This window comes from Rhizobium sp. S163, assembly GCF_030380805.1.
Lineage (GTDB): Bacteria > Pseudomonadota > Alphaproteobacteria > Rhizobiales > Rhizobiaceae > Rhizobium.
Genome location: NZ_JAUDSA010000003.1, coordinates 947,254 through 1,000,760, shown reverse-complemented (window position 1 = coordinate 1,000,760; position 53,507 = coordinate 947,254). Strand labels below are relative to the sequence as shown.

The 53,507-nt window shown below is 59.7% G+C and carries 62 protein-coding genes and 3 pseudogenes (1 of these 65 running past the window's edge); 26 read left to right on the top strand and 39 right to left on the bottom strand.

The window, feature by feature from the left end:
* Both QTL96_RS05205 and QTL96_RS05200 read right to left on the bottom strand, forming a co-directional pair.
* Positions 1-559, bottom strand: partial view of an SOS response-associated peptidase gene (locus QTL96_RS05205; RefSeq protein ID WP_289726942.1) — the 5' portion only. The gene continues 116 nt to the left of window position 1, outside the view; the window shows 559 of its 675 coding nt (coding positions 1-559); it begins with the start codon at positions 557-559; its stop codon lies beyond the left edge, outside the window.
* A gap of 5 nt (positions 560-564) precedes the next feature.
* Complete coding sequence (locus tag QTL96_RS05200) at positions 565-732, bottom strand: hypothetical protein (protein ID WP_289726941.1); 168 nt, start codon at positions 730-732, stop codon at positions 565-567.
* Positions 733-897: 165 nt separating this feature from the next.
* On the opposite strand from QTL96_RS05200, the gene QTL96_RS05195 reads away from it, so the two are divergent.
* Positions 898-1,122 carry a hypothetical protein gene (locus QTL96_RS05195; protein ID WP_289726940.1) on the top strand — a complete coding sequence of 75 codons (225 nt, stop codon included), beginning with the start codon at positions 898-900 and terminating at the stop codon, positions 1,120-1,122.
* Between the two features lie 7 nt (positions 1,123-1,129).
* Here the strand turns inward: QTL96_RS05195 and QTL96_RS05190 are convergent, their stop codons facing one another.
* Positions 1,130-1,486, bottom strand: coding sequence for a response regulator (locus tag QTL96_RS05190; protein WP_289726939.1), 357 nt, complete (start codon positions 1,484-1,486; stop codon positions 1,130-1,132).
* 112 nt (positions 1,487-1,598) lie between these two features.
* On the opposite strand from QTL96_RS05190, the gene QTL96_RS05185 reads away from it, so the two are divergent.
* Together QTL96_RS05185 and QTL96_RS05180 are read left to right on the top strand one after the other, a co-directional pair.
* Positions 1,599-2,648, top strand: a complete 1,050-nt coding sequence (locus QTL96_RS05185) for a PAS domain-containing protein (protein WP_289726938.1) — start codon at positions 1,599-1,601, stop codon at positions 2,646-2,648.
* Positions 2,645-3,049, top strand: coding sequence for a gamma-glutamylcyclotransferase family protein (locus tag QTL96_RS05180; protein ID WP_289726937.1), 405 nt, complete (start codon positions 2,645-2,647; stop codon positions 3,047-3,049). The genes QTL96_RS05185 and QTL96_RS05180 overlap by 4 nt, the downstream gene beginning before the upstream one ends.
* On the opposite strand, the gene QTL96_RS31250 is transcribed toward QTL96_RS05180, so the two are convergent.
* Positions 3,050-3,217 carry a hypothetical protein gene (locus QTL96_RS31250; RefSeq protein ID WP_354669115.1) on the bottom strand — a complete coding sequence of 56 codons (168 nt, stop codon included), beginning with the start codon at positions 3,215-3,217 and terminating at the stop codon, positions 3,050-3,052. It abuts the gene before it with no gap.
* Here QTL96_RS31250 and QTL96_RS31245 point away from each other — a divergent pair.
* The 3 genes and pseudogenes from QTL96_RS31245 to QTL96_RS05165 all read left to right on the top strand — a co-directional run.
* Positions 3,210-3,439: pseudogene (locus QTL96_RS31245) on the top strand (rubrerythrin family protein); the annotation flags it as partial. The gene QTL96_RS31250 and the pseudogene QTL96_RS31245 overlap by 8 nt on opposite strands.
* Before the next feature lie 166 nt (positions 3,440-3,605).
* Positions 3,606-4,196, top strand: coding sequence for a prolyl oligopeptidase family serine peptidase (locus QTL96_RS05170; RefSeq protein WP_289726935.1), 591 nt, complete (start codon positions 3,606-3,608; stop codon positions 4,194-4,196).
* A 36-nt stretch (positions 4,197-4,232) separates the two neighbouring features.
* The gene (locus tag QTL96_RS05165) at positions 4,233-4,406 is read left to right on the top strand and encodes a hypothetical protein (protein WP_289726934.1); all 174 of its coding nucleotides are present in this window, start codon (positions 4,233-4,235) and stop codon (positions 4,404-4,406) included.
* Here the strand turns inward: QTL96_RS05165 and QTL96_RS05160 are convergent.
* On the bottom strand, positions 4,395-4,901 hold the full coding sequence (locus tag QTL96_RS05160) for a hypothetical protein (RefSeq protein ID WP_289726933.1): 507 nt from the start codon (positions 4,899-4,901) through the stop codon (positions 4,395-4,397). The genes QTL96_RS05165 and QTL96_RS05160 overlap by 12 nt on opposite strands.
* 390 nt (positions 4,902-5,291) lie before the next feature.
* Here QTL96_RS05160 and QTL96_RS05155 point away from each other — a divergent pair, with 390 nt between their 5' ends.
* Complete coding sequence (locus QTL96_RS05155) at positions 5,292-5,786, top strand: hypothetical protein (RefSeq protein WP_289726932.1); 495 nt, start codon at positions 5,292-5,294, stop codon at positions 5,784-5,786.
* Positions 5,779-6,507, top strand: coding sequence for a hypothetical protein (locus QTL96_RS05150; protein ID WP_289726931.1), 729 nt, complete (start codon positions 5,779-5,781; stop codon positions 6,505-6,507). Before QTL96_RS05155 ends, QTL96_RS05150 begins: the two co-directional genes overlap by 8 nt.
* Positions 6,508-6,531: 24 nt before the next feature.
* On the opposite strand, the gene QTL96_RS05145 is transcribed toward QTL96_RS05150, so the two are convergent.
* On the bottom strand, positions 6,532-7,014 hold the full coding sequence (locus QTL96_RS05145; RefSeq protein WP_289726930.1) for a hypothetical protein: 483 nt from the start codon (positions 7,012-7,014) through the stop codon (positions 6,532-6,534).
* Between the two features lie 151 nt (positions 7,015-7,165).
* Between QTL96_RS05145 and QTL96_RS05140 the strand changes: the two genes are divergently transcribed.
* Complete coding sequence (locus QTL96_RS05140; RefSeq protein ID WP_289726929.1) at positions 7,166-7,366, top strand: hypothetical protein; 201 nt, start codon at positions 7,166-7,168, stop codon at positions 7,364-7,366.
* 226 nt (positions 7,367-7,592) lie between these two features.
* Here the strand turns inward: QTL96_RS05140 and dcm are convergent, their stop codons facing one another.
* Positions 7,593-9,449, bottom strand: a complete 1,857-nt coding sequence (dcm, locus tag QTL96_RS05135) for a DNA (cytosine-5-)-methyltransferase (RefSeq protein WP_289726928.1) — start codon at positions 9,447-9,449, stop codon at positions 7,593-7,595.
* A 149-nt stretch (positions 9,450-9,598) separates the two neighbouring features.
* On the opposite strand from dcm, the gene QTL96_RS05130 reads away from it, so the two are divergent.
* On the top strand, positions 9,599-10,093 hold the full coding sequence (locus QTL96_RS05130) for a hypothetical protein (protein ID WP_289726927.1): 495 nt from the start codon (positions 9,599-9,601) through the stop codon (positions 10,091-10,093).
* A gap of 15 nt (positions 10,094-10,108) precedes the next feature.
* Here the strand turns inward: QTL96_RS05130 and QTL96_RS05125 are convergent, their stop codons facing one another.
* Together QTL96_RS05125 and QTL96_RS05120 are read right to left on the bottom strand one after the other, a co-directional pair.
* On the bottom strand, positions 10,109-10,294 hold the full coding sequence (locus tag QTL96_RS05125) for a hypothetical protein (RefSeq protein WP_289726926.1): 186 nt from the start codon (positions 10,292-10,294) through the stop codon (positions 10,109-10,111).
* 60 nt (positions 10,295-10,354) lie between these two features.
* The gene (locus QTL96_RS05120) at positions 10,355-10,489 is read right to left on the bottom strand and encodes a hypothetical protein (protein ID WP_289726925.1); all 135 of its coding nucleotides are present in this window, start codon (positions 10,487-10,489) and stop codon (positions 10,355-10,357) included.
* 146 nt (positions 10,490-10,635) lie between these two features.
* Here QTL96_RS05120 and QTL96_RS05115 point away from each other — a divergent pair, with 146 nt between their 5' ends.
* From QTL96_RS05115 to QTL96_RS05105, 3 genes are all read left to right on the top strand, one after another.
* On the top strand, positions 10,636-11,055 hold the full coding sequence (locus QTL96_RS05115) for a DoxX family protein (protein WP_289726924.1): 420 nt from the start codon (positions 10,636-10,638) through the stop codon (positions 11,053-11,055).
* A 420-nt stretch (positions 11,056-11,475) separates the two neighbouring features.
* Positions 11,476-11,646, top strand: coding sequence for a hypothetical protein (locus tag QTL96_RS05110; protein WP_289726923.1), 171 nt, complete (start codon positions 11,476-11,478; stop codon positions 11,644-11,646).
* A 64-nt stretch (positions 11,647-11,710) separates the two neighbouring features.
* The gene (locus tag QTL96_RS05105) at positions 11,711-11,887 is read left to right on the top strand and encodes a DUF3606 domain-containing protein (RefSeq protein ID WP_289726922.1); all 177 of its coding nucleotides are present in this window, start codon (positions 11,711-11,713) and stop codon (positions 11,885-11,887) included.
* 12 nt (positions 11,888-11,899) lie between these two features.
* On the opposite strand, the gene QTL96_RS05100 is transcribed toward QTL96_RS05105, so the two are convergent.
* Positions 11,900-12,196 carry a hypothetical protein gene (locus QTL96_RS05100; RefSeq protein ID WP_289726921.1) on the bottom strand — a complete coding sequence of 99 codons (297 nt, stop codon included), beginning with the start codon at positions 12,194-12,196 and terminating at the stop codon, positions 11,900-11,902.
* Positions 12,197-12,589: 393 nt separating this feature from the next.
* On the opposite strand from QTL96_RS05100, the gene QTL96_RS05095 reads away from it, so the two are divergent.
* Together QTL96_RS05095 and QTL96_RS05090 are read left to right on the top strand one after the other, a co-directional pair.
* Positions 12,590-12,799, top strand: a complete 210-nt coding sequence (locus QTL96_RS05095; protein WP_289726920.1) for a hypothetical protein — start codon at positions 12,590-12,592, stop codon at positions 12,797-12,799.
* A 26-nt stretch (positions 12,800-12,825) separates the two neighbouring features.
* Positions 12,826-12,918: pseudogene (locus tag QTL96_RS05090) on the top strand (exodeoxyribonuclease III); the annotation flags it as partial.
* Between the two features lie 163 nt (positions 12,919-13,081).
* Here QTL96_RS05090 and QTL96_RS05085 read toward each other — a convergent pair.
* The 6 genes from QTL96_RS05085 to QTL96_RS05060 all read right to left on the bottom strand — a co-directional run bounded on the left by QTL96_RS05085 (position 13,082) and on the right by QTL96_RS05060 (position 19,090).
* The gene (locus QTL96_RS05085; RefSeq protein ID WP_289726919.1) at positions 13,082-13,324 is read right to left on the bottom strand and encodes a hypothetical protein; all 243 of its coding nucleotides are present in this window, start codon (positions 13,322-13,324) and stop codon (positions 13,082-13,084) included.
* A 4-nt stretch (positions 13,325-13,328) separates the two neighbouring features.
* The gene (locus QTL96_RS05080; RefSeq protein WP_289726918.1) at positions 13,329-13,541 is read right to left on the bottom strand and encodes a hypothetical protein; all 213 of its coding nucleotides are present in this window, start codon (positions 13,539-13,541) and stop codon (positions 13,329-13,331) included.
* Positions 13,542-13,902: 361 nt separating this feature from the next.
* Positions 13,903-14,316: a nucleoside diphosphate kinase regulator gene (gene rnk / locus QTL96_RS05075; protein ID WP_289726917.1), complete on the bottom strand. Its 414-nt coding sequence runs from the start codon at positions 14,314-14,316 to the stop codon at positions 13,903-13,905.
* A 263-nt stretch (positions 14,317-14,579) separates the two neighbouring features.
* Positions 14,580-16,958 carry a phosphoketolase family protein gene (locus tag QTL96_RS05070; protein WP_289726916.1) on the bottom strand — a complete coding sequence of 793 codons (2,379 nt, stop codon included), beginning with the start codon at positions 16,956-16,958 and terminating at the stop codon, positions 14,580-14,582.
* Positions 16,959-16,969: 11 nt separating this feature from the next.
* Positions 16,970-18,154 carry an acetate/propionate family kinase gene (locus QTL96_RS05065; RefSeq protein WP_289726915.1) on the bottom strand — a complete coding sequence of 395 codons (1,185 nt, stop codon included), beginning with the start codon at positions 18,152-18,154 and terminating at the stop codon, positions 16,970-16,972.
* A gap of 432 nt (positions 18,155-18,586) precedes the next feature.
* Positions 18,587-19,090, bottom strand: coding sequence for a response regulator (locus QTL96_RS05060; protein ID WP_289726914.1), 504 nt, complete (start codon positions 19,088-19,090; stop codon positions 18,587-18,589).
* Between the two features lie 148 nt (positions 19,091-19,238).
* Here QTL96_RS05060 and QTL96_RS05055 point away from each other — a divergent pair, with 148 nt between their 5' ends.
* A complete protein-coding gene (locus QTL96_RS05055) occupies positions 19,239-21,104 on the top strand; it encodes a diguanylate cyclase (protein ID WP_289726913.1) in 1,866 nt (621 codons plus the stop codon).
* A gap of 8 nt (positions 21,105-21,112) precedes the next feature.
* Here the strand turns inward: QTL96_RS05055 and QTL96_RS05050 are convergent, their stop codons facing one another.
* The 3 genes from QTL96_RS05050 to QTL96_RS05040 form a co-directional block, all read right to left on the bottom strand.
* The gene (locus QTL96_RS05050; RefSeq protein WP_289726912.1) at positions 21,113-21,520 is read right to left on the bottom strand and encodes a CBS domain-containing protein; all 408 of its coding nucleotides are present in this window, start codon (positions 21,518-21,520) and stop codon (positions 21,113-21,115) included.
* Positions 21,521-21,893: 373 nt separating this feature from the next.
* Entirely contained in the window at positions 21,894-22,238 is a 345-nt protein-coding gene (locus QTL96_RS05045; RefSeq protein WP_111562228.1) for a hypothetical protein, read from the bottom strand.
* A gap of 1,796 nt (positions 22,239-24,034) precedes the next feature.
* On the bottom strand, positions 24,035-24,262 hold the full coding sequence (locus QTL96_RS05040) for a hypothetical protein (protein WP_289726911.1): 228 nt from the start codon (positions 24,260-24,262) through the stop codon (positions 24,035-24,037).
* A 385-nt stretch (positions 24,263-24,647) separates the two neighbouring features.
* On the opposite strand from QTL96_RS05040, the gene QTL96_RS05035 reads away from it, so the two are divergent.
* The 3 genes from QTL96_RS05035 to QTL96_RS05025 all read left to right on the top strand — a co-directional run bounded on the left by QTL96_RS05035 (position 24,648) and on the right by QTL96_RS05025 (position 27,418).
* On the top strand, positions 24,648-25,697 hold the full coding sequence (locus QTL96_RS05035) for an L-dopachrome tautomerase-related protein (protein WP_289727177.1): 1,050 nt from the start codon (positions 24,648-24,650) through the stop codon (positions 25,695-25,697).
* Positions 25,698-25,926: 229 nt separating this feature from the next.
* Positions 25,927-26,874 carry an alpha/beta hydrolase gene (locus QTL96_RS05030; RefSeq protein ID WP_289726910.1) on the top strand — a complete coding sequence of 316 codons (948 nt, stop codon included), beginning with the start codon at positions 25,927-25,929 and terminating at the stop codon, positions 26,872-26,874.
* Positions 26,875-26,884: 10 nt separating this feature from the next.
* Positions 26,885-27,418 (top strand): DUF4142 domain-containing protein, encoded by a 534-nt coding sequence (locus QTL96_RS05025; RefSeq protein ID WP_289726909.1) that lies wholly within the window; start codon positions 26,885-26,887, stop codon positions 27,416-27,418.
* A 363-nt stretch (positions 27,419-27,781) separates the two neighbouring features.
* On the opposite strand, the gene QTL96_RS05020 is transcribed toward QTL96_RS05025, so the two are convergent.
* From QTL96_RS05020 to QTL96_RS04950, 15 genes are all read right to left on the bottom strand, one after another.
* On the bottom strand, positions 27,782-28,228 hold the full coding sequence (locus tag QTL96_RS05020; RefSeq protein ID WP_289726908.1) for a YetF domain-containing protein: 447 nt from the start codon (positions 28,226-28,228) through the stop codon (positions 27,782-27,784).
* A gap of 8 nt (positions 28,229-28,236) precedes the next feature.
* Positions 28,237-28,752: a hypothetical protein gene (locus QTL96_RS05015; protein WP_289726907.1), complete on the bottom strand. Its 516-nt coding sequence runs from the start codon at positions 28,750-28,752 to the stop codon at positions 28,237-28,239.
* A complete protein-coding gene (locus tag QTL96_RS05010) occupies positions 28,752-29,675 on the bottom strand; it encodes a neutral zinc metallopeptidase (protein WP_289726906.1) in 924 nt (307 codons plus the stop codon). Before QTL96_RS05010 ends, QTL96_RS05015 begins: the two co-directional genes overlap by 1 nt.
* Before the next feature lie 183 nt (positions 29,676-29,858).
* On the bottom strand, positions 29,859-32,009 hold the full coding sequence (gene catE / locus QTL96_RS05005; RefSeq protein WP_289726905.1) for a catalase C: 2,151 nt from the start codon (positions 32,007-32,009) through the stop codon (positions 29,859-29,861).
* Between the two features lie 68 nt (positions 32,010-32,077).
* A complete protein-coding gene (locus QTL96_RS05000) occupies positions 32,078-32,587 on the bottom strand; it encodes a ferritin-like domain-containing protein (RefSeq protein ID WP_289726904.1) in 510 nt (169 codons plus the stop codon).
* 470 nt (positions 32,588-33,057) lie between these two features.
* Positions 33,058-33,411, bottom strand: coding sequence for a low affinity iron permease family protein (locus QTL96_RS04995; protein ID WP_289726903.1), 354 nt, complete (start codon positions 33,409-33,411; stop codon positions 33,058-33,060).
* Between the two features lie 32 nt (positions 33,412-33,443).
* Entirely contained in the window at positions 33,444-33,941 is a 498-nt protein-coding gene (locus QTL96_RS04990) for a DUF3597 domain-containing protein (RefSeq protein ID WP_289726902.1), read from the bottom strand.
* 62 nt (positions 33,942-34,003) lie between these two features.
* On the bottom strand, positions 34,004-34,909 hold the full coding sequence (locus tag QTL96_RS04985; RefSeq protein WP_111562214.1) for a PhnA-like protein: 906 nt from the start codon (positions 34,907-34,909) through the stop codon (positions 34,004-34,006).
* Positions 34,910-35,106: 197 nt separating this feature from the next.
* The gene (locus tag QTL96_RS04980) at positions 35,107-36,300 is read right to left on the bottom strand and encodes an MFS transporter (protein ID WP_111562213.1); all 1,194 of its coding nucleotides are present in this window, start codon (positions 36,298-36,300) and stop codon (positions 35,107-35,109) included.
* A 65-nt stretch (positions 36,301-36,365) separates the two neighbouring features.
* Positions 36,366-37,325, bottom strand: coding sequence for a YsnF/AvaK domain-containing protein (locus QTL96_RS04975; protein WP_111562212.1), 960 nt, complete (start codon positions 37,323-37,325; stop codon positions 36,366-36,368).
* On the bottom strand, positions 37,318-37,716 hold the full coding sequence (locus QTL96_RS04970) for a YsnF/AvaK domain-containing protein (protein WP_289726901.1): 399 nt from the start codon (positions 37,714-37,716) through the stop codon (positions 37,318-37,320). Before QTL96_RS04970 ends, QTL96_RS04975 begins: the two co-directional genes overlap by 8 nt.
* 208 nt (positions 37,717-37,924) lie before the next feature.
* A complete protein-coding gene (locus QTL96_RS04965; protein ID WP_289726900.1) occupies positions 37,925-39,481 on the bottom strand; it encodes a response regulator in 1,557 nt (518 codons plus the stop codon).
* A gap of 1 nt (position 39,482) precedes the next feature.
* The gene (locus tag QTL96_RS04960; protein ID WP_289726899.1) at positions 39,483-40,049 is read right to left on the bottom strand and encodes a chemotaxis protein CheB; all 567 of its coding nucleotides are present in this window, start codon (positions 40,047-40,049) and stop codon (positions 39,483-39,485) included.
* Positions 40,046-40,885, bottom strand: coding sequence for a CheR family methyltransferase (locus tag QTL96_RS04955; protein ID WP_289726898.1), 840 nt, complete (start codon positions 40,883-40,885; stop codon positions 40,046-40,048). The genes QTL96_RS04960 and QTL96_RS04955 overlap by 4 nt, the downstream gene beginning before the upstream one ends.
* Positions 40,882-44,313, bottom strand: a complete 3,432-nt coding sequence (locus QTL96_RS04950; protein ID WP_289726897.1) for a response regulator — start codon at positions 44,311-44,313, stop codon at positions 40,882-40,884. Before QTL96_RS04950 ends, QTL96_RS04955 begins: the two co-directional genes overlap by 4 nt.
* A gap of 604 nt (positions 44,314-44,917) precedes the next feature.
* Here QTL96_RS04950 and QTL96_RS04945 point away from each other — a divergent pair.
* The 5 genes from QTL96_RS04945 (at position 44,918) to QTL96_RS04925 (ending at position 48,056) form a co-directional block, all read left to right on the top strand.
* Positions 44,918-45,229, top strand: a complete 312-nt coding sequence (locus QTL96_RS04945; RefSeq protein ID WP_289726896.1) for a PepSY domain-containing protein — start codon at positions 44,918-44,920, stop codon at positions 45,227-45,229.
* A gap of 21 nt (positions 45,230-45,250) precedes the next feature.
* Positions 45,251-45,865 carry a general stress protein gene (locus QTL96_RS04940; protein ID WP_289726895.1) on the top strand — a complete coding sequence of 205 codons (615 nt, stop codon included), beginning with the start codon at positions 45,251-45,253 and terminating at the stop codon, positions 45,863-45,865.
* A 309-nt stretch (positions 45,866-46,174) separates the two neighbouring features.
* Positions 46,175-46,459 (top strand): hypothetical protein, encoded by a 285-nt coding sequence (locus QTL96_RS04935; protein ID WP_289726894.1) that lies wholly within the window; start codon positions 46,175-46,177, stop codon positions 46,457-46,459.
* A complete protein-coding gene (locus QTL96_RS04930; RefSeq protein WP_289726893.1) occupies positions 46,449-46,811 on the top strand; it encodes a hypothetical protein in 363 nt (120 codons plus the stop codon). Before QTL96_RS04935 ends, QTL96_RS04930 begins: the two co-directional genes overlap by 11 nt.
* A gap of 306 nt (positions 46,812-47,117) precedes the next feature.
* A complete protein-coding gene (locus tag QTL96_RS04925) occupies positions 47,118-48,056 on the top strand; it encodes a LysR family transcriptional regulator (protein ID WP_289726892.1) in 939 nt (312 codons plus the stop codon).
* Here the strand turns inward: QTL96_RS04925 and QTL96_RS04920 are convergent.
* Positions 48,007-48,738, bottom strand: coding sequence for an SDR family oxidoreductase (locus QTL96_RS04920; protein ID WP_289727176.1), 732 nt, complete (start codon positions 48,736-48,738; stop codon positions 48,007-48,009). The genes QTL96_RS04925 and QTL96_RS04920 overlap by 50 nt on opposite strands.
* A 153-nt stretch (positions 48,739-48,891) precedes the next feature.
* On the opposite strand from QTL96_RS04920, the pseudogene QTL96_RS04915 reads away from it, so the two are divergent.
* A pseudogene (locus QTL96_RS04915) lies at positions 48,892-49,156 on the top strand (D-amino-acid oxidase); the annotation flags it as partial.
* 78 nt (positions 49,157-49,234) lie between these two features.
* Here the strand turns inward: QTL96_RS04915 and hxsA are convergent.
* Genes hxsA through QTL96_RS04895 form a run of 4 tightly spaced genes read right to left on the bottom strand, consistent with a single transcriptional unit; the run spans position 49,235 to position 52,528 of the window.
* Complete coding sequence (hxsA, locus tag QTL96_RS04910) at positions 49,235-49,819, bottom strand: His-Xaa-Ser repeat protein HxsA (protein WP_289726891.1); 585 nt, start codon at positions 49,817-49,819, stop codon at positions 49,235-49,237.
* Positions 49,816-50,901, bottom strand: a complete 1,086-nt coding sequence (hxsC, locus tag QTL96_RS04905; protein ID WP_289726890.1) for a His-Xaa-Ser system radical SAM maturase HxsC — start codon at positions 50,899-50,901, stop codon at positions 49,816-49,818. Before hxsC ends, hxsA begins: the two co-directional genes overlap by 4 nt.
* Positions 50,898-52,304, bottom strand: a complete 1,407-nt coding sequence (gene hxsB, locus QTL96_RS04900) for a His-Xaa-Ser system radical SAM maturase HxsB (RefSeq protein WP_289726889.1) — start codon at positions 52,302-52,304, stop codon at positions 50,898-50,900. Before hxsB ends, hxsC begins: the two co-directional genes overlap by 4 nt.
* Complete coding sequence (locus tag QTL96_RS04895) at positions 52,304-52,528, bottom strand: hypothetical protein (RefSeq protein ID WP_289726888.1); 225 nt, start codon at positions 52,526-52,528, stop codon at positions 52,304-52,306. The genes hxsB and QTL96_RS04895 overlap by 1 nt, the downstream gene beginning before the upstream one ends.
* 228 nt (positions 52,529-52,756) lie before the next feature.
* Between QTL96_RS04895 and QTL96_RS04890 the strand changes: the two genes are divergently transcribed.
* Positions 52,757-53,275 carry a peptidoglycan-binding domain-containing protein gene (locus tag QTL96_RS04890; RefSeq protein WP_289726887.1) on the top strand — a complete coding sequence of 173 codons (519 nt, stop codon included), beginning with the start codon at positions 52,757-52,759 and terminating at the stop codon, positions 53,273-53,275.
* Positions 53,276-53,507 lie beyond the last annotated feature (232 nt).

Below are 53,507 nucleotides of genomic sequence, written 5' to 3'. Positions count from 1 at the left end.
CTCTTGGGCCAGGCGTCGAAGGATCGAGCCATTCCTGGTAGACCGTGGGATCCAGGATGACCGGCTGCCTGTTGTGAAGCGTTTTCATGGGATCACCAGCCGGCATGGTGACGATCGTGCAGCTCGTGACGCCCAGCTTGTCGTTGCGCGCCCACAATCCGGCGAACGAAAACGGCTGGTCGCCCGGTAGGTGGATGTGCCAGGGGTTCTTTTTGCCGTCGATGTCGTCGACGGTCCATTCATAGAAAGCCGACGCAGGGACCAGACAACGCTTGCTCTTGAACGCGTCGCGGAAGGCCGGCGCAGTGTTGACGGTTTCGATGCGTGCGTTGAACATTGCGGCCTTTGGCGTCTCCTTGGCCCACCATGGTACGAGCCACCATCGCGCTTCCTCTGCAACCTGCCTCCCGTCGGCATCGTTGTGAACCATCAGCACCTGCGTGGTCGGCGCGATGTTGTAGCGGGCGGCCGTGTTGCGGCCGCGCTCCTGGTCCGTTGGAAGATCATAGAGATCAACGAAAGCCCGCCACTCATGTTCGAACGTGAACCTACCGCACATGTTTTCTATGGTCTCTCTTTCCGCAGGGCCACAGGATCGCGCTCCACACCACGACTGGCAAGTACCGAGAGCATGCGATTGTCCGCGAGCTCCACAAGGGCGGCAGCCACCTCTTCAGGCTTCCAACCGGCCTTGACGGCGGTCGCCGCGACCTTCGCGAAGGCATCGTCCATGGCTTCTTGGCATCGCAGGAAACGGTCGGGATGTCCGTCGAAGCGAGGTGAGGGAACTCGGGTCATCCCATTGAGATGTCGCCCGTTCTTCAACCGTCAAGGCGCCCATCTTGACTGAGATGGCGCCGTCACCATCTCAAGGCGGATAACCCGCGGAGCCGGCGCATGAACGACCTGATCCTCACAGAGGTTTTCGACGATGACCTGATGGAGATCCTTTCCCCCGAGCAGAATGCGCTAAGCGCGGGGAGGTGTCCTTATGCGACTGTTGCGGACGTCGCGCGTTCATGGACGAGGATTGTTGTGGCATCTGCGAAGAATGCCTGTCGCCTTGATGGCGGTTCGCGCAGCCTGACTGCTTCACCTGACGCCGCCGGGAACAGCGATTAACAGCGCGTCAGGCCAGGAGGTCTTGAAGAGTCTCCTTTAGCGTTTCCGGCATGGTGGGCTTCGTCAGCCAGCCGCCTTTGAAGAAAACGTCCTCGTCGACGTCCGCTCCGGAGTACACTGCGAACGGAACGCTTGCTGCCGCGAGCGCCTCGACGACGTCCGTGCACAAGCCGTCGTTCAGACGCGGGTCGACGATGGCGACATCAGGCCGATTGGTAGCAAGCCAAGCCAGGGCGTCCAATCGCATGTCGAACACGGTCACGTCGGTCGCTCCAAGTTCACGCAGCATCTCCTCCATGTCCAGGGAGATGAATGGCTCGTCCTCGAGGACGAGCACGTGACCGATGTTCGCAACCTTTTCCATGTCGCGACCGTAGGTTCAGTCATCCCCACATGCAAGTGACGGTTTCGAGAGCGAAATGCCGTGAAACCATTATTTTCGTTCGACGTTATCCGGCGATCACGAGAGGTAGACCGTGCCTGAAGCCGACAAGTCCGACATCCATGGCGACGAGCCCGCCGCGGCCTCCAATCAGGGAATGGCCGATCACAAAGAACTGGCGACCTTTGCATTCCAGAGGACGCGCATGCCAATGGTCGTCTCCGACGCCCGCCAGCCCGACAACCCGATCGTACTTGCCAACGACGCCTTCCTCAACCTCACCGGCTATTACGCCGAGGAGCTGCTCGGCAGAAACTGCCGCATGCTCCAGGGCGAGGAGACCTCCAGGACAGCCGTCGCGGAAATCCGCGCCATAATCGCTCAGGAGCGCGAGGGCACGGTCGAAGTCCTGAACTACAAGAAGAACGGCGCCCCGTTCTGGAACCAGCTCCACCTCAGTCCAATCCGCGACGACGATGGCCAACTCGCGTACTACTTCGCCTCCCAGATCGACGTCACCGAGTATCGGAAAGTCCAGACGTTGGAGGAGGCGGAACACCGTCTGCTTCTTGAAGTCGATCATCGAACCAAGAACGTTCTGGCGATCGTCGACAGCATCGTGCGCCTGAGCCGCTCCGACAGCGCAGCCGCCTACGCCGCTTCCGTGCAGCAGCGCGTTCAAGCCTTGTCACGAACCCATATCCTGCTGGCCGACAACGGATGGCAGCAGGTGTCTCTTAGCGACATCGTCCGTCTGCAGGTCGCCGTGTTCAGCGAGGCCGGAGTCGCGATCGAAGGGTCCGAAGTGACTGTTCCCGCACCATCGGTACAGCCACTCGGCCTGGCTATCCACGAGCTCGCCGCGAATGCAGCGGTTCATGGCGCTCTATCCCGACCGGGAGGTCGGCTTCATATAAGCTGGCAACGAGAAGGCGACGGGATCGTTCTCGAGTGGCTGGAAAGCGGAGCGGTCGCGGTCCCGGCCGAACCACGGAAAGGCTTCGGAAACGTCCTGCTGGGGGCCGTCCTCGAAAAGCAGCTTGGCGGCAGGATCACCCGAGAATGGCAGGACGATGGCCTGCGACTTCGCGTCGATCTTCCGTCCCTGGACCGCGTCGGCCGCAGCCTGAAGTCCAATCCATGAAGGTATTCATCTACGGCACGCTGAAGCGAGGCTTTCCCCTCTTCGAGAAGGGTCTGCATGGCGCCCGCTACCTGGGCGACGTTGAAACGATCGAACTTTATCCGATGTACATCGCCGGGTCCTTCTACGGCCCGATGATGCTCGACCGTCCGGGAGAAGGACTGCAGGTTCGGGGCGAGTTGTTCGAGGTCGAGGAGGGACGCCTCCAAACCCTCGACGAACTTGAAGCAGTCGGCCAGGAGGGAAGCTTCCGTTCGACGGTCGACGTCGCGCCGGTCGGAGGAGGGGTGCCGACAACGGCTATCGGCTTCATGAAATCCGAAAAGTGGCTCGACCCGCTCCACTCGGGCCACCTCAGCGACTATCAGGACAGGCGGTTCGTCCCGCCATGGGACCGATAGTCAGGATCGCTCGCCGCTTTCCACAGCCACGACGGAAATTTTCATCTTAGCGAGAACCTCGACCACGTCCATGCAGAGGCCGTCGATGAGCCTCGGATCGACGACGGCCAGATCCGGCCTGTTCTTCGCTAGCCATGTAAGGGCGTCGACTCTCGTGTCGGGCGACATGAAGCAGATGCTGACGACTGGCAAGATTGCGCTCGCCGACATGATGGGCGACGGCGCGATCCTCAAGGTGATGAAAACAAGCGAGGACGACACCGTGACCGCGTACGAGAGGGCTGTCCGCCACGAAGATGCCATCCCGGCGTCGAAAGCGTTCTTCACGAAAGCTCATCAGACGAGGAGAAGCATCGCGCATGGATGGAGACGACCGCCAAGACGCTGTGATCTTGAAGATCGTCGCCGGAAACATCATCTAGGGACTACCACCCGAACCAACGACGGCCTGTTCCGCGGAATGATTTCGCGAGCGCGGTGCTGTCCGGGTGAACGAGGGCGCTCCCCATGACGGGTCGAGCGCCCTCGCTTTTCTGGTAATCACGAGCGAGGGCAATTGGCCGAACCCCTGATCATCTGTCTCCACGGCATCGGCGCGTCGGGTGCGCAGCTTATGCCGCTGGCATCGTCATGGCGTGCCAGCCTCCCGGAAATGCGGTTTGTTGCTCCGGACGCGCCAATGCACCACCGTTACGGTCATCAATGGTTCTCGACCGAAGGCAACCCACTCGATCCTGCGCGGATCCTTGCTGCTAGAAATGCCTTCGACGATTTGATCACCGACGTCGTCCACCGCGAAGGATTCGACGACCGGCACGACCGGATCGCCTTCGTTGGCGTCTCGCAGGGAGCCATCATGGGACTCGACGCCGTCGCCTCCGGACGTTGGAAAGTCGGCGCTCCAGTCGCATTCTCCGGCCTCCTTCCGCCCCAACCGGTCTCGTCGGCAAGCAAGAGCACGCCCGTTTTACTCGTGCACGGGGAGAACGACACCACCATTCCGCCGATGGCTTCCCGACTCGCCGCCGCCCAGCTTGGCACGGCCGGCTTCAAGGTCGAGTTGGATATCGAGCGCGGCACTGGCCACACGATTTCCAGCGCCGGCGCGCAGAAGGCGCTATCCTTCCTCAAGAAGTCGTTTCTCTAAAACGCAATCGGTCGAAGTCGAGATCGTTTCCCCGCCATGGCTGACGAATACACCCAACAGGACGACGTCGACGTGGGCCTGTGGCTCGAGCTTATCGGCGGCGGCCATCTGACGGACAAGCGGATCGTCGACGGGTTGAAACCTGACGACACCACGAACCTCCCGACGCCGAAGACGCGCCGGAAGATCAGACAGCGACTACAGGGATAGAGGAAAGACAGCATGACCATCGAATCCATCACCGCCAACGCACCGCCGAAGGTCACCGGCTGGAAGGGTCTGAACGGCACCGCCCGCTTCTGACGGCTGAAGACCGCCCTGTTCAGGAGGAGGGGACGTACGCGTTTCGACCGGGCGGCCGCCGACCGCATTCTCGACGATCTCCGGCACGTCGCCTACAGGCGCGGCGTCGAGGCGGCGAGGGTCTTCCAGTTCCTCGATCAGGACTTCATCGACGCGGACGAAGACCTTACGTCGGCGCAGGACGACCTGAACCGCATGTCGCGAAATCTGCCGTTCCTGCGGGAGGTTGCGACCGTCGTCGAAGAAATCGAATCCATACGGGATGAGATGTCGGACGATGCGCGGATCTTCTTCGGATGGCGACCGTATGCGGAAATGTGGGCGTTCCCGAATCCTGTGTGGTGTGAGTTGCGAACTGCGTTCCAGCAGGGCAGGGACGATGCGGATAGGGTGCCGGAACAAACCCGTTGCCCAGTCTTCGCGTTTTCCCGAAGTTCGTCCCTCATGGCATGAATGGCTGCGCTCCGTTCAGGAAAAAGGTTGGGAGAAATGCCACTCGATCATGGATGTCGCCCCGGCTGTCATCAAGCACCCTTGCGAGACGACCGATAAAGACATCTCCCTTCTCATTTTCGAGCATAAAGCCTTCGCCAACGTTGATCGGAAACACATCAATGCATGGGTCTGCTCAATGGAAGCGCGTGAACGGGGCGCCGTGATTAACGCAGTCGTTGGCCTTGAAGGAAAGCCTCAAACAACTGTGAGTCCTTGTTTAGAAACAGCGCTCTCAACTTGACACCTGCCAGGGACTCGACACGTCATATGCCGTTTTATTGTCGCCGGAGCATGAGAATGAGCGCAAAAATTAGAATTAAAGCTGGACCTGTTGAATTCGAATACGAAGGCGAGACCGAACTGGGTGTCGCCGACATCAAGGAGCTGTTCTCGCACATCGAGACGCTTTTCAAAGTGCCCGTCCTGGCCGAGGGAGGTGACTCTGGACATTCTTCACATCCGCCCCAGTCCCAGGTCTTGGATCGGCCCAGGCCGACTGGGCAAACGCTTCACATCAATAGCATTGCGTCGACGTTAAAAGCGAAGAGCGGCGGTGAGGTCGCGGTGGCCGCTGCCGCAGCACTGCAAATCTACGAAGGCAAGGAATCCTTCACGAGGGCTGAACTGTTGACGACTATGAAGAAGGCAACGATGGCCTACAAGGAGTCGATGTCCGGCAACCTGTCGACCTCACTCAAGACTTTGGTGGGTTCGAAGTTTAATCAGATCGGCACCGACATCTATTCATTGAACCAGGAAACCTATGATCAGTTGGTGGCTCAGCTTGCTTGATGTCGCCCTTTTAAAGGACTGGATTCATCGCGACGTCTCCAGTCGTGACAAGCTGCTGCTCATACTGGGAACGTTCGATGGGCCAGTGAAGCTCGAGAACATCCGTGGGCGATCACTCGAAGCTGGATTTCGCATCCCGAAGAAATGGAACCTTTCGGATATCTTGGGAAAGAGCGGCGGGCTGGCCCTGCGCGTGCCGACGGGCTGGGAGCTTTCGCAGGCCGGGAACGCCCACCTTCAAGGATTGGGCGTTGTTCCTGAAAATCCTGTCGCGGTGCGTATTGCCACCGATCTTCGACGTCATCTCGGGAACATCAAAAACGCCACGACGAGGGCCTTCGTAGAGGAGGCGATAACCTGTTACGAGTCCGGTCTGCATCGGTCGGCAATCGTCATGTCGTGGATTTCGGCGGTCGACGTCCTCTACCACGAGGTCGCCACAAGCCACCTTGCAGCGTTCAACAAAGAGGCGAAGAGTGTGAATGCGAAATGGAAAGAGGCTGTGAACGCGGACGGCCTCACTAGAATGGGCGAGTCCGATTTTCTCGAACGATTGGTTCCGATCGGCGTCATTGGTAAGAACGTTAAGGAAGAGCTTCTCAAAGCGCTGAAGCTAAGGAACGGATGCGGCCATCCAAACAGCCTTAAAACCGGTCCCAACATGGTGGCGAGCCACATAGAAATGTTATTGCTCAACGTGTTCGAACCATTTGCGCCTTAACGTCTTAGTACGCTGCTGGAAGCATCACTCGCAGTGCTTCGGCGCCTTCAGCGTCTTCACCAACCTGTCGACGACCGGCCCATACCGCTTCTGCTGCGCGGCCGGATAGTCCAGCGTGAAGTTCCCCATGGCGTCGTCGCACAGCGCGATCTGCCGCATGTAGATGATGCGGTCGCCCTTCGAGCCGGAATAGCTCGCCCACGCAGCTCCGCGCTTTTCGTAGGTGAACTTCCAGCCATCGTCGATCTCGAACTTCTTCCGGAGATCGCTCTCTTGCGAGAAGCCGCCCTCGGTAAAGTAGTTCCCCCAAACGGAGAGCTTCGCCTGGCCGTCTGCGCTCTCAAGACCGACGCCGTCGCCATTCTCCGGAGTGAGCACAATCTTGAAGTCCTCGGGAAGGTCGACGCTGTATCCGAAGCGGCCGTTGCCATACGGCCTGAAGTCGGCGGCTGTGGCCACCACCGCGGTTAGCAGGACTCCTAGGCTTGCAACGTATCGTCTGCGCATACAGTTTCTCTTTCCCAAGCAAGACACCTCCTTCGTATCACGGCCGAAGCAATCGGCGCCACCGATCCCACGCAAGGTGGCGGATGGCTACGCCGGTTTGTGTTCGGCCTCCCGGTGTCCGATGATTCAATGATCAGAAGGACAGAGACCGATGGCCACGACCGATCCTTACAAGCTACTGCTCAAACTTTACTCGGCGCGAAACGTCGGCGCCATCGAGTGCCTACTGAAAGAGCGCGCTCTGGAAATAGCCTCGCTGTCCGAGAGCGAAAGGACGGCCGTCGAGAAGATCAAAGCTGAATCCGCGAGTTGGCGACAAATTGAGGACGAGCAGGTCCGGGAGCTGTGCTGAACCTTTCCGATCCGCTCACGTTGACCGTCGCACGTCTGCGGGGGCATGTTCGGCTGTTGTCTGACGAGCACTTCTATAACGGCGAGCGCTTCACGGCGTCGTTCGGAACGCCAGAAGGCTATCGAGTTCGTCCTCGGTCACGAGCACTTCGATGACGTTGTCATGTTCGTCTCGTTGCAAACGACGGAGCGTGCCGTCCCGCCTTTGTAGCTCTCGACCCTGAAATTCATATCAGCGGAACCTTTCCCCTGATTGTGAGGAAATCTCGGTCGTCAAGGGGCGGCGGCGACACCAAAGACCTTCTGCTTCCAGCGCCCGAGTGGAACATCGCCTCCCAGTCGAACTCCCATCCCGTCAACGCCGACATCAACGCCAGTCCCATCGCCTGCCCGACAGCCGGCGCGACTGCATTCCCGATCTGATCGGCGACGCTCCCGAGCCCGCCGACGAACGCCCACTCATCCGGGAATCCCTGCAATCTGGCGCGCATCCTCGTCGTTAGGCCCGGCACGAATCCTTCGCGCGCGGCCTCAGCATTCGTCGGCGCCGCCTTCGCCAGAGGCGCATACGATACCCCGTTCATGAGCGCACGTCGCGCTTCGCCTTCCTTCGGACTGCCCTGATAGCCACGGATCGTGTCCGATAGCGCTCCGACGCCGATGGGATTGCCGAACCGGTCGAACTCCGGCCGCTCGCGCATCGTGCGCGCCCAGTCGTCCGCACCATTCCAACCGTTCTCCGACATCAGGTCATGAAGGACGTCGCCCATGTTGGTCGCCATGCCGGGAAATTTCGGCGGCATCCGGAAGACGTCCGCCAAGTCCTTGCGGAAACCGACGATCATGATTCGCGAGCGGTCCTGCGCGACGCCGTAATCCCGCGTGTTGATGCGATGGATGTCCGTCACGTAGCCAGCCTTCGAGAACTTCCGCAGAAGGAAGGCGAGGTAGTCCGAATGCTTGGAGTGAAGCAGTCCTTCGACGTTTTCGAAGACGAACGCCTTGGGGGCGACCTCCCGCACGGCCCGGACACCTTCCATCATCAGATCGTTCTCATCGGCCTTGCCCTTGCGCTTGCCCACTGTCGTGAACGGGGTGCAGGGGAGGCCGCCCGCCAGCAGGTCAACGCGCTGGTTCCGGTACTGCGTAAAATCGACCTTTCGGACGTCATGCTCGATGACGTTCCACTCCGGCCGGTTCTTCCGCAGGGTGGCCGCGGCGTTCCTGTCAAATTCGACTAGGCCGACATGCTTGAATCCTGCGAGTTCGAGGCCCAGAGCAAGACCTCCGGCGCCCGCGCACAGTTCGAGTACGCGGGGACGGAAGCGTTCCGGGGGAAGCACAGCCATCACCGACGGCATGCGAACTACGCCCCATGCTTTCGTCGGCTTGCCGGTCATCGCTGCCAGGGCGTCGATTGCCGTAGGGCCGAGGTCGTTGTCGCGCAGCCCGAGACTATAACCTCGATCGCCTTCGAACCGACCGTCGCGGAAGCGCTTCAAAGCAAGATGTGCTCTCGCTGCCCAGTATCCGGGATCGCGCTCCCGCAACCCGGTGATTGACGGATGTTTGTCGCCGAACAAGGATTCGAACTCGGATAACAGGCCGGCGGCCTCGTTCATCAATGAAGAAGGGACAATCCGGTCTTCGTGCGACAGAACCGAGACTTTCCCGATAAAGGCCTCTAGCCCGGCCTGGAAGGCAGCCATCGTATCTCGGGCGTGTCGTCTCGCGGTCGCTGCTGCGGCCTTGCGTCTGATGATCGCCTCTTGTTCTGCGACAGTCAGCTTCGCGGCCGCAAGCTTCCTGCGGATAGTCGCGACGTCCTTCGTATCAATACGGGCGCCGATCTCCATACGCTCCAGGATATCACGTCGCGTTTCGGCATCGGCGAATACCAGAGCCTTCACGACCGGAAATGATGCGCGGCTCTTTTGAAGAACGCCTTCCGAACCCTTGAGCGTCGTCGCGAATCCCAGGTAGGTCGACAGTTCCGTGGCAGGCAAGTTGCACCGCGCCTTTAGGAAAGCTTTCGCTTCCGCGGCAGGGACTATGTCCGTCAGCTTGGCGACTTCGGCGGCCATCTGCAGGACACGATCGGTCATCTGCTTCTGAAGCTCGATGATCCTGTTCATTGCGGCGGAAAGCGCCTGAGCCTTCGGGTCGATGTCGGCCATGCGGAGTGTCCCCTTTCAGGACGTCCATACGACATCGGATCTTTCAGGGCCGGTAAGTGGATCGTTCAAATGCAAGCGATCTCAACGGAGTCGGCTCCGAGCTCGTTCTTAATGAAATACGCACTGCGGGCATGCGAACCGGCACGGTGCAATCATCCAGGTTCACAATCATGGCTTTTCCAGCACCAGCACTCGAAGGCTTTATCGTAGTTGTCCAGCACAAGCCGGAAATCGCCCGACGTCTCGAAGCTGCTCTCGCCCATGCAGGGGCGACCGTATTCGTTGCCAGACAGGTATGGGAAGCCGTTCAGCTCCACAAAAAGTTCGACGCCCAGCTTGTCGTGTTCGACAGCCACGATGCAGATGGCGAGCTCAATGAGCCGATAGTAATTGACGCCCGATTGATGGCGAACGTTGGCGCTATTCGATACTCAGGGGAGATCGCCGATCTCCCAGACATGATGTCGTTCGGCACGTGGATCGACATCGCCCGGCCCGTCGCTGACGTCGTGGAGTTGGCGATCGAATGGCGTAGGTTGCTCAAGGCGTAGCCCATCCGACTGAACTCAGTCGATGGGGACGGTCGCGAGAAGCTTGCCGACATCGTCCACGATCTCGAAGCGCCTTCGTCCGGACGCCCCGCCTTTGGAGGGAGTACGTTGAACTTGCGCGCAGATCAAAGCCTCCGCGATTGCGTCGCTGACGTCGGGCAGCATGACGCCATCTCGATCAATCAAAAGCTCGTCGCCCATGCGGACGTTGAAATGGAAGCGTTGGAGACCTGTGAGCGCGTGCGGAAGCGTACGCATTGACTATCGGCCGGACTTTCGAAACGCCGTTGCGTTGATATCGACGGCCTCGTGCCGCAATTCTTTCAATGTGGAGGCGACCAGTCCGATGAACATGGCTGCGATGAGGACGGTCAGGATGGTCAACAGGGCGAACATACGTTTTCTCCAGTGTGGCTTAAGGGAATGGCGGGTGCGTGGAAAAGTTCCGCCGGCCACATCTGTGCGATAAATCTGCTTGAAAACTCGGCGAGCGCTATCTTGGGGGCGAAAACCAAAACGGCTCGATCGGCGTATATGCTTTCATGACATTGATCGAAATCCATCGCCGTCGTCTCCGCGTCTGCATCTCAATCATCTACCTAGTCGCCGGTGCCGCCGATATAGCGATCCCGGCTCCATTCCTGAAGATAACGCCCGGCTGGGTTCCCGAAGCTCCTGCGGTTATATTCGTCACAGGAATTTGCGAACTGACTGGAGCCATTGGTTTGCTACTGCCGTGGACGCGACGTTACGCAGCGATCGGGCTCGCACTTTACGCTATGTGCGTATTTCCGGCGAACATCAAACACGCAATCGACATCTTGGGAGGACCGTTGCCGTCGGCGCAACAATGGGCGTACCATTTGATCCGCCTTCCTCTTCAGCCCCTGATCGTATGGCTTGCGCTGTTCGCGGGCGAGGTGACATCCTGGCCCATCCTGAGGCGGTCAACTGAGAGATGAGAGCTCATGCCAGATGTCGTTCGGTAGCGAGACGTGCAGGACAACGCGGCTTCCTACGAGATCAAGGAATGATCGTCGACCGCGTTCTGCAACCGTCGCACGCGCAGCGACCACTCGTGCGCCGACACATGCGTCCCGCCGTCTTCGTCGATCTGTAAGGTCGCCCCGATCCAGTCAGTCGGCATCACCCCCGGAAGGTTTTCACGGATCAAGCCGAGCGCTAGGTCATCGAGAGTATCAAGACCGCTGCTGGCTCCCCGGCCGGCACACTCCAGCGTCCATTGCTATCGGGTTTTCATCTGGTTTGTTCCGTCAGTCATCGAGCGACATACCGGCAATCGCGGGGCGAGAGAGGGCTTTCTTGTTCCAGTCGAAATCCTCACCATCTAAAGGGTGTCCTCGAATCTGGAGCACTCGAGAATGGAAAACGATGTCCTGGAACTGACAGCCGCCCCCGAAATCGAGATCCTGCCGCCGGAGCACGACGACTTCGATCGCGACGGCCCGTGTAACTGTCTTTGCTGCGGACGCTCGCAATCCTTCTTGGACGAAGACGGGTGCGGCATCTGCGAAGAGTGCCTCGCACCGTAGCTCTCGGGAACTTCTTGAATCGGCGTCCGTTTTTACAAGGTCGAAACCATCAGGAGGCATTCACATGGCTACCACGTCCCGAGGCAGAGCGCAGGATCGCGCGAAAGTCGCCGCCGGCCAAGATCACGAAGTCCGCTACGAAGCGAAGAAGGAAGACGTTTCGAAGGATACAGTAAAGAAGGCCGTGAAAAGCGCCGGGAATTCGCGCAAGAAGGTCGAAGCCGAAATCGGCCATCGCTGATCGGCGAGCGCTTCAGAGCCGCTCGACTTGGGCGGCCCTGATCACGATCTCGTCCTGACCAAGGCGAGCCTCCAGCTCTCTCCTGTAGTTTTCCCACCACTCCCGGTTCAGATGCTCCGTCATCACCTCGACAACCACGATCTTGTCGCGGTCAACGTCGCCCTCGTTCTTCCAGATGCCTTCCGCAGGCGCGTCGACATGCATCGTGACGCCCCCGAACACTTCCGTGAGTTCGTTACGCACTCGTTCGAGGGCGCCGCGGCCGTCGTCGCCGGTTATCGGAAGAAGGATTTCGACCAGATAGCTCATGTGGGCGTCCGCCGGTCAGGCCGTCCCGTGCTTTGGCCCTTCGAGTTGCTCGAAGTCTTTGTTTCCGTCGTCGGCGCCGAGTTTCGCACGAGCGCGAGCGATCTCTTCATTCGGACGCCTCGATCGGAGCGCTGGAATCGTCTGGTACGCGGCCGCTGCTCTGGGCGATGGTTTTCATCCCTGGGGCGGTCTTTGACCCGGTCTCTCACCTTCGTCATGGGATGATCTCCTTCTCGATCACAACCATCATGCGCGCCTGGAGTTCCGGAGTCCGTAGCCGGACGGGTTCGTACGTCAAAATCGCTGACCATCCGCGGTCGCCCCGGACGCCGGGCGGAACGATCGCTACATCTGCGAGTTATGGGCCACGACCACCCCGGCACGGAGACTTCGATGATCGACCCTCCAACAAACGAGCCTGACACTCCCGAACGGAGAGTCGAACTCGACCAGACTGTCGACTACGCAGTCCAGCTCCTGGTGGAGGAAGCCCATCTCGTTGGATGGACGCGCGTTGAATTCCTGACCGCAGTGCTTGATGCGGCGAACGCCCGGCTGTCCGCGATCGAGGAGGAACGCGATCTCGAAGAGGGGCAGGCTTGAATCTGGCGACCTAAAACGTCAACGGAGTGAACGGCCGGCTCGAAATCCTCCTGCGATGGCTGGAGGAGGCCGAGCCGGATGTCGTTTGCCTGCAGGAGATCAAGGCACCGCAGGACAAGGCGACCCGCATGACATGCCTGTCATCATCGCATCCGGCGGACATCGCCTCCGGCCGCACGAGCTCCCGGCCATACCGTGTTCGTTCCCAAGCCGTATGGGCTGGATGTCATTGGCAGCTATGGTCGCAAGCATAACTGCAGGCGAGGGCCGACTGCTCGCCGGCTAGTCGAAGTCTCCGGCCCGCCCTGTCTGAAAGACGATGATCGGGTCGCCTTCCTCGCCGACCGCAGGACGCCCTTCCCGTTTGACGACGAGTATGCCCGCATGACCGCTGGCGGCTTCCTTCGCCTTCGCGACGGCGTGCGCCTCGTCCCCGTCGAAGACCGTCTTCCAGACTTGAATGGGCTGACCGCGGTCATCGAGGTCGAAAGCGAATATGCTGATGGATGTGAACGCTCCGGGCATCGGTTCACGCCGATCCGCGCTGTGGCTTCTCGACCTGCTCGTCGATTTCCTTCTTCACCTTCTCTCGAGCGTCGTCCTGGAGCTTGGCGCGGACACGCTCCACCTCCTCGTCGGTCGCCTCGATCGGCTGGCTGGAATCGTCAGGTAGACCGGGACCGCTCTGTGCGATTGAGGCATCCTTCGGTCGATCGTTCACGCCGTCTGTGATCTTGGACATGGGTCATCTCCTTTCGGAGCCTAACGACGACCCTGATAGATTGTTCGGCAGTCTCCGAAAAATTACGAGAAGCGAGCGTCATCTTCCAATCGGCACGGAACCCATCGGCTTTGTGCCTTGCCGTTCCCAGACGCTGCGTCATCGGCTCGAATCCTTGAGGGGGAAGGATTCGGCGCGCTCATGACCGCAGCTAGGCCGATCCTCTCAGGTTAGGGTCGATCCTAAGCGTACGGCCGCCCAACTCGCGCCGACAGGCACCGCTTCCTTGCTTTTTCGCCGGCGAGACCTGACATCAGTCATCGCGAGACACACGAAGCGGCTACTGAGGAAGCGGCTGGCTGCCGATGACAGGTGACGGTCGTCAAGCCGGACTTTCCAACGCCGTTTGGGCAACCTTCTGGACGGTGAGTCGATGCACCCGCCCATCCCGAGCCCTCCAGTCGATGGACTGGCCCGGAGACAAACCGATGAGCGCTGCACCGATCGGAGTCATGATCGAAATCCTGCCTGCCGCAATGTCCGCGTCGCCGGGATAGACGAGCGTTACCGAGCGATCCTCGCCGAGATCGCTCGTGTATCGAAGCGACGAGCCCATCCTAACGACGTCGCCCGGTATCTTCGCGTCGTCGACCACGCGGGCTCGCTCGAGTTCCGTAAGAAGTTCGTCGGACACCTCTGGAGTTCGAACCGCGAAAGCTTCGGCGAGCTTCGTCAGGCGTTCGTGCTCCGAGCGTGCGATCGCGATCGAGGGTTTGCGTGCCTTTCTGGATGCCATGGCTGTTCTCCTGCCGTTCGCGGCCGCATTCCGGCGCCGCGGCGATATCAATTGCCTTTAGGGATGTCGTCGCTGGAGGGTTCGGCTGCTGATCTTTACCGAACGTCGACCCCTCGGCCGGGCGCGACGCGACCGGGCCGGGGGCTAGCTGCCCGCGGTGGGAAACACTCTTTCCAGAACGGTATCGAGGCGTGAGATCAGCATCCAGCCAGATTGGCTCCAGCGATATCTTCAGTCAAGCACGAAGGAATGCGGATCTGCGGTTAGCGCTTCCAACGCCAGTCCCTGATTTCGGGAAGGTCTTCGCCGTGCTCCTGCACGTAGGCGCGGTGCTCTACGAGCTTGGCACGGAAGCTGTCGATCGTCTCCGGCACCTTCTCCGCCAGCCCCGGCACCCGCGCGACAGCCTCCAGGGCCAGGTGATACCGGTCGAGTTCGTTCAGCACCGTCATGTCGAAAGGCGTCGTCGTCGTTCCTTCCTCGATGAAGCCGCGCACATGGATGTTCTGGTGGTTCGTCCGTCGGTAGGTCAGCCTGTGGATCAGATAAGGGTACCCGTGGTACGCGAAGACGACCGGTTTATCCTTCGTGAAGATTTTGTCGAAGTCGCCATGATGAAGTCCGTGCGGATGCTGTTCGGGATCCTGCAGGGACAGAAGGTCGACGACGTTTACGGTCCTGATCTTCAGGTCGGGAATGGCCTCATGCAGCAGCATGACGGCGGCCAGCGTCTCCATGGTGGGGACGTCGCCCGCGCATGCCATGACCAGGTCGGGAGCGATCGTGTTGTCCTCGTAGCTCGCCCATTCCCAGATGCCAGCGCCCGCCTTGCAATGCGCCTCGGCCTCGTCGATCGAAAGCCATTGAGGCTCCGGCTGCTTGCCCGCGACGATCACGTTGATGCGGTCGTAGGTTTTCAGGCAGTGGTCGCCGACCCAAAGCAGCGTGTTGGCGTCCGGCGGCAGATAGATGCGGACGATGTCGGCCTTCTTGTTGGCGACGAGATCGACGAACCCCGGATCCTGATGGCTGAAACCGTTGTGATCCTGCCTCCAGACGTGGGAGGTCAGGAGATAGTTCAGCGACGAGATCGGTGCCCGCCATTCGAGCTCGCGGGTCACCTTCAGCCACTTGGCATGCTGGTTGAACATGGAATCGATGATGTGGATGAACGCCTCGTAGCAGGAGAAGAGGCCATGCCGCCCTGTAAGCAGGTACCCCTCCAGCCACCCCTGACACAAATGCTCCGACAGCACTTCCATCACCCGGCCATCGCGGGACAGATGCACGTCGTAATCCTCGATTGCCTGCATCCAAACGCGTTGCGTCTCATCGAAGACGCTCCCCAGGCGGTTGCTCTCCGTCTCGTCGGGTCCGAACACACGGAAATTCTTCGTGTCGGCGTTGAGCTTCACGACCTCCCTGAGGTAATGGCCGAAGATCTCCGTAGACTGCACCTGCTGCGAACCGCGCTCACCAATCTCGACAGCGAAGTCCTGAATGGGCCTTGCCATCAGCTCCCTGCGAAGCAATCCACCATTGGCGAACGGCGTTGCGCCCATCCTCTTCTTTCCTGTGGGAGCCAGTGCGCGGAGTTCATCCTTCAGCCGTCCGTTGTTGTCGAAGAGATCGTCGGGGTCATAGGACCGCATCCAGTCTTCTAAGATTTTGCGATGGCCGTCGTCACCCCGGCAGTTGGCGACCGGAACCTGGTGGGCGCGCCAGAAGCCTTCGACTTTCTTGCCATCGACCTCCTTCGGGCCCGTCCATCCTTTCGGGCTTCTCAGGACGATCATCGGCCAGCGCGGCACGCCCGGCGACGGTGCATTGTCGCGAGCTTCGTCCCTGAGTTCTCGGATCCGTTCGAAGACATACTCCATTGTCTCAGCCATCTTTCGGTGCATGACATCAGGATCATCGCCTTCGATGAAGATCGGCTCGTATCCGTAGCCGCGAAACAGGCTGGTCAGGTCTTCATCACTGCTCCGGGCGAGGATCGTCGGGTTGGCGATCTTGTAGCCGTTGAGATGAAGGATGGGCAGCACGACGCCGTCACGGGAGGGATTGAGAAACTTGGTCGAGTGCCATGCGGCAGCAAGCGGCCCGGTTTCCGCCTCACCGTCACCGACGACGCAGGCGGCTATCAGATCAGGGTTGTCGAACACTGCGCCGAACGCATGCACCAGGGCATAGCCAAGCTCGCCACCCTCGTGGATGGAGCCTGGCGTTTCGGGTGCCACATGGCTGGGGATGCCGCCGGGGAACGAGAACTGCTTGAAAAGCTTGCGTAGACCTTCCGTGTTCTCGGGGATGTCGGGATAGACCTCGCTGTAGGCACCTTCGAGATAGGTGTTGGCCACCATGCCTGGACCGCCATGACCGGGCCCGCAGATGTAGAGCACGTCGAGGTCGCGCGTCTTGATGACCCGGTTGAGATGGGCGTAGATGAAGTTCAGACCGGGCGTCGTGCCCCAGTGACCAAGAAGTCGAGGCTTGATGTGCTCCGGCTTCAGCGGTTCGCGAAGCAGCGGATTGTCCATGAGGTAGATCTGGCCGACCGACAGATAGTTTGCCGCGCGCCAGTAGCGGTCGATCAGGGCGAGTTCTGCATCGTTGATGAGATTGGTAGCGGGATTGTTCACGATCTTCTCCTTCAAAGCTTATGGTGCGAGAGGACGGAAAGCGCCTCGTCCGCGATGACCTGTTCTTCGTCGGTTGGGATGACGAACACCTTGATGCTGCTGTCCGTCGTGCTGATGATCTGGCTGTTCGCTTCATTGCGGCCGTCGTCGAGTTCAAGGCCGAGCCAGCCCAGCCGTTCCGCGACCCGGCCTCGGATCTCCGGCTGGTTCTCGCCGACCCCGGCTGTGAAGACGACTGCATCAAGCCCGCCGAGCGTGGTCGCCTGCCGTGATATCTCGCCCGCCACTCGCAGACAGAAGAGGTCGATAGCCTCGGTCGCCTCATGACTTGGATCCTTAAGGAGAACGCGCGTATCGCCGCTGATGCCCGAGACGCCGAGCAATCCGCATTCATGATAGAGGAACTGCTCGATCCGCTCCGGTTGGCGCATCCCCTTGCGCATAAGGTAGAGCAGGGCGCCGGGATCGATCCAGCCGGGTCGTGTTGCCATGGGAATTCCGTCCAGCGCGGAGAAACCCATGCTGGTGTCGCGGCTTCGGCCGCCGATCATCCCGCAGACGCTGGCACCGCTGCCGAGGTGGCACGCCACGACACGGCCCGCCGCGACTTGAGGGGCGATCTGCTCAAGCGCCCTGGCGATGTATGCATAGGACAGTCCGTGAAACCCGTACCGCCTGACGCCATCGTCGTGCATCGCTCGCGGGATTGCCAGACGCCGGACGACATCGGCTTGAGAGGCATGAAACGCCGTGTCGAAAGAAGCAGTCTGTGCGATCTCCGGTTGGCTCTCTCTGACGGCGCGGATCACACGCAGGGCCGCGGGCTGATGAAGTGGCGCGAGATGCACCAGGCTCTCGATGTCGTCCAGCACCTTGTCACCGATCAGTACGGGGCCGTCGAACTTGATCCCACCATGGACAACGCGATGAGCGGCGGCAGTTATCCTGCCGGAGACGACCGCGTCGAGATGATCGATCACCTGATTTACGACCTCCCCGAAGTCGCTCTCCGGATCGCCGAACAGCTCCCGCTCGAAAGCAAGTCCTCCGATCTTTCCGACCAGCCGGAGTGGACTGGTCTCGAAATCGATCTTGGCGCGCCCGGTCGAATGGGCGGTACCCGACCCGATTTCAAAGACGCCGATCTTCAGGGATGACGAGCCAGCGTTGAATGTCAGGAGCACGTCGTAATTCATGGAAAAAGCTCTCCTGAGGAAACGGCGGTTTCCTAGTAGGTAGAGCCGTGAACGCCCTGGACAACGCAACGCACTGCCTTCCTTTGCATTTCGCCTCAAAGCCCACACGCACTGCGGTCTCACTGCTGTTGTCGTCTATGTCCTCCCTAGGCGCGTGCGCGTGGCATTCAAAAGATCGCGTCGGCTGACGATCCTGGCGAGTGTCGCCCGCTTGGCCAAAGTTCGCGCGTCGCAGATGATGGGCGTCGTTGAAGGCGTGAAGCACAGGGTGTCTTTCGTGCGCCGGCATATCGGCCGTTGGCAAGAGAACGATCGGCGTTACGCCAGCGCGAAACGGTGTCGTTCGTGTCGGCTTCCTTCCCCCAGTCGGAACGGTGACGACGGGGCTGGCTGCGTGCAGGCGCGAATGGCATTCGAAGCGGCCGGCGGCTCCTATGGGACGGGCGCCTTCAACATTGCGACGAGTGCGCCATGAGCGTAGGGCTTGGGCATGAAGGAGACTCCGCTCGCGAGGTCAAACGCGCCTAGCCGCACATGACCCGACGTCACGATCACACGAGTATGCGGCGAGCGCGCGCGGACCTTCGCCATCAACCCCAGGCCATCCGTGGTACCCGGCATATTGACGTCGGTGAATACCGCGTCGACTTCGTTATTTTGCAACACCACTAGCGCCTCGTCAGCGTTTCCCGCTTCCAAGACTTCGAATCCGGCGTCCTCCAACGCTTCCACGGTGGCGAAGCGGATTAGGGGCTCGTCATCGACGACCAGTACCCGTTCAACGTGGTCCTTGGGCGGAGAGAGTCCGAGAGGTTGTTTTTCCCGTTCCGCCACTGCTTGCAACCAATGCTCTTTGTCGCGGCCGGTCGGGCATCCTTCACTTAGCCAGATCTCATGGGCCCGCACACTGATCCAATTGTAAGCGTCGTCCTGCATGGTTATCCTCCGGTTAGCCAGGAACTACGAAACGGTGCGCCCGGTTCCTCATCGAGCGTCCGAAAAAAGTGCTCATCTGTGAGCGCCGCGTAGGCTGCAGCTTGTTTACCAATACACGCCATTATGATCAAAAAATTGGAGGAACTTCATGAGCGTGTGGCGCGAGCTGCTTCCGAACCTTGCCGTCGTCGCAATCGCGACGTCGTTGTGGACGCATGGGCGCCGCTATACTTTCAGGCTCGGTGAACGCGCGAGCAATCTGGTGCTAGGGCTGGTGATGGCAGCGGGGGTGCTGGCCACAATGGCAATCCCGTTCGAGTTCATCCCAGGCGTCCTTCTCGACGCTAGGTATACGCTCCGGGCAGTCTCTTCCTACTTCGGCGGACCAATCGGCGCTCTTCCGCCGCTCCTAATTGCGATCGTTCGTCGCGTCTGGATCGGTGGGCTGGGAGTGCCTGTCGCCGTCCCGCAGATCGTCGCAGCCAGCTTGGGAGGGCTGCTGCTACACCACTTCGCGAAAGCCGGGCTTTCCAAATTAGGGCCGATGTTCGCTCTCGCAGCATGGTCGGCAGCTTGCGGGACCGCCGGATTCTACGTTCGTTATCCGGTATCGAATTGGCTGGAAATCACGAGTACCACGCTTCCGCTGGCGACGCTTCTCTTCGGCGCTACGCTGTTATCGGGCCTAGCTTTCATTCAGGAACTCAAGCGCCAAGCGGCGACACAGCAGAACTATCTTTACCGTGCTGCGATCGAAGCCCTACCGGACTGCCTCAACGCGAAGGATCGAGATGGTAGGTTCATTGTTGCCAACCCGGCAACGGCTGCGCTGATGGGTACGGACGTCGCAGGGCTAATAGGACGAAAGGATTCAGACTTCTATGCCGAGCACACGGCGAATCTTTTCAGGCTGCCGGAGCTCGACGTTCTAAATACCGGGATCCCCGCAACCGTCGAACAGCGGTTTACGCGCAATGATGGCGCTGAGACATGGCTCTCGACGCTGAAGGCTCCTCTGCGTGACGAAGGCGGCGAAATTCTCGGCGTCGTCACGCACAATCGTGAGATCACCGAGCGCAAACGACTCGAATGCGATCTTCAAAAGAGCCAGGACAGACTGCGCGATGCGATCGAGAGCATGTCTGAAGGCATCGTGATGTTCGACGCGCACGGGGTCCTCGTTCTCCACAACGAGCACTTCCAATCTTTGTTTCCACTGACGGCCGACGTTCGCATTCCAGGGGCTAGAATAAGCGACATCGTGCGCACCTCTCTCGTACGGGGCGAGATTGAGAGACCGACGAACGATTTCGAGTCCGTGGTCGAAAGGACGGCGGACGTCCTGATGAAGGCCGGCGAACGTGCGTTTCGTCTAACGGATGGACGGACCTTCGACGCCCGTACCAGTCGTACTAGCGACGGTGGATCGATAATCGTATTTGCGGACGTCACAATCCACCGCGAACGAGAGGAGCGTTTAAGAGAGCTGAACCAGAAATACGCCGTGCTCGCCAAGACGGACGGTCTAACCGAGCTCGTGAATCGACGAGCTTTCGATGTCGCTTTGAAGAACGCCGCAGGGGCAGGGGCTTTCTCCTTGCTGATGATCGACGTTGATCGCTTCAAGGCCTTTAACGATGGGTATGGGCACCCCGAAGGCGACGCCTGCCTGCGAGCTGTCGCTGTCTGCCTATCGCAGCTCTTCACGACACACCACAATGCAGTCGTTGCACGTTACGGCGGGGAGGAGTTTGCCGTTATCCTTCCAGGCCTGACGGCGACGACCGGATTTTCGGCCGGTCAGCTCGCTTGCAGCGCCGTGCGGGGGCTCTCAATCCGACACGATTACAGCGACAAACGCGTGGTCACGGTAAGTGTCGGAGTCTCCTGCTGCAACCAGGGCGACTCCGAAGCGGCTCTCAGGGCCGCAGACGCCGGGCTGTACGCAGCGAAAGCCGCAGGCCGAGACTGCGTGCGCGAAGGGTTTCCAGAGGTCGGAGGGATGCGTGCCTAAGGTCTCAGTCACTCGTCGTCTGAAATCTCTTCCAACGTCACGCCTGCAAGTTCCTCGTTCAATCCGGCGATGTCTCCGAGGGAGATAATGCCGCTCAGATCGCCTTCCTCGGTGAATACGAGGAGACGGCGCATCTGCAGTTCAGACATCCTGCGCGCTGCTTCGGAAACATCGTCGTTCTCAAGGCAGCTCTCGACGCCCTCGGTCATGATGGCGCGCACCGGTTGAGCAGGGTCCATACCTTCGGCGACCACGCGGACAACGATGTCGCGGTCTGTAACTATGCCGAGCACGTCGTCGTTCACGATCGGGACTACGCCCGTGTCAATTTCAGACATTAACCTAGCCACGTCGCGTATGCTCGCGTCAGGGGCTGCGGTTACAACCTTCGCCGTCATCACTTCTCGAACAAGCATTGCGACTCCTCCATTTTCCTCAATCAATACGCCCGTGTCGGAGGAAGGTTCCAGCGTGTGGCCATTGGCGAGAGCCAGTAGAGGGGCGCCTCGAGCAGCGGGGCATCTCGTGCTGTGGATGGGAATCTGGTCCGCAAGGACCCGCCTGGATTAGGCTATCGCTTCTAAGGCACACAGGGGGAGCGCCCCGCCAAAAGATCCAGGCACTTTGACCCAAATCGCGAAGAAGCCGGGCGGTGAAGAGGCTGAGGGAACTAAGCACCGATGATGGCTGTCGGGGCAACTGATCGCGGCCCGTCTGACCGAGGTCGTTTGCAAATCCGTAAAATCAAGCGATGGAGCCGACCTGGTCGGCCTCCATCGTGGTCTTTTGTTACTGGCTGTTATCCGGGCATGCATCACTTACAGAAGCGCCGCTGTTACCGCCTTGCGTGTCGACTGCGCCGGGTGCCGCGCGATCGGGGCATTTGGTCCGATCAACCGTTCCGGTGGTATTGGAGTTGGTGCCCATCGTGCTGTTGGTAGCGCCCGGATCGACAACTGCCGGCTGGTTAGTCCCTGTTTGGTTCTGTAGGTCGCCATTTGCGCCACCGCCAGCATCCTGCCCCTGCGTTTTGTCGCCAGACATGCTGTTTGGGGTCGGGTTAGACTGGGCGTAGGTCATCGACGTCATCATGCCGAAAGCTAGGATTGAAGCTGCTGCTAATCTCATACGCATCGTGTGAATCCTTCATTCTGTGTTTTCGTGACGGTATGGAACCTACCCGTCAGGCACATGTTCCGGCGCTGCCGATCACGAAAATATCATTTAGGAAGCTAGCGAGCCTGATGGACGCAAGCCTTTGGCGTTGCCGCTCTTCCCACAAAAAGGTGATGGCGATGGCACGCTGTTTCGTTCGAAACAGCCGCAAACAGATATCACTCAAAGCAGGAGGGTGCTGCGGAAGCACGCTGCCCATGTAGCCGATGGGGCCCTGTCGTGCTGCATGAAGTTGGTCTGAGGTCAAAGGCTCCGGGCAACGACTGAGCAAAGCGGTCGGATTGACGCCACCGGAAAACGCTAAACCAAAGCAACCCAGAACACCACAGCGAGGATTGCTACAAGCGAAAGCAGCAACCCGATGCTCAAGGCTAGAAATTCGATACCCTCGTCCGCCCAAGTCTCGTTCTTGTCTTCCATCTCGCCCCCGACAAATGGCTCTAACAATGCAAATTAAGCATCGCCTCGACCTGCGCGTTTTTGATTTCAATCACTAATGTAGGCGCATCCTCTGCATCGCAGGACTCCGCGCACTACAGCCTGCGGGATCAACGATGTCAATGGAACGCCGGCTTCCACGAGCCCTCATTAGTCTTCGTTGTCCTACCCGATCGGCGAAGGCCGACGGAAATAAATTCATGCCGCTAGTGTTTGTGAGTTTTGGCGGCGTCGCTCACAACGAACGTCGACGATGCTTGTCGAGCGCGTTTACAACGTGCACATTTTTACGGCCTCACTCTCCGTGAGCGGACCCAATGGTAGGTCGTTGTAGGATGTGATCAAGCCTGTGAATATGTCGATTACGGTCCAGGAGCCATCGAGCTCTTGGCGAACGCCGTACCGGTTCGTCAATTCACGAGACATGATGTGGCCTCTCCACGCCAGCCTTGCAAGAACAACCTTTCGCGGCAGGTCAAGGTAAGAAGCGGGTCCCTGATGTATCCGCCGTTCGCTTTCGCCGACGCTCCTAAAAATGTTTTATTAGCTGAACCGCCTGTTTGCAACTCTCGCACAGAGGTCCCGCCGAAGGCAGCAGAACGAGCAACGAGATTGATAGGAACGATACAGGCTCGGTCGGGACGAGGCGGCCCGTCCGCCACGCGCCACATTCGTGATCTACAAGGGGCTGTGTTATCGAAAGATCGGAGATGGTGGTTACCGCACCATCGGTCCAGCTCGTGGATCCGCGAACGCCGCAGTCAACGTCGCTTTGTACCCACCGTCGTCTTCATATTGCCCGGCAACGAGACAGCGATCGGTTTGTTCTCGAGTGAAGGTCGGGAATGCATCCTCGCTTACTTTGTACGTTTGCGCACTGATCGATTGCGTCGCACGCGCGTTTTCTCTGGGGGAGGACGCAATAATGTCCAATGGTGAAACGAAGAAGAGAATTGCAATGTCGGCAGACGAACGACGCGCCGCCAGCGAGCGGACAAGCTCCGCGGCCCGCGAAACTTTAGCGGAAGAGAGGCGGCAGCGGAACGAGAAAACGGAACGTTTGAGACAGGCACGACTTCAGGCGCAGGCGGGAGTCCTCCGCTCTGGTCAGTGAGGAAACTGACGGACGGCGGGATCCGATGGCTGATAGAAGCTGTGCTGGTATAAACGCAGTTGGCGGGAGAACGAAAAGGCCGAGCCGCGACCGAGTTTTAGCCACTCAAAGTCGACCGGTCATAGAACCGTATTCGAGTCGAGACTTCGCGCGGCTGGGTGACAGAGGCCCGCGACCTTCGCGGGAACCTGCCTCCCGATCGCTAGTTTATCAGCTCTCTGAACGCGACCGTTGCCAAGACTTCACCACGTTCGTTCAGGATCTCGAAACGCATCCCGTCGATACGCTGGTCCTCGAGCACCATCTCCGCGACCATCTCGCGCGCTGCTTTTTTCGCTTCGTTTCGCGCAGCCTCAAGGGATGGAAGCTCGATGCCGTCAAGATCCCGGTCGGCTCCGTCGTCGGATTTAATATCGAAATAGAATCGCATTCTACCCTCGCGGTTTATTCCTGTGTCGCAGTTCCTTTGTTGGCGCGATAATCGGCTAAAGCCCCGTAGCAGCAGGAAGTTCCCCCCACACCCTCGCAGGGATGGCGACGGTGTCGGGCACTTCGGCGTCGCTGACGAGAGCAGCCGAGATTGCGCGGAAGTGTCGCTCGATCCTGCCAGTACCGGTCATCTCCCGCGTGTTTGATCTCGTCAGGAACCTTCCTCGTTTACAAAGGTTCGTGTGTCTGAACCCCTAACTGGAGAAGCGCACTTGACCTCAGGTTTCAGAACATCTTGCGCCGTTACCGTCTCGACGATCGCCTTGCTGCTACCCCCCGCGGTGCAGGCACAAACCTTGGAGAAGCTGACGAATAAGGCAAAGGAGATCGCCGCCCCTCTCACCGGGAAAACGGACGACCGGCTGGAGAAGGTCGCTACCTTCGACCATCAGGTGACGGGCGTGACCGTTTCGGAAGACGGGCGGATCTTCGTCAATTTCCCCCGTTGGACGGAGGACGTGCCGGTCTCGGTGGCTGAGCTCATGAAAGACGGTTCAATCAAGCCGTTTCCGGACGACGAGTGGAACGCCTGGCGGAATGCCAAGATGGCTGAGATGTCGCCGAAGGATCACTTTGTCGCCGTACAGAGCGTCGTTGCCGATGGCAGAGGATCCCTTTGGGTGGTCGACCCGGCGGCGCCGAATAGCGAGAAGACCGTCAAGGACGGGCCGAAGCTGGTCCAGATCGATCTGAAGTCGAACAAGATCGCGAGGGTCTATCCGTTTACGCCGGATGTAGCCGGTCCGGCCAGCTATCTCAATGACTTCCGCATCGCGCCTGACGGCACGTTCGCCTACTTCACGGATTCGGGATCGCCGGGCGGACTGGTCGTTCTGGACCTCAAGAGCGGCAAGGCATGGCGCGTGCTGAGCGATGATCCGTCGACGCAGTTCGAGAAGGGCGTAGTCGTACACACCGACGGCAAGCCGCTACGTCGGCCGGACGGTCGTCAGCCTCAATTCAACGCGGACGGCATTGCTCTCACGAAGGACGGGAAGACGCTCTACTGGCAGGCGCTCACAGGCAAGACGATGTATCGCGTTGCGACCGAGGCGCTGCAGAAAGCGCCTGAAGACCCGGCCGCGGTCAAAGCCGAGAAATTCGCAGAGACCGAGCCGTCCGACGGTCTGTGGATCGATGATCAGAACCGCATATACCTGAGCACGATGCAGAACAACGGCGTCAAAATACTCGGTCAGGATGGCAAAGTGACGCCGATCCTTGAGGACAGTCGGCTGCGTTGGCCCGACACTTTTGCGCAAGGACCGGATGGCGCGATCTATATTACGGCCTCGCACATTCAGGATTCACCCTGGTTCAATCAAGGCTGGACCAACGACGCCTTCACTCTCTTCAAGTTCGTTCCGCAGAAATGACGCGCGCGTACGGGCTTCTTGCCATACCGGATCAGTCTTGGCTGCTGAAAACTTCGTGATCTGTAGCTCGGGAACCGCGCCCGATGACGTAGGTTCTGTGGTAGTTCAAAAAAACGGAGTAACACTCTTGCCCCTATCTCCTTTAAAATCAACATTCCTCGTAGGCCTACTTGCCATAGTCCCCGCCGCTCCATCCGTCGCACAGGATGCAGCCAAACCCGCCGCGGAAATGCAGGCCGTCCTCGACAAGCTGCAAGCTCTCGACGTCAAGCCGTTCTCGACCCTTACCGTACCGCAAGCCCGCACCCAGGCGAGCGCCGCGGACGCCGCGCGTGCCGTTCAGTGGGACAAGAGGATTTCCTCCAACCCCGAGGCACAGGTGACAACTAAGGACATCGCCATCCCTTCGAAGTCAGGCGCGCTAGCAGCGCGTATCTACAAGCCCGGCGGAGACGGCCCATTCCCCGTCGTGGTCTATTATCACGGTGGCGGCTGGGTCGTAGCCGACATTAACGTCTACGACAGCGCGCCGCGGGCGCTGGCGCTTGGCGCCCATGCCATCGTTGTGTCCGTCGAATATCGCCACGCGCCCGAGCATAAGTTTCCGGCTGCCCACGAAGACGCATGGACGGCCTACAAGTGGGTGGTCGAAAACATTCACTCGCTGAACGGCAACGCCGACAAGATCGCTGTCGCCGGCGAGAGCGCAGGTGGCAACCTCGCCGCCAATGTCGCTTTGATGGCCAAGGAGATGAAGGCGAAGCAGCCGGTTCGTCAGCTCTTGGTCTACCCGGTCGCGGGAAATGACATGAACACGGATTCCTATAAAGAAAATGCCGACGCGAAGCCGCTGGGCAAGGCCGACATGGAATGGTTCGTGAAGAACACGTTCAGCTCCATGGACCAGACGTCCGACAAGCGGCTGAACCTTGTTGGCCGTGACGATCTAGCCGGCGTCGCTCCGGCGACCGTGATCACCGCCCAGTTCGATCCGCTTCGTTCCGAGGGCCAGGCCTATGCTGACAAGCTGAAGGCCGCAGGCGTCGAAGTCGATGCCAAGACCTTCGACGGGGTGACGCACGAGTTCTTCGGAATGGCGAAGGTCGTCCCGCAGGCGAAGCAGGCCATGGATATGGCCATCGCCGATCTCACCTCTGCCTTCAATAAAGCCAAGTAAGGATTCGACCATGAAGAAAATTACATTGGCATTCGTTGCCGCCACGGCCCTGACGTTTTCGATCGTCCCGGCCGTCGGCGCAAAATCGCCGGCTCCTGCCGATACCGCAGCCGCACCATTCAACGTCGACAAAGCGTCGTTCGTGAAAGTCGTCGCCAGCTCCAACGCCTTCGAAATCGAGTCGAGCAAGATTGCCGAGCAGAAGGCAAAGGACGGCGACGTGAAGGAGTTCGCCCGGCAGATGATCGCCGACCATACGAAGGCGGCCGAAGGCTTGAAGAAGGCCGCAAAGATCGACGGGGCCGAGCCGCCGCTCTCTCCGAAGCACGCGGCGATGATCGAGACGCTGAAGGGGGCCTCCGACCAGGATTTCCAGCCGCTCTACATCGAGATGCAGAATGTCGCCCATATGGAAGCGGTGAGCCTCTTCGCCACATACGCCAAGGGTGGGGACGACGCCGCGGTCAAGGCCTTTGCCGGGAAGACGCTCCCGACGCTCGAGATGCACAAGATGCATGTCCAGAAGCTTGTGGCCGCCCATTGATCGGAGATTCGTCGGAGGCGGGTGTCATTGCCCGCCTTCGTGATGAAGCCTACCGCGTCCGGCCCGTGCGATCGCTCGGTGTTGACGCCGGAGATCCAAGCCTTCCTGCGTCAAACGAAAGCGCCAGCGACCGGATGCTCCTTCAAACTCGACAAGCCCTAGCCCGCGTGCCACGATCGCCGTCTTCAATCCGACGCCTTTCGGCGCAGGTCGAAAACTTGACGCGGTAAGGCTGTCGAGCAGACGGACAAGGCGCTGGTTGTTGGTGCTCGCCATGAAATTCATCCTTACTCGTCTGCGAAACTAAGGCGCGCTTCCCCGGTTCCCATACAACGCCAGCGCGGCGAGATCGGATTTCGGAGGTCAGTTGTTCTTCTTGATGATGCTGATCGCGCCGCTCACCTCGAGAATGGCAAACTTGATCTCCTTCACCGACTCAAGCCCCTCCTGGCTTCGCGCTGCTTCCATGACGTCCTCGCGGTCAAGACGGCAGCCCCGTAGCGCCTTACTGTCGTAGACGCCGTCGACGACGAGAATAGTGGGGACGCCGTCGATCACGTGACCGGCTCGCGGCCACCACCTTTTCAGGTAGGAGAGCCCGATGTCGGTCGTGAAAAGTGTCAGGATGAGGAGAACCGCGTTGGTGATCGAGAAGTCGTCGCCAAGCATCGCTTGCTGCGTCGTCTCGGATATGACCAGCACGATCACCAGATCGAAAGGGGTCATCTGTGCGAGTGTCCGCCGGCCTGAAAGCCTGATGATGATCAGAAGGGTGAAGTAGATCGCGAGCCCGCGAACGACGGCGTCCATCAAGTCTCCTAAGGCAGTATGAAGGTGGATTGCTCGGCGGCGTCGTTTTCGATACCGACGACGAAGGCTCGCAGGCCTGGCTGCTGGGTCTGGAGCCGAAAGACGATCCTCGAAGAGGCTGTCGGGTCGGCGCCGAATATGTACCCGATCCGGCCGTCCTTTCTGGTCGTACCCTTCTGAGGCGGATCTACTCCCTCGATCGAAAAAGCCTCGAGAAACCGCGGATCAACGAATACGATCTGATCTCCACGGCTTGCCGGAAGAATGACCCTCATCTCGTCCGGGGCGTTCCAGCGCGATATGGCAGGGATTTCGATGGATCCGCCCGAATACTCGATCGTCCTCCTTGAAAAAATCCCGCCGCGCCCGAGAAGTCCGAGCAGACATGCGATGAGAATGAACCCGAAGATCAGCCACGCGACACGTTGAGCGGCCCAGAACCGCCGCTGAAATGTCCCATGGTCCTTGACGCCTTCAGGTAGTGCCGGGCCCACGCTCGGCTTTCGCGCCTTCACGTCTGACATCAGACCGGTCCGGAGAAGGTGTCGCAGGCAGAGAGCCGGCCGCTATCGAACCCTTGCTTGAACCATTTCACGCGCTGTGCGGACGTTCCATGGTTGAAGCTGTCGGGCACGACATAACCCTGCGTCCGCTTTTGCAGCGTGTCGTCGCCGATCTGCTGCGCCGCGTTCAATGCCTCCTCAAGATCGCCGGCGTCGAGGATGCCCTTCTGCTGAGTGAATTTCCCCCAGATACCTGCGAAGCAGTCCGCTTGAAGCTCCACGCGGATCGACATCTTGTTGGCGTCGGCCTCGCTCATATGCTGTCTTGCTTCGTTAAACTTCGGAAGGATCCCGAGTTGGTTCTGCACGTGGTGGCCGACCTCATGGGCGACCACGTATGCCTCGGCGAAGTCGCCGCTTGCGCCGAAACGATTACTAAGCTCATCGAAGAACGCGGTGTCGAGATAGACCTTCTGGTCCTCCGGGCAGTAGAACGGCCCTGACGCCGCCGAGGCCGCACCGCAAGCGGATCTCGTCTGCCCACGAAACAGTACGAGGGTCGGGTCGTCATAGGTGCGGCCTTGCGACTGGAAGATGCCCTGCCAAGTATCCTCCGTCTCCGCGAGCACGGTCTTCACGAAGGCCGTCATTTGATCGTTCGAGCCGGCCCGACTTTCCGGCGACCCCTGCTGTTCACCTTGTTGATAGCCGGCACCATCGGTGCTCCCGCCCTCCATCACCTGCATGAGGTCGATGCCCATCGCCTTGAACACCAGATAGATGACAACGAGGAAGACGATCGTTCCGATGCTCAGCCCTCCGCCACGGCGGCCTACCGGAAGACTGAATCCGCCGCGCCGACCAAATGGTGCACCGCCCATCCCACTGCTCTCGCTTTGGCGATCCTCGACATTTTGCGACTGTCGTCTGCCTTCCCATTCCATCACTCGTTCCTTTATCTTTCCAGGGCAGGGGGTTAACACGCGGCGACTGCGGCTGGTTCCGGTGAAGGCGGGCGGGGCAACCCTGATCGGATCGACGGTATGGGACCCACGCTTCGCCCGCTGTAGTTCGCCGGTGTCCCCTGCGTTGATGAAAGGGCGCGGAAGCACCGCGCCCCGACATGTTTATTGGATCGGCGGGGACGCCTTCCCGAGCTTCAGGGAAGGTTCGCGTCCCCAGACCCTCAGCTTCCCCAGTTCTTCGACAAATGCGTCGACCTCCTTTGCGTTCGAAAGGGCGATCGTTCCTTCGTCGAGGGCGGAAGATATGCCGGCCTTGTCAAGGAGTGGGAGAGCCGACTGATCGTATCCGATGACCTTGCAGTGCTGGAACGCGTCCGCGACGAAGTCGCGGGCTGTCGCTTCTTTTACCAGATCTTCGATCGCCTGATGGGAGGTCAGGAGCGCGACCGCGTCGAACAGAACCGACGGTCCACCGTCGATCATATGATGAGCTTCGATCCAGCTTCCATCATCAGCGGTGACGCCGCCTACCTTGGGGGCGATGATCTCGAACATGGCCTTTGCCTTGGTTATCGCTGCGCACACTGCTTTCAACAGCTTTGCGTCGACCCCGTCGGCGACGAGAATGCCGAGCTTGCGCCCTTCGAACCGCTTGGGGCCGCGCTCCACGATGCTGAGCGCTGGAGACGCCTCGAGATCCTGACGTGTCGGCATCGCGGCGTCGGCCGGGTTTGGCATCGATTGGAAGCCCAGCTTCTGAGCAACCGTCGTTGCAAGCGTCTCGTCGATGTTCATTAGGTGCGAAACCATCCGCTCGCGGATCGCCGGGGTTTCGACCTTGCTCAGCTCGAATGTAAGAGCCATCGCGATATGCCGTTGTTCGGCGCCCGTTTGGCTGATGTAGAATTGGCGGGCCTGGCTATAGTGATCGGCGAAGCTTTCTGGGCGCAGCCGTACTTTAGTGCCCTGTTCTTCAGCCGGGAAATGGCGATAGCCTACGGATGGCGACTCCCGTGGTCCAACCCCGAAGGAATTAGGCTGATAGTTGACGCGTCCGACTGGGTTGCGCATCGCCATGTGCCCGTCCTGCTGAAAATGATGGAAGGGACACTTGGGTGCATTGATCGGCAGGTGGGTGAGGTTCGGGCCGCCAAGACGCTTGAGCTGGGTGTCGAGATAAGAGAAATTTCGGCCCTGCAGCAGCGGATCGTTGCTGAAGTCGATGCCGGGCGGCACGTTCTGGGTCATGAACGCAACCTGTTCGGTCTCTGCAAAGAAGTTGTCGGGCATGCGATCAAGAACCAGACGCCCAATCGGCCGGACTGGAAGAACTTCCTCGGGAATGATCTTCGTTGGATCAAGAACGTCGAAGTCGAAGCCATCAGCGAAGTCCTGATCGAAGAGCTGCACGCACAGCTCCCATTCCGGGAAGTTGCCCGACTGGATTGACTGCCAGAGGTCGCGGCGGTGGTAGTCAGGATCGGCGCCGTTGATCTTGACGGCCTCGTTCCACGCGACGGACTGAAGGCCAAGCTTCGGCTTCCAATGGAATTTTACGAACGTCGACTGATCATCGGCATTGACGAACCGGAAGGTGTGGACTCCGAAGCCTTCCATGAAGCGGAAGGAACGCGGGATCGCACGATCGGACATGATCCACATGATCATATGCATGCTTTCGGGCGTTAGACTGATGAAGTCCCAGAAATTGTCGTGCGCCGACTGCGCCTGCGGGAAGGCGCGATCAGGTTCCGGCTTGACGGCGTGAACCATGTCAGGAAAGCGGATGGCGTCTTGGATGAAGAAGACGGGGATGTTGTTCCCGACCAAATCCCAGTTGCCTTCCTTGGTGTACATCTTTACGGCGAAGCCGCGGACGTCGCGGGCGAGATCGAAGGATCCCTTGCTGCCAGCGACCGTAGAGAACCTCACGAAAACCGGAGTTCTTTCACCAGCCCGCTGAAAGACGTCTGCGCGAGTAATATCGGACAAGGATTCGTACGTCTCGAAGAAGCCGTGGGCGCCGTAACCGCGGGCGTGAACGACCCGTTCGGGAATGCGCTCATGATCGAAGTGAAAGATCTTCTCGCGGAAATGGAAGTCGTCGATCAGTGCCGGGCCGCGCGCGCCGACGCGCAACGTGTTCTGGTCGTCAAACACTGGGCCGCCTTGGGCGGTCGTCAGGACGTCGTGTCCATCTTCCGCGAACTGATGAAGTTCGCCACCGGCGCCCCTGTGAAGCTTTTGATCATGGATGGTGACGCCGCTTGCATCCGAGCCGGCGGGTGAACTTTTTGTGGTGCGCTTCGCCATTGGTTGTCCCCTTCGATTAAAAAGAAAAAGGCCGCCTCAAAGGGCGGCCTTCGGTCGCGATGCCTGCGTCAGGCAGTTCTGCCTGCACCCTTCGGATTGGCTTGAGCTTGAGCAAGCTGGGTCAGTTTTTCATCGGTCGCTTCCTCCTCCGCGAGGGTGGCTTGGAGGAGCGGAACGGCTTCGCTCAGACCAAGCTGATCTGCCCAAGCGATCAGCGTGCCGTAACGGGCGATCTCGTAGTGCTCGACAGCCTGAGCTGACGAGATCAAACCCGCATCGAGCGCCGGGGATCCCTTGAACTCTTCCATGATTTCCTCTCCCTCGGCGAGGATGCCCTGGATGGCTTCGCAGGTCTTGCCTCGGGCCGGCTTTCCGAGGAGTTCGAAGACCTGCTCTAGGCGCACGATCTGGCCCTGCGTCTCGTCGCGATGCTGCAAGAAACCTGCCTTGCCTTCCTCCGACTGGGCGGCGCGGGCCATCTTGGGCAACGCCTTCAAAATCTGCTTTTCGGCGAAGTAGATGTCCTTCAAGGTGTCCAGAAAGAGATCGTCGAGCGTCTTCGTGGAATTGGTAGCCATTTCGTGTTCTCCTGAGAGCTTGGTGGCTTGCCGGCCAGCTTATCTGACCGAAAGGACGACGTCCCCGTGGTTGCAGAGACCAGTCGCCTAATGCACACAGGCGTCATTTGTTCCTGTCCGGTACCGCACCGTTACGGGCTGGTGGCCATGGCAGGAGGAGGAATAAGCTTTTGGAAAACTACGGCCGGTTGCTAGTACGCCGGATGCTTTCAGCCGCGTGGAACGGAAGGGCGGCGAACTGGGCTCCGTGACGATGGCGGTCTTGAGCCACAGCGCCGCGTTTGGGAAGGTCCAGGCCGCACTTGCCGCTTTGGCCAACTTTGACAATCGAGCGGTTCAGTCGAATACAAAGATTAGCGCTTCGACATCAACAGCAGTTCACTGGGCGGTAGACAGACCACACTCTCGTTGCAGCACGCCTGCATGGAAGTTCGCCATAACGTTGGGACCATCATCCCGTCGTCTTGGGATCAGACGTCGGCCGGTCGATCATGAATAAGCGCCTCGAGCTCATGGACCTCCCGTCGCTCAACGGCGATGAGATCGTTGCGTGCGGCGTCGCTGGAGCGGATGAGCTCGTCTACTTTCACTTGAAGCGCGCTTGAGTCCCTGTTCTGCGAATGCTGCATCAGTAACAGGACGAACAGGGCCGACCCCGTTCCGATCATGTTGGACAGCAGCAACCATTCATGCGGAAATCGGAGTACGGCGCCGAACAAACACCAAAAAGCGATTGCCGCGAAAACGCCGGCCAGGACGCACCTATGGCCGGCGAATGCAACAACGGCCTCGGATAGCCGCAAGAAATGAGAGCGCCACTTCATAGCCGAGAAATGCGCTATTAGCGCTTCGGTTCCTAATCGAGCAGATCGGATGGAACCTTGCCGCCGTTTTCGGACAGCTTCTTCATGAGCGCCTTGTGAAGAAACATGTTCATCTTTGCGCTGTCGTGCGCGTCGCCGGAATAGCCGAGCTCCTGTGCTAGTTCTTTGCGCTCCTCGAGGCTCGCGTCCATTCCCAGCGCCTTCATCAGGTCCACGATCGAGTGTCGCCAGTCGAGCTTCTGGCCGGACTTCTGGACTGCGGCGTTCAGGATCGGCTCGATGTCGACCGAAGCTTTCGCGGCCGCATCTGCCCCTGGTCGTGCCGCCTCCTGCGAAGGTGCCGAAGACGCCGTCGGCGCGGAGGACGGCGAGGCGCTTCCGGGGGTGGAGACGTCTGCTGACGACGGTATGGAAGTCTGAGGCTGTGCGGCGGGGGCCGAACCGGTGGTTCCTCCCGTCGATGGCTGCGGCACGGGCGCGGCGTGCGCCTCTCCGAAAATGGCGTGTTTGATACGGTCGAAAATGCTCATGTTTTCTCCTCTGTGGTGAAGGGCAGAGCCGCCGCAGTGGACGGCCTGTCCTCGATGATGAATTAACGTGCGAGATAGACTTCTTCGTCGCGGGCGAGGTGAGTCGTGCCGACAGCGCCGCCGACCCATGCAGCAATCGCGCCCACCGCAAGGGCGATGAACGCCAGGATCGCACCAGCCGAGAAGGCAGTGGCCGCGGTCTGCGCCGCCTCGGTTGCCTTCTGCTTTGCTTGGGCCACGGCGTCCGTGTACTGCTTCTCGTACTGGGCGACCTGCTGCTTGGCTTGGTCGACCGGAATGTTCTGTGCCTTCGCGATCGCGTCGGCGGCACGGTTTCGGGCTTCCTCAGCCTTGGCCTGATCGCCTGTGATCGCCGCCCGGACCGATGCTACCGCCGCGTCTCGAAGAGCCGCCGGGTCGTTGCCGCCGGAGGCCTGACGGATGTTCTGTTCAATGCCGGCCAACGGATCGGTGGCGGTGGCCAACGCCGGGGCGGCGGTCGTTGCTACCGTACCGACGGTTGAGCCTGCGCTGGAGACGATGCCGCCCAACCCGGAGAACACGCCGCCGACGAGGGCACCAACCGAAGTCGTTAGAAGATAGACGACGACAAGCGTCGTCACCGCCCAGGAGGTCAAGCCATGAAGCGCCCCGGTCGAACGTACAGGCCGGCCCGAAAGACGGCTCGCAACGTAGCCACCAATGAAGGAGGCGATGACCCCGCTGACGACGAACCATACAGCGGTAGTGACCGAGAGCGTGGTTGCGCTCGGGTTGTCGCCAGTGCCTGGATCGATTACTGCAGCGCCAATGCCGGCACCCAGCAGGTTTAGAAGGAGCTGGACAACGAGCGCGATTGCGACGCCAGCAAAAACCGCGCCCCACGAGATTTTGTTAAGCGCTTGGTTGAGGTAGGGATCGTCGCTGCGGGCATGAAGGTGGGCGACTGTGGACACCGGTTCGGTCATGGTTCTCTTCCTCTATCACGGGTTTGTGAGTGGCAAAGGAACAAGCAAAGCAAGTGTTTGTTCCAGTGAACGATTGAGGTAATCGAACCACGGGAGCTGCGGAACACTCGGACTGACATAAGGCCTGAGAACTGAGAACGGTCGGGCCGGGCCACACCAGAGTCGTAGTCACTCTGCCCCGATAGCGTCGCGCTATCTCACTGCGGCATTGACGTGTCGCCAGAGTCGGCCCGGCGCGCCAACGCCCTGCCTCGGAAAAGAACATAGCAAAATAGCGCCCCGGCAATGGCGGTAGCAGTCACGGCAAATATCAGGCGGTACGTGGCGATCGCCGGTAGCGAAAGTCCCGCAACCTCGCCGTAGACAGCGGATGCCGCCGAGACGCCAACGAAGACAAGAGTGTTGAGAGCGCCCAGTGCCAAGCCGCGCATGTTCAACGGAATGAGAGCCTGCGCCTCCGTCATCACGAGCGGGTGCACGTTGCCCATGGCGTAGAGCACGGACAAGCCGACGCTGGCTGCCACGAGGCCTAGCCCCGGCGAGGCGGCCAACAAACCTGCGAAGACGATGCCGAAGACATAGGTGACGACAACGATCGTACGCGCCGTCATCCGCGCAAGCAGCACTGGCACCAGGAAGCTAGTCACGATTCCCGCCGTGCTGATTACCGTGAGCATGGTGCCGACAGGGGCTCCATCACCGAAGACTGCGGTGACGTATGGCGCCGCCCAGGCGTTTCGGAACGTGCCGCCGAACGACAGTGTAAAGCATATGGGCGCGAGATAGAGAAGCGGGGCAAGCCAGCCCCGACTGGCCTTGGAGCCGGGTTTCGTGGCACGCTCGACTGTCGAGCCGAGAGTGAAGCCGACCGTGATCGCGGTGGCCGCCATGGCCGCTGCGGCCGACCAGCACGCGGAGCGCCAGCCGAATTCTTCGATGAACCATAGAAGGGGCGACGCCGAGAGGAGAGCGCCAGCCGATCCGATCGCGCTGATAGTCGTCGCTAGACGGCCCGCCCTCTCGGCGGGATACTTTTGTCCCAGAAAGTAAAGGACGCCCATGAAAATCGGGGCGCAACCAATCCCTATCAATGCTTGTCCGACGAGCGTCGCCCAGTACCCTTCCGAGAGCGCGACAAATGATGAACCTGCCGCTCCGACTAACATCATCCCTGCCATTGGGAAACGTACTCCCCACTTGTCGAAAGACATCCCGACCGGGATCTGAAGAACGGAGAACGACGCGAAAAACGCCGATGCAAGCCAGCCGTATTGTTGCGGGGACAACGATAGATCGCTGGCAATGGCCGGGCCGACCACGCCGAAATAGCTCCTAAAAAACATGCTCAGCAGAAATGCTGCGGACAGGGTAGGGACTGAAGGTCCGATCATTTCACCATCCCAAGGAAGAAGGCCCGACAAAGATGCCGGGCCTTCTATTGCAAATCTGGCTCAGATCAATCTCTTCGGAAAGTCTGGTTCTGGCCGTTCTGCGACTGGCCAAAGCCGTCCTGCGACTGTCCGCCGGTACGCTGGTCGTCCACCTCAACCTCTGTTTTACGAACGGTTTCCTCGATTGTCTCTGTTCGTTCGCCGGCTGTCTTGCGAATGCCGATTTCCTCGACGACTCGCGCCTCCTTCTGAACGACTGCCTCCTCGTGATGCTCTTCTGCGGAGATCGTCCGATCCTGGAAAGCGCGATCCGCATCGGTCAGCGGGCGGTCTACCGAGCGACGCTCGATCTCGACGTTCTCGTCGCGAAGGCTGACGTTCTCACGGACCGGCGTCTCGACAACATAGGAACGCACGCGAACCGAGCCATTGTTGACGTCGCGCTTTCCGACCCGAAGGTTTTCTTCCACCACCGGAATTGTCTCGTCGCGCGAGCCGGCGTCGAATGCGTCTTCGCGGGTCGATGCGGACGACTGCGTCACCCTGTCGAGGTCGTCGCCGAATTTGGCCTGCGGGGAGGCGTCATACGTCGATGTTGCGAAGCTCTCAGTCGAACGTTGCGCATCCCAGCCCTCGGTGCGCCAAGTATCCGCGCGTTCGTCGATGTCGATCGAACCCTCGTCATCCAAGATGTCATGTGCGGTCTGGTAATTCGTACCGTCGACCTGAACGGAAACCAGGAAACCCCCTCGGCTGAGACCTTCGGCGTAAGTCGCGCGGTCTTCGTCCGGAAAGAACCAATCGGCGAGGCCCGCCCAGAAGCCGGAACGTTCCCTGCTGCCAGCCACCCCGCCGTCTGCCTCGTAGCCTGGCATGAATCGGATGGCGTTGTCCTGAATGCCCGCGTCCTTGAGACGCTGAACGGCGTTTTCGGCGTCGCTCCGGCTATCGAAGAACGCACTAAGCGTGTTGTTTGCCGGGTTGGAAGTCACTGCGCCTGTGGTGTCGTTGTAAAGGTCAGCCATTTGAGGTCTCCTCGGTTGCTTCATCGACCTTGATGCGCTCGACCGATGCTGTCTGCTTCCGCAGATCGGCCTCGACGCGTTCGGTTCGGAAGGACTTGCGTTTCGTGATCCGGAGCTCCTCGACGAGGACAAGTCTCTTTTCGACGACAAGTCTTTCTTCAAGGATTGGAATGATGGTGACGTCGCCATCGATGCGGATCTTCGGTGCGACATCGACGACCGTGCCGAACGCTACGCGTTCGACGTCGACCACTTCCCTACCGAGCTCCACATCGGCGAAATCCCGGACGGTGTGCGTCCGCGTGCTGACAAGGATTCGAGCGTCCGAGACCGCCTGCTTGTCCAGGACGAGCTCTTCTTCCACCAATTGTATCGTGTCCTTATCGTCCATGCGGATTTTCCTTCCGCAAGCTAACGAGCACGATTCCGCATGGTTCCGAAGAAATTCGACGACGCTCGATCTTCGCAGGCTCGCTGATTTCTGCTACGAATTTCCCAACCCGATCATCTGCCATCCCGAGCGATGGAGCCGCAGGAGCGACAAGGCCGTCCCGCGGGGCGGCCGTGTCCCGTATGGGGAGAGCCGGCAAAGCAACAAGTCAATGGGCTTTGGGGAGGCCTGTCGCTGCCGCCAGCGTACGCTCAAGCTCGTCCAGAGGGACGGGTTTGGTAAGATGAAAGTTGAAGCCAGCCTCGACCGACTTTTGTTTATCCTCAGCCTGCCCCCATCCTGTCTGCGCAATGATTGGCAGATCGATCAGGCCCGCTTCACGAAAGGCCTTGCAGACTTCGTATCCATCCATTCCCGGAAGTCCGATGTCCAGGAGGACGACATCTGGTCCATAGCCCTGGGCTTCGCTCAAGGCCTTCCGGCCATCGTGTACGAGATGGTACTCGTGACCGAGCTCCTCGAGCATCAGCGCGAGCGTAAACGCAACGTCCTCGTTGTCGTCAATCACCAGAACTTTCAACGGGCGCCTCGCGAAAGAAGCCACGCCGGAGCTTGATTCATGGCGCGGCTCTTCCGGAGCCGCCGCTAGGGGAAGGCGTACTTTAAAGACGCTTCCCGTCCCCGTCAGGGGCGCCGTGGACTCCACGCTTCCGCCATGCATGGTGACGAGTTGCTGCACGAGCGCGAGACCGATGCCGAGCCCACCTTGGGCGCGCTGTAGATGATCGTCGATCTGAGAGAACAATCGAAAGACGTCGCCGCGCTTTTCGGGCGGAATGCCGACGCCGTTGTCTTCGACGTCAATGACTACCTCGTTTTCCAAGTTCCGTGCCGACAAGACGATGCGTCCGCCGGGAGGGGTGTACTTTGCGGCGTTGTTAAGCAGGTTCGATACCACTTGCGATATCCGGGTCTCGTCTGCCTCAATCCAAATCGGTTCGTCGGGAACATGACTTGCGAAGGAATGCGAGGCGGCGTCGATCGTCGGACGGCTGGCCTCGATCGCGGAACGAAATACCTCGTCAATCCGTATTTTGTTCCTACGCAATTCGATCTTTCCCTGACTTACACGAGAGACGTCGAGAAGGTCGTCGATGAGCCGAACCAGATGGACGAGCTGCCGGTCCATCATCTCTTTCACTTCGCCCGCAGACTTGCTGTCGGGATTCATTCGGAGCAGGTCCAGACCATGGCGCAAGGGCGCGAGGGGGTTGCGGAGTTCGTGTGCCAGGGTGGCGAGAAACTCGTCCTTCCGGCGATCCGCTTGCTGCAGCGCCTTCGCCTGCATCTCGAGTTCATCTCGTTGAGCTGCGATCTGCTGTCTTTGACGATACAGTTCGAAGAAAACGTCCGCCTTGCTCCGCAGCACATCGGCTTCGATCGGCTTTTGAATGAAGTCGACTGCTCCGGCCTCGTATCCGTGAAATCTGCGCTGACCATCCGTAGTGCCGGCGGTCACGAAGATGATCGGAACCCGGCGCGTGCGTTCATTTCCCCGCATAAGTTCGGCGAGCTCGAATCCATTCAGTCCCGGCATCTGGACGTCGATCAGTGCCAAGGCGACGTCATGGTCGAGGAGGAGTTCCAAGGCTTGGTCACCGGACTGCGCCTTCAGAAGCATCAACCCTTCGCGACGGAGAAGCGCCTCGAGCGAAAGCAAATTCTCGCTCAGGTCGTCGACGAGCAGAAATTTTACTGGGTCCATTTCAAAACCTCCTTAAGTATGCTGCCATCTCACCAAGCTCCATGACGACGGCGTCGGGACATGCCCCGAGCGCCGCTTCCGGCATGGCGGACGCGAAGGCCGTTTCCGGTTGTTGAACTATCGTCTTGCCCCCGGCGTCGGCTACAGCCTTCAGACCCCTTGCGCCGTCCTCGTTCGCTCCTGTCAGAACCAGTGCAACAACACCAGGCCCGAAGGCATCCGAAGCACTTTCGAAAAGAACGTCGATGGAGGGGCGCGAAAAAAGGACGGGCGCCTCCGTCGATAACGACAGGGTTCTATCGCTTTCGACCAGCAGGTGGTAGTCGGGCGGCGCGAAATACACCACTCCCTTAGTGAGCGGCTCCTTGTCTTCCGCTTCACGAACACCCAGCGCGCACCTCGCAGCGAAAAGCTCGGCGAGCACGCTTGGCTTGTCGGGCGGAACGTGAACCACCACGATGATCGGCGTAGCGAAGTCGGAAGGCAGAGCAGGCAAGATCGTGCCCAGGGCATCCAGAGCTCCGGCAGACGCACCTATTACCACGACTTCGGGACGTAGTAAGGTCATCGGTTCCCCCGCTGGTAAATCTTCTCATCTCGAGCGAAATCCGTGAACGATGGGGCGTGGGCGGAGAAACGCAGGCTCTCCTTAGCTCCGAGCCCCAGGAAGCCTTTCCGCGCCAGCGAATCTTTGAAAAGCCCCAGAACGCGATCCTGCAGCGGGCGTTCGAAATAGATCAGGACGTTCCTGCAGGAAATTAGGTTCATTTCACCGAACACGGCGTCCGTCGCCAGGCTGTGGTCGGAAAACACGACCTTCTCACGCAACGTCCTGTCGAAGGATGCTCGTCCGTAGCCGGCGCTGTAGTAATCCGACAGCGACGATCTGCCCCCGGACTTCCGGTGGTTCTCGGTGAAGAGCTGAATGCGATCGAGGTCGTAGACGCCGGCTTCGGCAGTTCGAAGAGCGTCCTGATTGATGTCGGTCGCATAGAAGATCGTCCGCTGCTCCAGCCCTTCCTCTCGGAACAGGATCACCGTCGAGTAAAGTTCTTCGCCGCCGCTGCAGCCCGCGATCCAGACCTTCAGCGAAGGGTATGTCCGAAGATGAGGAACGACTTTCTCACGGATAGCGCGGAAGTAGCTCGGGTCGCGGAACATCTCGCTGACCTGGACCGTCAGGTATCCCAGTAGGCGGGGAAGCAGTCGGGGGTCATGTAATACGCTTTCCTGAAGGGCGGAGATCGTGGGGTATCCAAGTTGATCCCGCGCCTGCCGCAAACGGCGCCTTACCGAAGCCATCGAGTAGTTCCGAAAGTCGTAATGATAGCGCAGGTACACCGCCTCCAACAGCAGTCGGATCTCGATGTCCTCGACCTTTTCCGGGGAAGGGGTCTCCGTCATCGCGGCATCCACACGCGGACGAGGGACAACAGCTTTTCGACGTCAAGCGGTTTGGCCATGTAGTCGTTCGCGCCAGCTTCGATGCACCGCTCCTGGTCGTCCGGCATGGCCTTTGCGGTCAACGCGATGATGGGAAGCTTTTTCCACTCGGGGTTCCTGCGGATCTCGCGTGTCGCGGTCAGTCCGTCCATCACCGGCATCATCACGTCCATCAGCACGAGGTCGATCGGGAACGCAACAGCATCGATGGGCTTATTGAGCCGATCAAGCGCTTCCTGACCGTTTCTCGCAATCTCTATGATCGCGCCGCGCGGTTCCAGGATGTTCGTCAACGCGTAGACGTTGCGCACGTCATCTTCGACTACGAGGATCCGACGCCCTTCCAGCAGCGCGTCGCGGTTCCTGGCCTTGCGGATCATCTTCTGTTGCTCGTCGGGCAGTTCCGAGACCACCTGGTGAAGGAAGAGCGACACCTCGTCCAGCAGGCGCTCCGGAGACTTTGCTCCCTTGATGATGATCGACTTCGAATACCGGCGCAGACGTCGCTCGTCGTCCGCGGAAAGCTCGCGGCCGGTGTAGACGATGACGGGCGGAAAAGAGTGGTCGCCGTCCTGGCTAAGCGTCTCAAGCAGTGAATATCCTGACGCGTCTGGCAACGACAGATCGAGAACCATGCAGTCGAACGTCTGCTCCTTCAGTAATTCGAGGCATTCAGCAGCGGTTCCAGCGTTCACTGTCTCGACGTCATGCGACGTCAGGAGCTTGGCCACCGCTTCGCGCTGAACTTCGTTGTCCTCGACAATGAGAACCCGGTGGACCCGCTGCGACAGCTTGGCTTCCAATCCTTCCAGGACCTCCACCAACTGCTCGCGCTTGACCGGCTTCAGCGCATAGCCGACAGCTCCCAGCGAATATGCCGTTTCCGAATAGTCTTCCGCAGACACGATGTGGATGGGAATGTGACGCGTTCTGACGTCGCGCTTCAGTCGATCAAGTACCGAAAGACCCGACTGGTCGGGCAGTCCGACATCAAGGACAATGGCGCTGGGCATGTGTTGTTTCGCGAGGTCCAGCGCTTCCTGGGCGGTGCCGGCCACAAGCGTACGGAAGTTCATCTCGCGTGCGAGGTCCCGGAGAATCGCGGCGAAGGTATCGTCGTCTTCAATGACCAGGAGCACGCGCTTTTCGTCGGCAGGCGCTGCCCGATCGTCTTCCAGGGCCCGATGCCTCGCAGAGGAGGGCGGAGAGCTCGCAGTGACATTCGTCGTAGAAGAAGGCTCACCAGCAGCACGGGGTTCGGCCTTCGCAAGCACCTTCGCCGGGTCATAGGTTTCGGGAATGGTTACCGTAAACGTGCTGCCTTTTCCTTCCTGGCTCTTCAACTGGACGTCGCCGCCAAGCAGGCGGACAAGTTCCCTGGAGATGGAAAGCCCGAGGCCCGTGCCGCCGTATTTCCGGCTGATCGTTCCGTCCGCCTGATGGAAGGCGTCGAAGATGCTTCGCTGCTGCTCCGGCGCAATGCCGATCCCGGTGTCAGATACGGAAAGAGCAATCTTCCCATCGCTTGCCCGTTTCATCGAAAGCGTGACCTTGCCTCGCTCGGTGAATTTGAAGGCATTCGAGAGAAGGTTCTTGAGCACCTGTTCAAGTCGCTGCAGGTCCGTCTCAATGACCGAGGGGCTTTCCGGGGAGATCTCGACCTCGAACCCCAATTGCTTGGACTGGGCTACTGGATCGAATACCCGACGCAGATTGCCAACGAGCCTGTCGACGGCGATCTGCTCTGCTCGGATTTCAACATGGCCAGCCTCAATCTTAGACAGATCCAGAATGTCATTGATCAGGTTGAGAAGATCGTTCCCGGACGACTGGATGGTCTGCGCATACTTCACCTGCTCTGCGGTCAGGTTTTCGTCCGTGTTGTCAGCGAGAAGCTTGGCGAGGATAAGCGACGAATTAAGCGGTGTCCTGAGCTCATGCGACATGTTGGCGAGGAAATCCGACTTGTAGCGGCTGGCCTGTTCGAGTTCGCGGGCCTTTAGCTGGACGGAGGCGTTCACCCGCTCCAGCTCGTCGCGTTGGCCTTCAAGTTGCTGCGTCTGCTCTTCGAGCTGGGAGTTCGTCTGCTCCAGTTCGACTTGCTGCTGCTCAAGACGAGCCTGGGATTCCTTCAGGGCTCGGCTCTGCTCTTCGAGTTCTTCGTTGGAAACGCGGAGTTCCTCGCTCTGGACCTGAAGCTCTTCCGACTGCCGCTGCGTCTCCTCGAGCAGATTTTGAAGGTCGCTTCGGTATTTGGCCGACCTGACTGCAGTTGCGATGGTCGACGACGCCTGCTCCAGCAGTGCAAGCACGCTCTCGTCGACGGGACGCAGGAAACCGAGCTCGACGACGGTGTTCACCGAACCGTCGACCGCGCCAGGGGAGATGACGAGATGGCGAGGTTTGTCCCGCCCCAAAGCGGAACCGAAGGCAAGGTACCCGTCCGGCACGTCGTCGATGACAAGTGGCTGACCATCGGCAGCCGACTGTCCCAGAAGCCCCTCCTTGCGCTTGAAATGCTTAGGAATGTCGACCCCGTCCGGAACTCCGTAGGTCGATGTCTGTCTGTAGACATCGGCGTCGGCCACGAATACGGCACCGGCGACAGCGCCGGCATAAATCGAGAGAAACTGCAGAAGGCTGTCGCCGAGCTGCTCAACGCGCTGATCGCCGATCACTGCCGAACTCAGTCCGACTTGGCCCGATTGCAACCAATCTTCGCGGCGCCGTGCGAGGGTGGCTCTCCGCATCAGCACACCTATAGCCGCTGTGAGGAGAATTCCGAGCGCACCCGCGAGGAGCGTGCTTAGAAATGCAGTGCCGTAGGCGCTGTTCATTTCAGCGATCCGCTGTGCGCGCGCCTGGCTCTCAGCCTGGCTCATCACCGTCAATTGTGCACGTAGCGCGTCCATATCCTCCTTGCCGCGGTCGGAATTTACCACTGCGAGTGCGGCCTCGGCGCCTTCGGACTGGCGAAGATCGATAGTCTGTTTCAGTTCTGCGAGCTTTGCCGCCACGTGGCGCTTGAGAATGGCGATCCGAGCCTGCTGTTCGTCGTTGTCGCCGACCAGTTTCTCGATTTCACTGAAACGCTCGGGTATGGTCGCGAGCGCGGCGTCATAGGGTTCTAGGTAACGCGGGTTGTTCGTGAGAAGAAAACCTCGTTGCCCAGTTTCGGCGTCCTGAACGCTGGACAAGAGTTCGTCCATCGACACGATCACTTCATGCGAATGGACGACCCGGTCGTTGTTTTGGCGCAGCGATTGGAGGTTCAAGTAGGCTATAGCCGCGCTGACGATGAAAAACACGATGGCCCCGGCAAGGCCGAAAGCGACGACGGGATCAAGGCCAAGCGTTCGCGTGGAAGGGGAAAGACCGCGTTGATTCATTAGAAGCTCGCTCTTGGGGTCGATCAGGGAGGAGAAGCAGGCGGTTTATCATGTCGGGAATGTTTGTACACTATCATTCGGGCCCGTTCGCCCGCACCAGTCCCGTACCTTCGGATCCTCTGAGGAGGCGCTCCTGAAGTAGGTCGTGCAGAACTGGGCCACGGAAGGACCATAGTCAGGAGTTTCGGCAGCGACGCCTTTTAACGCCCCTCGAAACCGACGCCCTACGTCTTCAAGACCAGCAGACGGTATTCGAAGTCGTTGAATACGACCTACGGACGCTTTCATCGAGACAGGGCGTGCGTTTTGCGACCTGGCCTAAGGGAGACCGGGCGCAAGGGCAGAGGAGGCGTGCAGCGAATGCCTGAGACTACCCTGACCCAGGCGAGTCCTTAGCGCACGAGCTGCAGGAAGCGACGAATGGATGGTAAGTAACCGCCCCTAAGCGACCGAAAAACTGCGAAGGCGCGGCGACATCCGTTGAAAAAGACGGTCGGCCATAGCGTGATAACGCCGACTCGCAACATTTGCATTCATAAATAAATCATTGGAACTTCTGTCTTTTTCAAGTGTTTCTGGCTCATCGACATAGGAGGTAACACCAATGAAGAAAATCGCTATTTTGACCGCGGGCGTAGTATTGGCCGCATCTGCTGCCTTCGCCCAGAGCGAGACCCCGAGCACGTCGCAGACCACCCCTGCGGTCAACACCGAACAGAACCCCGCCGCGCCGGTCGCTGGCAAAAACAGCTTCACGGAAGATCAGGCCAAGTCCCGGATCGAAGAAGCTGGGTACAAGGATGTGACCGATCTGAAGCTCGACGATCAGGGCGTCTGGCGCGCCACTGCTTCAAAGGACGGCAAGCCCGGCAACGTCTCCCTGGATTTCCAGGGCAACGTCACCATGGCCAAGTAAAAACCATAACGGAGGAATCCCATGAAGACCACGATCACAGGACTCTATGACAGCTACCACGACGCCAAGGCGGCCGTGAGCGCGCTCGAAAATGCGGGCGTCGCGTCTGACGACATCAGTATCGTCACCAACAAAGCCAACGGCGACGCCGACGTCGAGGGGCAGGGCACTCGGGCAGGTGAAGGCGCTGGGACAGGTGCCGGTATCGGAGCGGTCGCGGGCGGTGCAGGCGGTCTTTTGACTGGCCTCGGCATGCTCGCAATTCCGGGCGTAGGCCCGGTCGTTGCAGCCGGCTGGCTTGCCGCCACGGCAGCCGGTGCGGTTGCCGGCGCTGTCGCGGGCGGCGCCGTCGGCGGCATCGTCGGTGCAATGATTGAATCCGGCGTGCCGGAAGAGGACGCGAACTTCTACGCGGAAAGCATTCGTCGCGGCGGCTCCGTCGTCACCGCTCGTGTGGAAGACGAGCACCGGGCGTCTGCCGAAGGGATCCTCAATAGCTCGCCGCGCGTCGACGTCGCAGACCGCCGGGCACGGTACGCGGAACAGGGCTGGACACGTTTCGACGAGACCGCCGATCCCTACACGGACGAGCAGATCGCCGCCGAACGCGACCGCTACCGCGTCAACCGGCTCTAATGCGCCAAGTCCAAACGTCAGAAGCCTCGCAGTCGCTGCGAGGCTTTTTTGCTGCAGTCATGGGACCTTTTTGCACGGTCGACGTTTTCGTTCCTAACGATGGGAGGAAGAGCGGATGCCGCAGAGAGACGCCAGTGAATGCCTGGAAATCGGAAGACCGGCTATGCCGGCCGTCCCAAGGCTTCTTGAGGTGCGATCGCCCCACCGTGGCTCTACGGATGAAGCCGGTGAAATCCCCACGCCGCCCAAAATGTCGAACCCATTCATCGACGTCGTCCTTCGTGTCATCGGCGGATGGTGAGGTCAGCGATGGCGACATATTATTTCCAGCTTCTCGATCACCAAGGTGTCCGGCCCACGGAGATGGCCTACGACTTCGACAACGCTGAAGCGGCGATCGAGGAGGCTCGCACAGCGCTGACCGAAATGGCAGCCGATGGGCTTCCTGGTGGCGAGTACAACATGTTGTCGGTAGAAGTCTTCGACAACAAGAGGAGACCGGTCCGTGAAATCCGGCTGGTTCTCGAAGAGATCGACAAGACACTGTTTGATGCCTCGAGCCAGGGTTCAAAGGAGAGTCACGATGGTCATTAAGAGCAGCGATCCCACATCGCCCAAGGTCACGGAAACAGCGACCGAGGCCCGTCAAGGAAGTTATGGCAGGCCGGTTCTCATGGTTCTGATCTGTGGCTTGGTGCTGGCACTGCTGGCATGGGGCGGCGTCGAGATGTGGGGCGAGAGCATCGACAAGGATAAAGAGTCGACCACCTCGACGAAGACCGACCCAATCAACGCCCAGCCCTCCGGAGCCGGCACCTTCGATGACAATCCTGCCGACGGCAGCAGCCGTCCGCCCGAGGCGACCGACAGGTCTCCCACTCCAAGCGGCAGTGGCAGCGGCCCGACGCAGGTGACCACGCCGTCTGGAACGGAAAAGACGAAGTAGCACCAAGACGACCTTCGCGCGTTGACGATTGACCCAACGGATCTCTACATCGTCTCTGCAATCTCGGAGAGACGGGATCGGCAGATGCCCTGCGAAGTTTGAGTTATCTTCGGAAATTGATGCCGGACTACGGGACGGCGCTCAAGGTCAGGAGGGAAGGCGCTGCTATCCGCAGCAGATCGTTTCGGCTCTTCAAGCCGACCTCAACGATACTAAACGAGAAGCCGGTATTGCCGTCAAGCGAGTAGAGTGGCACTAATCGGAGTGCGGCTTTGAATCTGGCTCGACGGATGGCAACTGCAGGCTATGAACCCAAGACTTCTCAGAACGTTCTTATCGGTACTGCACCATCGCAGCTTCACTCGCGCGGCCGAGAAAGTGCATTTGGCACAATCCAGCGTCAGTGACCAGATCCAGTCTCTTGAAAGCCAGCTCGGGGTCTCTCTTTTCGTACGGTCGAGAACAGGCCTTGTACCGACGCCGGCCGCAAGCGCACTTCGACCCTACGCCGAGGACATGTTGAGGCTGGACGGCGAGGCTCGGATCGCGGTGACGAATACTGTTCGCCCGGAACGGCAGCGATTGACGATCGGCGCGCTTGAAACGATTGCCTCCTCCCGTCTGGCTGCCTGGTTACCAGGCTTCGGGGCAGAACATCCCAATGTGGATGTTAGGCTACGAGTGGCCGGTAGCGGCGAGTTGTTGAGGCGGCTCGGAGAAGGGGAGATCGATGTCGCGGTGAGCTTCCACGATAATGTACCGGCGGACAAGTTCGCATTGAGGACGCTGACGCCGGAACCGCTTGCCCTTATTTGCAGGCGAGGTGTCCGTAAAAGCGAAGGAAAATTTAGCCCCGCTTTTTTGGCTGCCCAAGAATTCGTGGTGACAGGAACCGGATGTATCTATCGCCGCATCTTTGACGAGTTTCTATCGAAATGCGGAGTTCCAAGTCCAAAGCTTGCTGCCGAGGTGGAGAGCATAGGCGCAATCATCAACTTCGTTTCGAGAAGCTCATGCTTGGGACTCGTCCCGCGACTGGCTGTCGAGTCCGCCTTGGAGGGCGGCAAGATAGAAGCAATCGAATGGGGCGACCTCGATCTGGCCGTGCCACTAAGTGTAATTTGGCGACGCCGGCGGGTCCAGACTCCGGCAGTGAAGGCGTTCCTGGAGGACGTGAAGGCGAATTGTTCGTCTCTCAGACCAGCCGATGACCGCCCTCGACATGAAGCACCGTCCCCGTCGTGAAGCCGTTCCCCATCACAAAGGCGATGGCATCGGCAATATCTTGCGGGCGGCCGATCCGGCCCACGGGTAGCCTTTGTGCCATGGCATCAAGGGTTTCTGCCTTTCTGTCGACCGCAACGAATTCCCATATCGGCGTATCCACCCAACCTGGCGATACCGCATTTACCCGGAGGGGCGCCAGTTCCACCGCAAGAGCCCGCACCAAGCCTTCCAAGCCAGCGTTGATGGTTGCCACCACTGTTCCCCTGGCGGCCGGACGATAAGCGGCGACGCCGGACGTGAACGTCAGCGATCCGCCCTCACGGAGTTTGGGCGCGCCATACTTGGCAAGCAGCAGCGGGCCGAACACTTTGCTCTCGATGGCCCGTTGTGCCGCTGCCATATCAAGAGAGGGTAGAAGCTCGTAGGCGCCGCGAATGTCCGCAGCCGTGGTTGCTATATGGTCGAGCGGTTCGAGCTTTTCGAAAAGGCTGGCGACTTCATCTTCCCGCGTGACATCGACGGAAAAGGTCGAGAGCCGCGAGGAGCTGCCGAGCGTCTCAGTGGCCGACAGTAGCTTCCCCTTGTCGCGCCCGGCGATTATGACCTCCATCTCGCTGTCGAGCAGATGGCGAGCTAGTGCCAGCCCCATGCCAGAACTCCCGCCAACGACCAGAATTCTCGAACCTTTTAAAATTTTCATCCGGCGTCCCTGCAAATTCCACTGCAGACCAAATGCCAGACATCTTGCTGGCAAGGAAACGGATATAACCGATACCGTCATCGGGGAATCCGATACTCCTAAACCCGGCCTCCCTTCGCCGGTCAAACAGCGCATCTTCGCCACCTGAGGCTACTTCTTGAGGAAGCGTCGAAAGTGCTCGAAGGTCATCCTGCGTTGGGGTTGAAGGATTGCGGCATCGGGCTCAAGCCGACTCCGGGCGATGGCGGATCGGTCTTCGGCGAGTTGTCTCAGTCCCCCGGCCACTCGTCGCGCTCAGCCATAGCGGTGCCACGCTCGGACTGACCGCCAGCGACTGCTCGCGGACGAAATTGCGACGGGAGAGCGCCATCCGCTCCTCGCAAGCTTCAGACCGGAGAGGTTCGTAGACAGGCAGTGAGGACTAGGTCCGGCGCGTTAGCCCGGAAGCTTTGGGAGGCCCCTTGTAGCGGCAGATTTCCACAATCAGGCGCGGACGTCAGCGCGCTTCGATGCCGAAAGCGGTGAGGACTTCAGTGGTGATCGTCCCGGTGACCTTAAGATTGTTATCCCTCTGCATCTGAGAGAGCGCAGCGCGCGTATCTTCGTCGACGACGCCCGTGAGCGATCCTGCATAGTAACCGTAGGCGGTCAGGCCCGACTGAACCAGAATGACGATCTGCCTGAACTTCGCAGAATTTCCTGGAAGCACCTTAGCCGGTGCGACAGCACTCGGAGCCGACGGGACCGGATTTTGCACCGCGGGCGCGGTATAGGTCGGCGCCGTGTAAAGGGGTGCCGGTGGCGGTGCAGGCGCCGGATCATAAGAAGGAGCGGAGTAGGTGGTGCGTGGAAGATATCCACCGCCACTCCCGGAGCTGTGACTGCTGTGCGAGCTATGAGAGCTGTGGCTCGAATGAGAGCGATGTCCCGCGAGCGAATACACGTGGCGCAGCTTGAGGCGTTCGAACACGGATTGCGGGTCCGGCTTCTTCGTCACTCCCGAGGCCGGCATAGCGTCGGCCTTCACGGGCAGGAAGCCGGCGGCCAAGAGTGATGGAATGAGAAAAACGCGTCGCTTCATATCGGCCCCAGTTTCTTGAATCCTTTGGAGTGATCGTACCATTCGAAAAACCCTCCGCAGCGCGGCATGCTGGAGCACTGGGCGCAGAAGGATTCGAACTTGTTCTTCCAGTCGGAAATGGCCGCCGGCGCGCGTCCGCGGTAGGCTTCCGGTATCGAACAGAGCGGAAAATTATAGAGCTGGACGGAGACGCCCTTCGTCGACGCGATGTTGATCGCTCGTGCTATCGTCCCGAAGTCGATCGAAGTGTCCTTGAAGATCCGGCTCCAGTTCATGCGGCCGAAGCCGATGCTCTCCAACTGCATGATCGCCCACCTTTCGACGAAGGGAAGGGTGGTTCCGACGAACCAGGCGAGATCCGGCATCGATGCGTAGTTCTGCTCGAGAATCACCGTCCTGAGCTCCACCGCGGAACCTGCACGGGAAAGGATGCTGAAGGATTCGAGCAGCCTTTCGAAGGCGCCATCCTTCTGCACGATCGCGTCGTGGAGGGAGGCGTCGCCGGAATAGAGCGGTATCCCCCATAGCACTTTGTCGACGCCGATGCGCTTCAACGCAGGGACGTCATCGTCGTCGAAATGCTGGCCGTTCGTTAGGACGTGGAAGGTGAGATCGGGCCGCATCGCGGCCACCTCGGCGAGCATCTCGAACAGTTGACGCTTGTGAAGAAGGGGCTCGCCGCCTGAAATGCCGATATACGCGGAAGGCGGCGCCAGCGATGCCGCAATCTTCAGTTCGCTGAAAAGATCGACGTGGTGTTTCTTCGGCGGCTGCGAGCACATCAGGCAGAGCTGGTCGCACTGTTCTGTCACCAGAAGCGTATTGTGGCGGGAGTCGGCTCGGATGAGACGCCGCGCGCTCTCCTGGCCGGGAGCGACAAGGATGACATCGTCGGCGAGGTTAACATGCGCAGGTGCGTCGAGCTCGAGAGCGAAACCCTGGAAGTCGTACTCTCTACGATCGCCGTCGACGCGCTTTAAAACGGCGTCGTGCGGCCCCAGAGCATCGTCCGTCTCGCGAAGGCGCACGACGAGGGGTTCGACCGCCGGGAAGGGCTGAACCGGGATGCGAAGCTGTATCATGAGTGCACCCGCAGAAGTTCAGGTTCGAGGCGTTCGAGCCCGGCCCATAGGGCAACCGACTTCCTCACCTTTTCATCCTCGGAATAGATCAGCTCGAAAACGAGGTCGAATATGCCGAGGTGCCTCTTGCAGAAATCCGTCTCATGACGCGGCATGTCGATGCGGCCGTACCGCGACAGGTCGTCGATAAGATCGATACCGCAGAACGCCTGATAGGGGCAGTGGATGCAGTCGGCGTCGAAGGTGTTCAAGGATTCGGCGTTCATTGCTTTGGCGATCGCAGGGTCGAAACCTTCGTGGACGTTGCCCATCCGCAGGTCGATTTGTCCGAGCCGGCCCATCATCCTGGCTTCGTCGGTCGGGTAGAAGGATCCGTCGTGATCGACGACCAGGTAGCTCGTGCCGAGCGTGTTAGGATTTCGCAGATCGACATGTCCATCGTGGCCGCTAAGCAGCACGCGACGAAGACAGTGGGAGAAGTAGAACTCTTCCATTGGCGTCGAGGACGCCGCGTTGTGCTCGATAAGCGCGAAGATGAAACGCCTGACGTAGTCGTTCCATGCGGAGCCGACGTCGCGCGTGCGGAAGCGCTTGCGAGCAAATCCCTGATGGTTCACCGGCCTGAGGAACAAGGATTGAAGTCCGTGCGAGGCGTAGGTGGCGACGACGGCTTCCGGATCGGGCAGCGCGTCCGGATCGAAGGTCGGCAGCGCGGAAACGCGGCCTGGACAGAGGTCTTGGGCCTTGTCGAGGTTCGCCAGGAAGCGCGCTGTGAGACCTTCCGTGCCTGTGCGATTTCGTTTGTGTAAAGCGACGGTCGGGTCGAGCGAGGTGCTAATGAAGGTGTCGACGCTGGAGAGGAATTCCCAAGCGCCTTCGTTCACGTCCTGCAGGTTGGTACATACGACGAACTCCGCCGTCGCGAACCGTTGGCGGGCAAATTCACGGATTTCCTGCAACACGTCGAGGCGCAGGAGAGGTTCGCCGCCTTGGAATTCGATCTTGATCTTCTCTGTGTGCAGACCGTCCAGCCAGTGGATGACTGCCTGCAACGTGCGACGGTCCCAGTCGTGCCCCGGCGTACTTTCGTTTACGCGGCTGACCTGGCAGTACGAGCATGCAAGATTGCACCGGAGGGTGGGAACGAGAATGACGTAGTCGAGCTGCGTCGGGACGTGGAGGCGTCGCGCCCATCTGTAGCCGAATGCTTGAAAGCGGAGATCTCCGGGACGGCCGAAACCATGGCCGTTGCTTTCAAGAAACCGCTCGTCGTCGCCAGTGAGGCGTCCTTCGGCATATCGCTCCAGGAATTCCTGCGGTGCCTCGAAGAAACCGCCGGCGTCGTCACAAAAGAGGAAGCGGCCGGAGGGGGTCGGTCGGAACTTCAACGGCATGACGTCCATCACAGCAGGCTCTCAAGCATGCGGAGGCGAATGCCTTCGGTTTCGCGATAGATCTTCTGTCGATAGAGGGTGTGCTGAAACGCGGCCAGCAGCTCAGGGCCATCGCCGTCCAGGGACACTCCGTCGCCCTCGATCGCGATCTCGACGCCTGGATGGAGGTAGGAAAATCGAACTATAGCTTCGTCAAGATACGGCGCGAAGACCGGTTGGACCTTTATAATCATAATGGTGTCTTCTGACGGGGCAAATCAGGCTCTGGCAACTATGCGGGCCACAATGCCACCAAGAAATTAACCGCCCAAGTTGTTTTGTGACTTTTTTGAACTTTTTTACCGAATTCGACAAACTGAGGCTCGCCCGTAAAGACGACTATTGGCGGTTGAGCGTCCGCGTGTATGCTGGCCCGACTTTGACGACAAGCAGGTGCAACCTTGCGCTACGATAGAACATGCATGATCGCGGTGGCGACGGGTCTCGTCGGGCTGTGCTTCGGCATGCCCGCTCGAGCCGAGATAAAGCCGGTACCGCAGGTTCAGCAAACGCTGTCGGGAGACGGATTCGATGCCGGGACGCCGGACGGCATCTGGGGGCCGAAGTCGATCGCCGCCTTGAAGGCCTTTCAGCGATCAAAGGGCCTGAATCCCAGCGGGGTGGTCGATCAAGCATCACTTCATGCACTCTTCCCCGATATCGTCTCGGCGACACCCGTCACGACAATAGCCGACACGCCAGATATGCCTCCGGCCGTTGTGACGTCGGAAACTGCGGGCCCATCGCCTGACGTAGCGACAGCACCTATCCAGCCTGCGATGAACAGTTGGACCGACGATACGGGTCGGAGCGAAGCAAGGAATGGATCGGGCGTCGCGAAAGTGTTCGGCCTTATCATCGCTGTGATCGCGATCGTGGCGTTCAAAGCCAGGCCAAAGAAAAAGGCAGCCACCGGGCGGACACGGTCAGGTCGCCGGTGATGCGGGAATCCTTCGTGGGCCCCTGTGGGACCGCTGGAAACCAAGCTTGCGGTCCCGTTAGTGAAGAACAAGCTTTCAAGACGATTTGCTGGTGGAACGGAGACAGCCGAGCTACCATTGTCAACGAGGAGGGTCACAACGAGCGAGTTTGGTTACGACGCATGATGCTCGCTGCACGAAATCGGGCACCTAGTTGGAGATCCTGACAGGCGCTTGAACAAGCTCCGGGTGG

Excerpts from the sequence above, each read along its gene's own strand:
- QTL96_RS04930 (WP_289726893.1), top strand. The coding sequence starts at position 46,449 with ATGGTCATTAAGAGCAGCGATCCCACATCGCCCAAGGTCACGGAAACA.
- QTL96_RS04970 (WP_289726901.1), bottom strand. The coding sequence starts at position 37,716 with ATGGACGATAAGGACACGATACAATTGGTGGAAGAAGAGCTCGTCCTG.
- QTL96_RS05030 (WP_289726910.1), top strand. The coding sequence starts at position 25,927 with ATGCAGGCCGTCCTCGACAAGCTGCAAGCTCTCGACGTCAAGCCGTTC.
- QTL96_RS04945 (WP_289726896.1), top strand. The coding sequence starts at position 44,918 with ATGAAGAAAATCGCTATTTTGACCGCGGGCGTAGTATTGGCCGCATCT.
- QTL96_RS05085 (WP_289726919.1), bottom strand. The coding sequence starts at position 13,324 with ATGCCCGGAGCGTTCACATCCATCAGCATATTCGCTTTCGACCTCGAT.
- QTL96_RS05020 (WP_289726908.1), bottom strand. The coding sequence starts at position 28,228 with ATGGACGCCGTCGTTCGCGGGCTCGCGATCTACTTCACCCTTCTGATC.
- QTL96_RS05105 (WP_289726922.1), top strand. The coding sequence starts at position 11,711 with ATGGCTACCACGTCCCGAGGCAGAGCGCAGGATCGCGCGAAAGTCGCC.
- QTL96_RS05125 (WP_289726926.1), bottom strand. The coding sequence starts at position 10,294 with ATGGGCGACGAGCTTTTGATTGATCGAGATGGCGTCATGCTGCCCGAC.
- dcm (WP_289726928.1), bottom strand. The coding sequence starts at position 9,449 with ATGGCCGCCGAAGTCGCCAAGCTGACGGACATAGTCCCTGCCGCGGAA.
- QTL96_RS05155 (WP_289726932.1), top strand. The coding sequence starts at position 5,292 with ATGAGCGCAAAAATTAGAATTAAAGCTGGACCTGTTGAATTCGAATAC.
- QTL96_RS04920 (WP_289727176.1), bottom strand. The coding sequence starts at position 48,738 with ATGAAAATTTTAAAAGGTTCGAGAATTCTGGTCGTTGGCGGGAGTTCT.
- QTL96_RS05045 (WP_111562228.1), bottom strand. The coding sequence starts at position 22,238 with ATGCGTATGAGATTAGCAGCAGCTTCAATCCTAGCTTTCGGCATGATG.
- QTL96_RS04925 (WP_289726892.1), top strand. The coding sequence starts at position 47,118 with ATGAACCCAAGACTTCTCAGAACGTTCTTATCGGTACTGCACCATCGC.
- QTL96_RS05095 (WP_289726920.1), top strand. The coding sequence starts at position 12,590 with ATGATCGACCCTCCAACAAACGAGCCTGACACTCCCGAACGGAGAGTC.
- QTL96_RS05080 (WP_289726918.1), bottom strand. The coding sequence starts at position 13,541 with ATGTCCAAGATCACAGACGGCGTGAACGATCGACCGAAGGATGCCTCA.
- QTL96_RS05065 (WP_289726915.1), bottom strand. The coding sequence starts at position 18,154 with ATGAATTACGACGTGCTCCTGACATTCAACGCTGGCTCGTCATCCCTG.
- QTL96_RS05190 (WP_289726939.1), bottom strand. The coding sequence starts at position 1,486 with ATGGAAAAGGTTGCGAACATCGGTCACGTGCTCGTCCTCGAGGACGAG.
- rnk (WP_289726917.1), bottom strand. The coding sequence starts at position 14,316 with ATGGCATCCAGAAAGGCACGCAAACCCTCGATCGCGATCGCACGCTCG.
- QTL96_RS05110 (WP_289726923.1), top strand. The coding sequence starts at position 11,476 with ATGGAAAACGATGTCCTGGAACTGACAGCCGCCCCCGAAATCGAGATC.
- hxsA (WP_289726891.1), bottom strand. The coding sequence starts at position 49,819 with ATGAAGCGACGCGTTTTTCTCATTCCATCACTCTTGGCCGCCGGCTTC.
- QTL96_RS04985 (WP_111562214.1), bottom strand. The coding sequence starts at position 34,909 with ATGACCGAACCGGTGTCCACAGTCGCCCACCTTCATGCCCGCAGCGAC.
- QTL96_RS05165 (WP_289726934.1), top strand. The coding sequence starts at position 4,233 with ATGGCTGACGAATACACCCAACAGGACGACGTCGACGTGGGCCTGTGG.
- QTL96_RS05025 (WP_289726909.1), top strand. The coding sequence starts at position 26,885 with ATGAAGAAAATTACATTGGCATTCGTTGCCGCCACGGCCCTGACGTTT.
- hxsB (WP_289726889.1), bottom strand. The coding sequence starts at position 52,304 with ATGGACGTCATGCCGTTGAAGTTCCGACCGACCCCCTCCGGCCGCTTC.
- QTL96_RS04895 (WP_289726888.1), bottom strand. The coding sequence starts at position 52,528 with ATGATTATAAAGGTCCAACCGGTCTTCGCGCCGTATCTTGACGAAGCT.
- QTL96_RS31250 (WP_354669115.1), bottom strand. The coding sequence starts at position 3,217 with ATGTCGCCCGACACGAGAGTCGACGCCCTTACATGGCTAGCGAAGAAC.
- QTL96_RS04975 (WP_111562212.1), bottom strand. The coding sequence starts at position 37,325 with ATGGCTGACCTTTACAACGACACCACAGGCGCAGTGACTTCCAACCCG.
- QTL96_RS04960 (WP_289726899.1), bottom strand. The coding sequence starts at position 40,049 with ATGACCTTACTACGTCCCGAAGTCGTGGTAATAGGTGCGTCTGCCGGA.
- QTL96_RS05000 (WP_289726904.1), bottom strand. The coding sequence starts at position 32,587 with ATGGCTACCAATTCCACGAAGACGCTCGACGATCTCTTTCTGGACACC.
- QTL96_RS05015 (WP_289726907.1), bottom strand. The coding sequence starts at position 28,752 with ATGTCAGACGTGAAGGCGCGAAAGCCGAGCGTGGGCCCGGCACTACCT.
- QTL96_RS05050 (WP_289726912.1), bottom strand. The coding sequence starts at position 21,520 with ATGCTTGTTCGAGAAGTGATGACGGCGAAGGTTGTAACCGCAGCCCCT.
- QTL96_RS04980 (WP_111562213.1), bottom strand. The coding sequence starts at position 36,300 with ATGATCGGACCTTCAGTCCCTACCCTGTCCGCAGCATTTCTGCTGAGC.
- QTL96_RS05120 (WP_289726925.1), bottom strand. The coding sequence starts at position 10,489 with ATGTTCGCCCTGTTGACCATCCTGACCGTCCTCATCGCAGCCATGTTC.
- QTL96_RS04965 (WP_289726900.1), bottom strand. The coding sequence starts at position 39,481 with ATGGACCCAGTAAAATTTCTGCTCGTCGACGACCTGAGCGAGAATTTG.
- QTL96_RS04950 (WP_289726897.1), bottom strand. The coding sequence starts at position 44,313 with ATGAATCAACGCGGTCTTTCCCCTTCCACGCGAACGCTTGGCCTTGAT.
- catE (WP_289726905.1), bottom strand. The coding sequence starts at position 32,009 with ATGGCGAAGCGCACCACAAAAAGTTCACCCGCCGGCTCGGATGCAAGC.
- QTL96_RS04890 (WP_289726887.1), top strand. The coding sequence starts at position 52,757 with ATGATCGCGGTGGCGACGGGTCTCGTCGGGCTGTGCTTCGGCATGCCC.
- QTL96_RS05010 (WP_289726906.1), bottom strand. The coding sequence starts at position 29,675 with ATGGAATGGGAAGGCAGACGACAGTCGCAAAATGTCGAGGATCGCCAA.
- QTL96_RS04990 (WP_289726902.1), bottom strand. The coding sequence starts at position 33,941 with ATGAGCATTTTCGACCGTATCAAACACGCCATTTTCGGAGAGGCGCAC.
- QTL96_RS05060 (WP_289726914.1), bottom strand. The coding sequence starts at position 19,090 with ATGCAGGACGACGCTTACAATTGGATCAGTGTGCGGGCCCATGAGATC.
- QTL96_RS05115 (WP_289726924.1), top strand. The coding sequence starts at position 10,636 with ATGACATTGATCGAAATCCATCGCCGTCGTCTCCGCGTCTGCATCTCA.
- QTL96_RS05195 (WP_289726940.1), top strand. The coding sequence starts at position 898 with ATGAACGACCTGATCCTCACAGAGGTTTTCGACGATGACCTGATGGAG.
- QTL96_RS04995 (WP_289726903.1), bottom strand. The coding sequence starts at position 33,411 with ATGAAGTGGCGCTCTCATTTCTTGCGGCTATCCGAGGCCGTTGTTGCA.
- hxsC (WP_289726890.1), bottom strand. The coding sequence starts at position 50,901 with ATGATACAGCTTCGCATCCCGGTTCAGCCCTTCCCGGCGGTCGAACCC.
- QTL96_RS04935 (WP_289726894.1), top strand. The coding sequence starts at position 46,175 with ATGGCGACATATTATTTCCAGCTTCTCGATCACCAAGGTGTCCGGCCC.
- QTL96_RS05200 (WP_289726941.1), bottom strand. The coding sequence starts at position 732 with ATGGACGATGCCTTCGCGAAGGTCGCGGCGACCGCCGTCAAGGCCGGT.
- QTL96_RS05180 (WP_289726937.1), top strand. The coding sequence starts at position 2,645 with ATGAAGGTATTCATCTACGGCACGCTGAAGCGAGGCTTTCCCCTCTTC.
- QTL96_RS04940 (WP_289726895.1), top strand. The coding sequence starts at position 45,251 with ATGAAGACCACGATCACAGGACTCTATGACAGCTACCACGACGCCAAG.
- QTL96_RS05140 (WP_289726929.1), top strand. The coding sequence starts at position 7,166 with ATGGCCACGACCGATCCTTACAAGCTACTGCTCAAACTTTACTCGGCG.
- QTL96_RS05145 (WP_289726930.1), bottom strand. The coding sequence starts at position 7,014 with ATGCGCAGACGATACGTTGCAAGCCTAGGAGTCCTGCTAACCGCGGTG.
- QTL96_RS04955 (WP_289726898.1), bottom strand. The coding sequence starts at position 40,885 with ATGACGGAGACCCCTTCCCCGGAAAAGGTCGAGGACATCGAGATCCGA.
- QTL96_RS05040 (WP_289726911.1), bottom strand. The coding sequence starts at position 24,262 with ATGCGATTCTATTTCGATATTAAATCCGACGACGGAGCCGACCGGGAT.
- QTL96_RS05055 (WP_289726913.1), top strand. The coding sequence starts at position 19,239 with ATGAGCGTGTGGCGCGAGCTGCTTCCGAACCTTGCCGTCGTCGCAATC.
- QTL96_RS05100 (WP_289726921.1), bottom strand. The coding sequence starts at position 12,196 with ATGAGCTATCTGGTCGAAATCCTTCTTCCGATAACCGGCGACGACGGC.